Raw genomic sequence first — 56902 nt, forward strand, 5'->3', positions numbered from 1 at the left:
GGGGTCCCACGGTCGCGCGCGCCGAACTCGACGGCACCGTCTTCCTGCTGGGTGCGACAGGACGGGTCTGCACACCGGTCGGCGTGCCGCTGCCGTTCGTCATCAGCGCATTCGATCCCGGCCACAGCTGGGGATGGGATGTCGCCGGCGTGCCGGCAACCCAGCACGGTGTCGAACCGCGACCCGGCGGCGGCTGCACGGTGTGGATGACGGCGCCGTGGTGGGCGCCGGCCTACCTGCCGGTGCTGGAGGTGGCGGTGCGCCGCATCGCCGCCATGTCGGCCGGAAAGTCGTTCGACACCTGACCCGATCCGCCGTGAGCGATGCCGCGAATGACAATTGACGTGGCCGACACGGTGGAAGGAGCCCTGGCATGGCGGTGGTCCTGGCGTACACGGCGCCTGCGCTGGGACACCTGTATCCGTTCTGCGCGCTGCTCACCGAACTCGCCGGTCGCGGCCACCGCATCCACGTGCGCACCCTCGCCGACGGCACCCGGTTGTGCCGCAGGCTCGGATTCGCCGTCGAACCCGTGGACCCGGTGATCGAGGCGGTCGAACACGACCACGACGAGGCCGACAGCTCGGTGCTGCGGGCCGCCACCGACACCGTGCGGGTGCTCACCCGGCGCGCCGCCATGGAAGTCGCCGATATCCGGCGTGCGGTCGAGACCGCGCGCCCCGATCTGGTCATCGTGGATTCCAACTCCTGGGGTGCGATCTCGTATCTGGAGACCCGGGATGTTCCGTGGGTGGTCCTGTCACCCTTCACCCCCTACCTGCGGGCACCCGGCCTGCCACCGTTCGGCGCGGGAGCCCGGCCGTGGCGGGGACCATGGGGCCGCATCCGCGATCACGGCATCGGCACGGTGACCCGCCGTGTCTTCGACAGGCCCTTCGCCGACGGACTCGCCCCGGTCCGCACCGACCTCGGACTGCCCGCCGTCCGTACCGCCGACGAGCTGCTCCGGCGCGCCCCGGTGGTCCTGGTGGCCACCGGCAAACCCTTCGAGTACCGGCACACCGACTGGGGGCCGAACGTGCACATGATCGGCCCCGCGGTGTTCGACCCGGTGGGTGATCAGGAGCCGGCCTGGCTCGCCGAGATCGACCGTCCCATCGTCCTGGTGACCACATCCTCGATTCCGCAGACCGACGCCCGGTTGGTGGGTGCGGCGATCGAGGCGCTCGAGGGGCTGGGCCTGCACCTGGTGGCGACCTCGCCGGCCGGACCCGTGACCATCCCGGGCAGGCCCGGTGTCACGCTGGCCGGTTTCGTCCCGCATTCGCTGCTGCTGGAGCACGCCGTCTGCGTGGTCACCCACGGTGGCATGGGTATCACCCAGAAAGCACTCAGCCGCGGGATACCGGTATGCGTGGTGCCGTTCGGGCGCGATCAGTTCGAGGTGGCCCGCCGTGTCGAGGTCGCCGGCTGCGGAACCCGGTTGCCCGCCCGTCGGCTGACCCCGGGCAGATTGCGCACCGCCATCCTCGACGCGATGTCGATGTCCGGCGGTGCGGCCGCCGTCGCCCGCGGTTTCGCCGACACGGGGGGAGTGCCCCATGGCGCGGACATCGTGGAGGCCCACCTGTACCACGGCGGCGCCGCAGCCGGGTGACTCCGGCCGGCCGTCAGGTGCAGACCGCGCCGACGGCCGCGGACTGAACCAGCTTGGTGTACTTGGCCAGCACGCCGGTGGTGTACCGCGGCGGCAACGGCTCGAAACCGTCTTTGCGGGAAGCCAATTCGGCCTCGTCGACCAACAGGTCGAGGGTGCCGTTGGCGACATCGAGGCGGATCCGGTCACCATCGTGCACGAACGCGATCGGGCCGCCGTCGACGGCTTCCGGTGCGATGTGCCCGACGCACAACCCGGTGGTGCCACCGGAGAACCGGCCGTCGGTCATCAACAGGACGTCCTTGCCGAGGCCCGCACCCTTGATCGCGCCGGTGATGGCCAGCATCTCGCGCATACCCGGTCCACCCTTGGGGCCCTCGTAGCGGATGACCACCACGTCGCCGTGGGTGATGGTGCCGTCTTCCAGGGCATCCAGTGCGGCCCGCTCGCGCTCGAAAACCCGTGCCGTTCCTTCGAATACATCGGAGTCGAAGCCGGCGGACTTGACGACCGCGCCCTCGGGGGCCAGCGAGCCGTGCAGGATGGTGATCCCACCGGTGGGATGAATCGGGTTGTTCATGGCGCGCAACACCTTGCCGTCGGGGTCCGGCGGCTCGATATGGGCCAGGTTCTCGGCCATCGTCTGACCGGTCACGGTCAGGCAATCACCGTGCAGCAGACCGGCATCCAGCAACGCCTTCATCACCACCGGCACGCCGCCGATCTCGTCGACATGTTTCATCACATGCCTGCCGAACGGCTTCACATCGGCCAGGTGGGGCACCCGGTTGCCGACCCGGGTGAAGTCCGCCAGCGTCAACTCGACCTCGGCCTCGCGGGCGATGGCCAGCAGGTGCAGCACCGCGTTGGTCGAACCGCCGAAGGCCATGACGACGGCGATGGCGTTTTCGAACGCCTCCTTGGTCAGGATGTCGCGGGCGGTGATACCGCGGCGCAGCAACTCGACGACGGCCTCGCCGGACCGCGCCGCGTACTCGTCACGGCGTGAGTCGATAGCCACCGGAGAGGCGCTGCCGGGCAAGGACAATCCCAGCGCCTCGGCCGCCGAGGCCATCGTGTTGGCGGTGTACATGCCACCGCAGGCGCCCTCGCCAGGGCAGATCGCGCGCTCGATGATGTCGACGTCCTCGCGGGACATCAGGCCACGGGCACAGGCACCGACCGCCTCGAAGGCATCGATGATGGTGACCTCTTTCTCGGTGCCGTCGGTCAGCTTCGCCGTTCCGGGCATGATCGAGCCGTTGTAGAGGAACACCGACGCCAGATCGAGACGGGCAGCCGCCATCAACATGCCGGGGATCGACTTGTCGCAACCAGCCAGCAGGACCGATCCGTCCAGGCGTTCGGCCTGCATGACGGTCTCGACACTGTCGGCGATCACCTCGCGCGACACCAGGCTGAAGTGCATGCCCTCATGGCCCATGGAGATGCCGTCGGAGACCGAGATGGTGCCGAACTCCAGCGGATAGCCACCCCCGGCGTGCACGCCGCCCTTGACCGCCTGCGCGAGCCGCTGCAACGACATGTTGCACGGGGTGATCTCGTTCCAGGACGAGGCGACGCCGATCTGCGGCTTCACCCAGTCGTCGTCACCCATGCCGACGGCGCGCAGCATTCCGCGGGCTGCGGTTTTTTCCAATCCGTCGGTGACGTCGCGGCTGCGGGGTTTGATATCGACCCCGGGACGGGCTTCTGGTGCTGAGGGCATGCAGGTAAGTATGCATTCGGCCGACAACCATCCCAAACCCCCGCTGATACCCCTGTGGGGTACCGGTAGCCTGGCTACATGAGACGGGTGCTGGTGCTGGTGGTGGCGATGCTTGCCGTCCTGGTTCCGGCCTGCGGCAGACAGGCGCCCGCACCGGAGTCGTCCAGCGGATCCACCGCCTCGGCCACATCGCCCGCCCCGGGCACTCCGGGGGTCAATGCCATCGATCGCGCCTTCGCTGATGCCCTGCTCGCCCAGCGGCCGCGTATCGACCAGATGATCGCGCTGGTGCGCACCAATTCCGACGACCCGCGCATGCAGGCGCTCGCCGATGTGCTCGCCGTCAGCGAGAAACAGCAGACCGACACCGTGAACGCATTGCTGGTGCAGTGGACCGACGGCCAGCAGGGCGGTCAGGGCCCGGTACCGCAGGGGCCCAACCTGTTCGACGAGGGCGCCATGCAACGGCTTGCGGCGCTGCGCGGTCCCGAGTTCGACAGGTTGTGGCTGCAGGCCATGCTCAACCACCACCAGGCCGTCCTGACCATGGCGGCCACCGAGATCCAGGAAGGTCAGGACGGCAACGCCAAGACGCTGGCGCAGGGCATCATCAGTACGCGCCAAGAGGAGGCCGGTCACATGCAGAAACTGTTGGGAGGCGGATAGTTGATGACCGATGCAGAACACGGCTATTCGCCGCAGAAAGAGAACTACGCCAAGCGGTTGCGCCGCATCGAGGGTCAGGTGCGGGGCATCGCCAAGATGATCGATGACGACAAGTACTGCATCGACATCCTCACCCAGATCAGTGCGGTCAACAGTGCGCTGCAGTCGGTCGCACTCGGGTTGCTCGACGAGCACCTCGGCCACTGCGTCACCCACGCGGTCGCCGCGGGCGGTGAGGAGGCCGAGGTCAAGCTGGCCGAGGCATCGGCGGCCATCGCCCGGTTGGTCCGCTCCTAACCGCGGTCAGGCCCGTTCGGCGTCCTCGATCGCGGACTCCAGGCGCGCGATCTTGCCGTCGAGTTCGCCCTCGTGGCCCGGTCGGATATCGGCCTTGAGCACCAGCGAGATCCGGGTACCGAACGGTGCCACCGCTTCGGTCGCACGTTTGACGACGTCGAAGACCTCGTCCCAGGAACCCTCGAGCTCGGTGAACATGCTGGAGGTCCGGTTGGGCAGACCCGACGCGCGCACCACCCGCACCGCGGCTGCCACGGCCTCGCTGACCGAGCCATCGGAGCGGCCGGTACCCGACGGGCTGATGCTGAAGGCGACGATCATCGCGCGTCCTCTCGGTTCGGGGCGACCACGGCATTACCGTGGCATTCCAGCATGACCGTGAAACCGTACGCGCAACTGACGGTGCTCGCGGCCGCCGCGTTCGTCTACGTCACCGCCGAGATCCTGCCCGTCGGGGCGCTGCCTGCCATCGCCGCCGACCTCGCCATCGCGCCGGCGACGGTGGGCACCCTGCTGGCCGGCTATGCGTTGATCGCCGCCGTCGCCACGATGCCGCTGGTGCGCTGGACGGCGGGCTGGCCCAGACGCCGGGTATTGTTGTTTACCCTGGTGTGTCTCACTGTCTCGCAAGCGCTTTCGGTGATAGCGCCGAATTTCGCGGTGCTGTCGGTGGCGCGGGTGCTGTGCGCGCTGACCCACGGTCTGATGTGGTCGGTGCTGGCCCCGATGGCCGTCCGGCTGGTTGCCCCCGGGCACGGTGGACGGGCGACCACGGCCGTGTACGCGGGCACGGCGCTGGCCCTGGTGGCGGGCAACCCGTTGACGGCACTGACATCGCAGGCGTGGGGGTGGCGGACCGCGGCCGCTGTGGTCATGGTGGCGGCCGCAGCGGTAACAGTGGCCGCGCGACTGCTGTTACCGGTGCTGCCCGCCATCGCGGCGGGTCCGGCCGGTCGGGTGAGCCGCCGACGGTGGCACCGCAATCGCGCACTGGTCACCCTGTGCGGACTCACGCTGGTCGGTGTCAGCGCACACTTCGTGTCCTACACCTACATCGCCGTCGTCATCGGTGGGGTCACCGGCGCCGACACCGCGGCGGTCCTCGCCGGATTCGGGGTGGCCGGACTGGTCGCCATGACCGCGTTCGCCCGTCCACTGGACCGGTGGCCGCGGCCGGTCCTGATGACCGCACTGGCCGGCCTGGTCGCTGCCTTCTCGGGGTTGGCCGCCGTGGCCGGTGGCGACCCGCGGCCGGTCCTCGGCGTCGTCGGGATCCTGGCCTGGGGTGCCATGTCGACGGCCCTGCCGCCCATGTTGCAATCCGCGGCGATCAACAGCGCACCCGAGGACCCCGACGGGGCGTCCGGACTGTACGTGGCGATGTTCCAGGCCGGGATCGTCACGGGCGCGCTGGCCGGGGGCGCCCTGTTCGCCGTCGGCGGGCCGTTCGCCGTGCTCAGCGCGTCGGCATCGCTGACCGCGGTGGTATTGATCGCCGTTGCCGCGCTGCCGTGGTTGCTCGCCCCTGTAACGGCAGGACTCACACCGGCGATGAACATCCCAGGTCAGTGGTGCAGGTCGGACGGTGATGAGGGGTCCGTCCGGCCTCGCCAGGGTTAGCCGGTCGACGTGTTGTGCCAGACTGGTCTGCAGATATGCCAGTGGAGGTGACATATGTCGCAGCGGACGAGAAGGACACTCGCCAGCGCGATCTTGGCGGCCGCAACGGTCGTCGCAGCAGGTATCGGTAGCCCGTCGGCCCTTGCGGAGCCCGTTCCGCCCGCACCGGCACCCGCGCCGGCGCCGCCCGCATTCCCCAACCCGTTCGCGCCGCCGGCCCCGCCCGCGACGCCGACGGCAGCCGATCCGTTCGCCCCGGTCGGTGGGCCCGGCGCGCAGCCGTTGCCGATCCCGCCGGGCACTCCGCCCGGACAGAACCCGAATCCGTTCCGCGGTCTGCCGCCGTTCGTGCCGCCGTCGTTCAACCCCGTCAACGGGTCGATCGCGGGTGCGGCCAAGCCGATCTACATCAACTTCCAGCGGCCCATCGCCAACCGGCAGATGGCCCAGGACGCGGTGCACATCACCTCGAACCCGCCGGTGCCCGGCCAGTTCTACTGGGTCACCGATACGCAGCTGCGGTGGCGGCCGCAGGACTTCTGGCCGACCGGCACGGTGGTCAACATCGACGCCGCGGGCACCAAGTCCAGCTTCACCGTGCCCGAGCAGTTGGTGGCGACCGTCGACGATGCCACCAAGACGATGACGGTGGTGCGCAACGGCGAGGTGGAGAAGGAGTTCCCGGTCTCGCTAGGCAAGCCCGGCCACGACACCAAGAACGGCACGTACTACGTGCTGGAGAAGTTCGCCGACATCGTGATGGATTCCTCCACCTATGGTGTTCCGGTGGATTCCGCGGAGGGCTACAAGACCCACGTCAAGGATGCCGTGCGCATCGACAACAGCGGCATCTTCGTGCACGGCGCGCCGTGGTCGGTGGCCGACCAGGGCAATACGAATGTCAGCCACGGCTGCATCAACCTCGCCCCCGCCGACGCCAAGTGGTTTTACGACAACTTCGGCTCCGGTGACGCCGTCGTCATCAAGAACACCGACGGCGGTCTGTACAACCAGCCCGACGGGGCCTCGGACTGGCAGATGTTCTGACGATCCTGTTCACACAGAACGGCCCACTTTCCCAGGGAAAGTGGGCCGTTCTGCGTCAAGGGGTCGCGGTCACATCGGCCGGGTCTCAGTCGCTTCGTGCAGACGGCCGCGAAGCTGAATCCAGGTAGCTCTGCCGGCAAGATCCCCTACCTGACTGCAGTCCTCGCAGGGACCCAGCCTCCTTCGACTGAACCTGGTAGGTCGCCGAGCCGGCCCCCGCTACCAGATGCGGACGCGCCGTTCGGGTTCCAGGTACAGCTCGTCATCGGTGCCGACCTCGAACGCCTCGTAGAACGCGTCGATATTGCGGATGACGCCGTTGCAGCGGAACTCCGGTGGCGAATGCGGATCGGTGGCCAGGCGCCGAATGGCTTCGGCATCACGGGATTTGGTGCGCCACACCTGGGCCCAGCCGTACAGCACCCGCTGCACCCCGGTCAGGCCGTCGATCACCGGCGCTTCCTTGCCGTCGAGGGACAGCTCGTAGGCCAGCAGCGCGATCGACAACCCGCCGAGGTCACCGATGTTCTCCCCGACGGTGAAGGCACCGTTGACGTGGTGTGACGGGTCCAGCGCCCGCGGGGTGAACTGCTCGTACTGATCGATCAATGCCATTGTGCGCTTGCCGAATTCGGCACGGTCGGCATCGGTCCACCAGTCGACCAAGTTGCCGTCGCCGTCGTACTTGGCGCCCTGGTCGTCGAAACCGTGGCCGATCTCGTGACCGATCACCGCCCCGATACCGCCGTAGTTGGCGGCGTCGTCTGCCTCGGCGTCGAAGAACGGCGGCTGCAGGATCGCTGCGGGGAAGACGATCTCATTCATGCCGGGGTTGTAGTAGGCATTCACCGTCTGCGGGGTCATGAACCACTCGTCGCGGTCCACCGGCCCGCCGAGCTTGGCCAGGTCACGGTCGTATTCGCACGCGTAGCCGCGGCGGTAGTTGCCGTACAGGTCGCCGGCGTCGATCACCAGCGCCGAATAGTCCCGCCACTTCGCCGGATAACCGATCTTCGGGGTGAACTTGTCCAGCTTCTCCAGCGCCCGGGTGCGGGTCTCCGGTGTCATCCACGGCAGGCTGGTGATGCTGACCCGGTAGGCCTCACGCAGGTTGGCCACCAGCTCGTCCATCCGGGACTTGGCCTCCGGCGGGAAATGCCGGGCCACGTACAACTTGCCGACGGCATCGCCCAGCAGGCTCTCGACCAGACCGACACCGCGCTTCCAGCGATCCCGGATGGCCTCGGTCCCCGACAGTGTGCGCCCGTAGAACGCGAAGTTCTCGGCAACCAGGTCATCGGTGAGCAGCGAGGCGCGCGCGCTGATCACCCGCCAGCTCAGCCACTGCTTCCACAGCTGGAGGTCTTCGCTCGCCCACAGTGCGGCGAACGCCGTCAGGTAGTCGGGCTGGCGGACAACCACCTCCGCGGGATTCGCACCCAACGCGCCGACCCAGCGGGACCAGTCGAATCCCGGTGCTTCGGAGGTCAATTCGGTGAAGGTGCGCAGGTTGTAGGTCAGGTCGGCGTCACGCCGCTTGACGACGTCCCAATGCGCCGCGGCCAGTTTGGTCTCCAACTCCACGATGCGGCGCGCCGTCTCGGCATGGTCACCGTCTCCGTGAACGAGGGCGAGCATGCGGGCGATGTGCTCGGGGTAGGCGGCCAGGATGGCGGCATGGGCGGGGTCGCGGTAGTAGGACTCGTCGGGCAGTCCGAGCCCGGACTGGGAGATGTGCAGCAGATAGCGGGTGGAGTCCTTGGAATCGGTGTCCACGTACACCCCGGCGCCGCCGCCGACGCCGGTGCGCTGCAGGGCGCCGACGACCGCTGCCAGCGCGTCCCGGTCGGCCGCCGCGCTGATGGTGTCCAGCTCGGCGAGCAGCGGGGCCACGCCGATCCGCGCGACCGCGGCCTCATCCATGAAGGACGCGTAGAGATCGCCGATGCGCTGGGCATCGGGTCCGTCGGCCGCCGAAGCGGAGGTGATGATGTCGCGTACCTGTTCCTCGGCGCGGTCGGCCAGGGTGCGGAAGGCACCGTCGGTGGCCCGGTCGGCGGGGATTTCGTAATCGGTCAGCCAGCGTCCGTTGACGTGGCCGAACAGGTCGTCCTGGGGGCGCACATCGGCGTCGACGTATCGCAGATCGATGCCGGAGCGGAGTTCTGTAGACGTCACACTCTTATGGTGCCAGAGCTCACCGGTAGCCTCACGGCCATGCCCGATGAGCAAACCAGGGTGCTGTCCCGTTACGGCATCGCCGGCATCGTCTTCGGTGTGATCGCCCTGGCCGCCACGGCGCTCGGCGTCATGGTGTGGACCGGACACCGCGCCGACGTGGCCGAACGCACCCATCAGAGCGAGGTCTTACAGGCGGCGGTGGACTGGACCGCGCTGCTGATCAACATGAACTCCGAGAACGCCCCGCAGAATCTGCAGCAGCTGCGGGATGGCACCGTCGGCCAGCTCAACGTCGATTTCGACGCGACCATGACACCGTTCGCCGATCTGGTCGGCAAGCTCAAGTCGCAGACCGTCGGCCAGGTCGAGTCGGTCTCGATCGAGTCCATGCACCGGGTTCCGGAGGGTGCCCAGGACACCGATGCGCCCCCCGCCGAGCTCGCCACGGTGGCCTCGCGCACCGACACGGTGCTGGTGGTGGCCACTTCGGTCAGCCAGAACGCCGGCGCCCAGCCGACCACGGTGCGCTGGAACCTGCGCCTCGGTGTCTCCGATGTCGACGGTTCGCTGCTGATCTCGCGACTGGAGACCATCCGATGATCAACCGGTTACGAGTCGTGGGCGTCGACATCCTGGCGCCGGCGTTGGCGATCCTGGCGCTGGTGTTCATCGGCAGTGCGCTGGATTGGCCGCGTTGGTGGGTGGCGGTGTGCACGGCGTTGTGCCTGCTGATCCTGCAGGGCGTGGTGGTCAACGCGGTGTTGTTCCGCCGCGATGGTGTCACCGTGGGCACCGATGACGACGGGCCGCTGCTGCGGTTGGGGGTCGTGGCGACCGCCACCGTCCTCGCGGTCGCGGCAGTCTTCGTCGGCTATATCCGGTGGACCGTCCCCGACCGCGACCTCGGCCGTGACAGCGCCGAGGTCGTCGGTATCGCCAGCAGCGTCGCGGAGGCCTCGGCGACGTTCAGTCCGAGCAGTCCGAACACCGGCATCGACCGCGCGACCGCATTGATGTCGCCGGAGCGGGCCGAGAGCTATCGCAACGAATTCCAGGCCGTGGCAAAGGATTTGACCAGCCGCAATGTCTCCGGTCAGGCGCAGACGGTCTCGGCAGGGGTGGAGGCGATCGGTCCGGCGGCGGCCAGCGTCGCCGTCGTCATGCGCGGTACCCAGAACACCCCCGGTAAACCGGCCGATGTCGCGGTGCTGGCACTGCGGGTCACGCTCGCAAAGACCGATGGCACGTGGCTGGTGACCGATGTGACGCCGATCAACGCCCGCTGACGTCGGCCGGGTCTGCGGTCAGCGTTCGGCGGAGGCCTGGGCGCGCTGGGCGCGGATCCTGGCGAACCGGTCGGAGAGCCTGCGCATCCGGATCATCAGGGTCGCCGGGGGCGAACCCTTCTCCTCGAGCCACCCGGTGAGGTCCTCGCCGGGCACCCCGATCCGCGATGCGAATTCCGGGACGCCGAGCCCGGAACGTTCCAGGAGTTCGCGGATGTGCCGGGCCACCTCGGCGCGCTCGTTGGCCTCAAGATGCGCGCGGGCCTTGTCCAGCACCTCGGCCAGCGCCTTGGACACCCCGTACGGGTGCGCAGTGTCGAGCACCTCTTCGACCTGACGCGCGGTGCGGCCGAACGGATCCCGCTTGATGGCCGCGGCGATGCGCTGCCATACCGCCAGGTCGTCGTTGTCCAGCGCGGCGCGGATGGCCGAGGTCGGCCAGAATTCGACGGGCCGTCCGTCGGCCGCCGGGGACACGTCAGCGGGCTGCGCTGCCACCGTCACCTCGCCTCCTCCAGCTCTGTTCTGTCGAGCATCGCCACCGCCACCGAAAGGCATCGCTGCCGAACCTGGTCCCAATCGGTCTCGACCGGTGCGTCCGGGTCGTCCGACGGCCGTGGGTCGGCAAGCCTGCGGACGAGCTGGGTGGCGACCCAGTGCGCCCGAGGGCGCTGTCCACAGTAATACCGGTCCATGCCGGTGAGGACGCGGGCCGCGGTGTCGGTCTCCATCGAATCGACCAGCCGGGCGAACTCGGCATAGTCGCGGGTGGTGTTGCGACACATCAGCAGATAGCTCTTCATCCGCAGCGTCTCGGCGCCGGTCGGGATCAGCAACCGGTCGCCGGTGGGTAGTTGCACGGTGGTCGCCTCGATGGGGCTGCGGCGTTGGACGGGCAGCCGCTCGGAATCCGATGCGGTCTCCAGCGCGTCGAGCGCGACGTTGATCCTGCCGCGCCACATCGTCACCGGGTGCACGGGCCGGGTGACCGAACCGGTCGAGGTGATCGTGGGCAGCCGCCCGGACAGCCGGCGTTCCCCCGGGGCGGGGCCGCAGCCGGTGAAGGCCAGCGGATCGGCGACCACGACGGTCTGCGGGGCCAGCCGCTTGAGCTTGGCGGCGGACTTGACCACCATGCGCAGATCGGCGCCGGGAGCGGCAAGGGCCGTCTCGGGCACCAGCACCAGGTCGCTGATATCGACCTTGGGCAGCGGTTTCTCGAAATCCACCGACGGCAGGATGCGGTCGAGCCAGCGCGGCAGCCACCAGTTCCACTCGTCGAACATCGCCATCAACGCCGGCACCAGGACCAGCCGCACGATCGTGGCGTCGACCGCGATGGCCGTCGCGCACGCGACGCCGATCTGGGCCACCAGCGGCATCCCCGCGAAGGCGAACCCGATGAAGACCGCGATCATGATCAACGCCGCGCTGGTGATGGTGCGCGCACTGGTGGAGATGCCGTAGGCGACCGCGTCGCGGGTGTTGTTGGTGATCAGGAAGCGTTCCCGGATGCGGGTGAGCAGGAAGATCTCGTAGTCCATCGAGAGCCCGAACGTCATCGCCAACACCAACGGAGGCACCGTGCTGTCCAGCGATTCCAGCGGGGCGAACCCGAGGTCCTCCAACCAGCCCCACTGGAAGACGACCACCAGGCTGCCGTAGGCGGCCGCGACCGACAGCACGGTCATCAGCACGCCCTTGAGCGCGAGGAACACCGACCTGATCGCGATCAGCAGCATCACGAAGGCGATCACGGCGACGAAGACGAACACCCACGGCTGGGCCTTGGACACCTGGTCGTCGAAATCCTTGATCAGCGCGGTCGGCCCGCCGACGTCGATCTGCGCATTGCCGATGTCCAGTTTGGGTAGCTCGGTACGCATCCAGTCGACCGCGTCCCGGGCCCGAAAGTCCTCGGGGTCCACCGAGAGCACTGCCGAGAGCAACGCGCTGTCGTTGTCCTTGCCGAGCACCGGCGGTGTCACGGCCGCCACATCGGGTCCCTCGGCCATGGTGCGGCCCACGGTGGCCAGCGCCGCCTGCGCGGCGGGACCGTCGGCCTGTCCGTCGGGGAAGGTGACCATCACCCGGACCGGGCCCAGCGCGCCGGGACCGAGCGCCTCGGCGGCAGCGTTCACCCCACCGCGAATCTCGTGACTGGGGTCGAACTGGCGCAGCATGCTGTTGCCCAGGGTCATCCCGAACGCGGGGGCGGCCATCACCAGCAGCATCACCGCCGCGCACGACGCCGACACCCACGGCCGGCGCATCACCGCGCCGATCCAGCGCGTCCAGAATCGCGACTGGGTGGTGTCGGGGCGCCGGGACCAGTGCAGCAGCCTCGATCGTTTGGCCGCCGAGCGTCCGAATGTCGCCAGCACCGCAGGGATCAAGGTTGTCGAGGTCAACACCGCGACCGCCACCGCGAGGATGGCTCCGGTGGCCATCGATTGCAGGATCGGGGTGTTGATCAGATAGATGCCACTGACCGAGGCGATCACCGTCAGACCGGACAACACGACCGCCAGCCCCGAGGTCGCCATCGCGCCGTCGATGGCCTGGGCCGAATCGCGTCCCGCCCGCAGCTCCTCCCGATAGCGCATCAGGATGAACAGCGAGTAGTCCACCGCCACCGCGATGCCGAACATGGACACCGTCGAGGTGGCGAACACCGACATGGCCATCACATGGGACAGCAGGAACACCACGCCCATGGTGACCACCACGGTGCAGACGCCGAGCAGCAGCGGCATGGCGGCCGCGGCCAGCGACCCGAAGACCGCCAGCAGGATGATCAGGACGACCGGCGCGTTCCACTTCTCGGCCTGCGCGATGTCATGTTTGGTGGCCTGTTGCGCAGCGGCGCCGAGCGCGCCCTGGCCGATGACGTAGAGCCGGACCTTGCCGTTGTCGGACAGGCCTGCCTGCTCACCCTCGATACCGACCTTGTCGCGCAATTGGTTGGCGATATCGACCGCGCCGCTGTTGTTGAAGTCGACCTTCAACTGCACGACGTAGGGCCGGTCGGGTGCGGGCGGCGGTTGCTGCGGGTTGGGTGCCTCGGTGACCGAGGGCACCTCTCCGGCGATCCGCCGCAGCTGCGCGACGGCCTCGTTCATATCCTCGAAGGACGCGTCGGCGCGCGGCACCGCCACCAGCGCCAGCGGTGAGGCGCCCTGGTCGGGGAACTGTTCTTCGAGCTGGTGCTGAAGGTCCAGGGACTGCGAGCCGGCGACCTCGAACCCGCCGCCGGTGAGCCGGTCGGAGTGGTTGATGGCCAGGTATACGGAGGGCACGAGAAGCAGCACCCATACGACAAACACCGCCCAGCGATATCTGCGCAGGCTGCTGCTCAAGCGCATCATGAACTGCTGGATGGCGCCCCTGGCCTTTCTCCCCGGCTGCTGGTAAGCGTGAGCGTACCGCAGCTTGCTGTGGGACGAGGAGCGCCAGATACCGGTTGTGACCACCTCGCAACGTCGGCTCCTCGGCACCACCTGCGAGTTTGCTGTGCCGGTTGGCCCGGTGATCGGGCAGATGGCATGATGGCGGCTGGTCGTTCCGGGTCGGGGATACGTGCCGTGTCGAAAGTGGGAGTTCGCACCGCGCCAGCGGTGTCCCACCCGAAGGAGATCTCCCGATGAATCTGATTCCCAGCGGTTCCGCCGCATTGCGTCGCGGCCTGTGGGCGGCATTCGCTGGTTGCCTGGCCGCCGGTGGTGTGGCCGCGGTCATCTCGGCGCCGGGCGCCGGGGCCGAGACCGATCCGTGTGAGGCCAGCGAGATCGCCAAGACCATCGGTTCGGTGGCGACCTCGATGGGCAACTATCTCGACACCCACCCGGATACCAATCAGGCTTTGACCGCGATCGCCGCGCAACCCGCCGGACCGCAGTCCCTCGCCGCCGCCAAGGCCTACTTCGACGCCAAGCCGGGCGCTGCCAAGGACATCCAGCGCCTGCAAGCGCCCCTGGTGCGGTTGTCGACGCAGTGTCAGCTGCCGATCTCGCTGCCTCAGGTGCTCGGCCTGATGCAGGCCGTCCAGCAGCCGGCCACCGGCGCGCCCGCTGCCGGGTCGCCGACGGCCGGACTGCCGGCCGCCGGGGACGCAGTCAGTCCCGTCGCCCAGGGCACCGGGGCCCTGCCCGGCCCGGTCCTCCGCGCGATTCCGTAGCGCGCGCCATAATCCAGAGGTGCGCACCACGCTGGAACACTCCCCATCCGACAGCACCGGCCGCACGGTGTTGATGGTCGACGACGACCCGGATGTCCGGACCTCGGTCGCGCGCGGCCTGCGGCATTCCGGGTTCGACGTGCGGGTGGCCTCCAACGGTCGCGAGGCGCTGCGGCTGCTGGCCAGCGAGGCCCATGACGCGCTGGTGCTCGACGTGCAGATGCCCGAACTCGACGGCGTGGCGGTGGTGACGGCACTGCGGGCGCTGGGCAACGAGATCCCGATCTGTGTGCTCTCGGCCCGCGACACCGTCAACGACCGGATCGCCGGTCTGGAGGCCGGCGCCGACGACTACCTGACCAAGCCGTTCGATCTCGGTGAGCTGGTGGCCCGGTTGCATGCGCTGCTGCGCCGCGCCAGTCATGCCGAACGCGAATCCGATGTGATGATCGTGGGGCCGCTGACCATCGATACCGCCCGCCGACTGGTCTATGTCGACGGGGAACGGGCCGATCTGACCAAACGCGAATTCGACCTGCTCGCGGTGCTGGCCGAGAACGCGGGGGTGGTGCTGTCTCGGCAGCGGCTGCTCGAGTTGGTGTGGGGCTACGACTTCGACGTCGACACCAACGTCGCCGATGTGTTCATCTCTTACCTGCGGCGCAAGCTGGAGCGTGAGGATCGCCCCCGGGTCATCCACACGGTCCGCGGAATCGGTTACGTGCTGCGGGAGGAGGCGTAGTTCGTGGCTCGGTTGTCGCTTCGCACCCGGGTCGCCATCGCCTCCGCCGTCGCGGCGGCCGCCGTGGTCGCCGGTTTCACCGTGCTGACATCGGTCGTGCTGGCCAACAACGATGCCGCACAACTGGATCGACGCCTGGATTCGATCGTCGAGGCCAGCATGTTCCCCGAACAGCTCTCCGACCCCAGACGCGGAGTCCTGACCACCGGCCGGTCACGTTCCACCGGTCAGGTGGTCTTCCAGCGTGGGTTCCAGCTGCCGGCGTTGGCGCCGGGCACCGAGACCGTGGAGGTCAACGGGGTGGAGTACCGGGTGCGGACCATCCCGATGAACCAGCAGGGTGGTGGCATCCTGCTGTCGCTAGGTATCCGTGCTGACAGTATCCTGTTGAGCCCCACAAGGATTCCGGTGTACCTCGCGGTGGGCGTGCTCACCGTCCTGGTGGCCGGCGGGTTCGGCTGGCTGCTGGCCGGCCCCGCGGTGAGCCCGCTGCGGCGGCTGACCGAGCAAACGAAATCGCTCGGCAGCGGCGGGGTGCCGAATGTGAAGGGTGCCCGTGAGGCCGAGGAACTTTCCGACGCGATGGCGGGCATGCTGAGCAGGTTGGCCGCCGCGCAGCAGGCCACCACCCGATCACTGCAGGCCGCTCAGGATTTCGCGGCCAATGCCGCTCACGAACTGCGCACTCCGCTGACGGCCATGCGAGCGGATCTGGACACGCTGCGCATCCACGACCTGCCCGCCGAGGAGCGCGACGAGGTGGTTGCCGATCTGCTGCGCGCCCAGCGCCGGGTGGAGGCCACCATCACCGCGCTGGGGCAGTTGGCCTCGGGACAACTCGCCCAGGCCGAGGACCGCGAGCTGATCGACGTCACGGACATGCTGGACCGGGTGGTGCGGGAGAACGCGCGGGTGCATCCCACCGTGGACATCACAGTGGCCGGCGATGACCACTTCACGGTGTGGGGCTGGCCGGGTGGGTTGCGGTTGGCGGTCGACAATCTGGTGCGCAATGCCGCGACCAATGGTGGTGCCGGCCGGATCGTGCTGACCTGCAAGCGGTTACCCGACCGCGTGCAGATCGTGGTCGACGATGACGGCTGCGGCCTACCCGCCGAGGAACGCACGGTGGTGCTGGGCCGATTCGCCCGCGGCAGCACCGCCGCGCCCGGCGGTTCGGGGCTCGGGCTCGCGCTGGTCACCCAGCAGGCCGCACTGCACGGTGGGCGGCTCGAACTCGACGACAGCCCGCTGGGTGGCCTGCGCGCCACCCTGACCATCGCCGAACGCGCACCCGACCAGATCACCTAGCGAGCCTGACCATGAGTGGTGTCGACGGCCCCGGCGGCCCGGAAGTCACACGCTCCGCTCGCAGTGAAGGGTTCGGCGAGTTGCCGAAAGTAGCCTGTGGGATAGTGCGGTTTGGCCGCCATGCCGAGATCGTCTGTGGTGAATCGGCGTTGCGGATCAAAGGAATAGGTGCGGTAGAGGTGATCCCACAGCAAGGTGAACAAGCCGAAGTTGACGTCACCGACACCGGCCCACTTCAAGTGATGGAACCGGTGGCCCTCGTTGAGCGCCAGTATCGAGCGTAACGGCCCGACCCGGTAGTCGACGTTGGCGTGCTGGAGGAGCAACTGCACGGCGACGCACACCGCGAGCGCGGATGCCACCTGAACCGGTACGCCCATGACGATCAGCGGCAGGACGCCGCCCAGCATTTCGACGGCCTGATGCAACGGGTGCTTCATCAGACCGTTGAGACCGTAGAACCGACGGATGCTGTGATGAACGGCATGCAATCGCCACAACCAGCCGATCTTGTGGCTTGCCAGGTGAATCGTGGTGATACCGAAATCGGCCACCAATACTGCGATCAGCACCTGCACGACGAACGGCAGCGACCCGGGCCACCAGTGATGAAACGGTGTCACCGCAGCCAGCAGGGGAATGACCGCGACACTGGCCAGGATGAACGCTTCGTTGACGAACGCGTGGACGGTGTCGCGTCGCGCGTCATCGATTCCCTGGTTCCACTCTCGCCGATAGGGCACGATGCGCTCCGCGGCGAACGAGCAGCCGACCCCCACCACGATGAGGCCCACCAACCAGAACTCTGAAAAGCCGCGGCCTGCCAGGTGAACCGCGGCGCCGTTGACACCGAGAAGCATGAAGGGCACATAGCCGTATCGAATTACTGAAGTGAACATGCCGACCACGGTCGCGCACGCCATCTGCCCGACGCTTGTACAAACGTGCCGACTTTCACCTGCGGTCTGGTCGAATCAGCCCCACACCAGATGTCTGCTCGCAAGGCTGGGCGACAGGCCGAACATCTCATGGCAGACCCGGTTGGCGTGGGCGCTGTCGGTGAAGCCGGCGGTGTGCGCCGCATCGGTGAGCGACGCCCCCCGTTGCAGCGCTTCTACTGCCAGTCGCAACCTCCGCCACCGAACGTAGGCGGGAAACGACTGACCCACTTGCTCGTTGAACAACCGGCTCAGACGACTCGGGGACATACCGACGGCGTTGGCGACTTCCACCAGTGTGACGGGCTCGGGCAGCAGTTCGGCGATGCGGTCGACGGCGAGGCGCACGTAGGGGTGCCACGGACCAGGACCCGGATGATGATCCGCACCGCGGGCGCCGGCGATCGTTTCCAGGATCGACGCCGGATCACCCGCCGCGAGATCCATCGTCTTCACGAGTTCGTGCCCTGCCGTGACCCACCGCGTCACATCCGAACCACCGCTGACGAGTTCGGCGATCCCCGAACCCAGCGCGGACCCGGAGTCGAGGAAAACAAGTGCGCCTCGGACGTCTCGATGCGGGACGCGAATGGAGTGTTCACAGCTGGAGGGAATGATCGCCGCCTGCGTCATCGCGCAGCGACCATGGCCATCGGTCAGTTCGAAAGAGCCCGACCACGCACGCACGATCTGGGTCGCCACATGGTGGTGGCTGTCCGCATCAGACAACGCCCCGACGTAGCACAAGGCGCCATCCGCCACGGCGAGCGCGCCCGCCCACCGAGCGGACTCTGCACTGTCGGCTCCCACTCACCAAACATCTCACACCAAAGGCATGGGGCCATCGGTACAGCGCCCAGCTGTCGGTGCTCGCCCTCGGTCAGGCCGGCGGCTCCGCGGGCAGCACGTCGGTGCCGGACCCCTTGTTGGACGCCTTGGCGCGCTTCTCGGCCCGCACCGCCCGCTTGCCGCGCACATACCCGGTGGCCGACACCTCCGCCGACAGCAGTGCACTCTCACCCGCGACGAACGGGTGGAACCCGACACCGGCGCCACCGCGTCCCTTGACCGGGATATCGGCGACTTCGGTGACCTTCCAACCCTTTTCCGAGATCGACAGGATGGCCTCGCCGTTCTGGCAGGACAACGGCAACGCGGCGATCACCTCGTCTCGCGGCTCGCCGTCACCGCCGAGCTTCACTCCGGCCACGCCGTTGCCCGCCGCGCCTTGCGGGTTCACCGCGGCGGGATCGATGCGCAACACCTTTCCCCGCCGCGTCACCAGCGCCAGGTGGTAGCCCTCGCTGAGCACACCGGACCGCAGCAGACCGGTGATATCCGGTGCGACGGGGATATCGCGGATCTTGAACGGCAGACCGTTGCCATTGGTGAACTTCACCCGCCCGTCGGTCCACACCGCCCAGCCGAGCCCTGAGGTCAGCAGATCGCCGTGGCTGTCGGAGAACACGCCGCGGTCATCCAGGCGCCAGGCGGTATTGACCTTGCGCTCGCGGGGGCCGTCCTCATCGGAACCGGCGGTCACCGGCGTCGCCTCGGCGTCGAGTACGGTGCGACGGTCGAACTCCGGGCCCTTGAACAGCTTGGCGGTCTCGACCAGTTCCCTGTCGATCACCTTGCGGCGCGCATCGGGATTGGTGACCAGCTCGGTGAGCTCGGCGAACTCGGCGTCCAGCTTATCGGCCTCGGCCTGCAGTTCGATGACGTCGAGCTTGGTCAGCCGGCGAAGCTGCAGTGCCAGAACGTAATTGGCCTGCTCTTCGTCGATCTCGAAGCGCTTCTGTAGGCCCTGCCGCGCATCGTCGACGGTGTCGGAGTTGCGGATCACTGCGACGGCGGCGTCGATGTCCAGGTGGATCTTCATCAAGCCGGCCACCAGATGGCGGCGGGCGGTGACCTTCTCCAGCCGGTACTCACTGCGGTGCAGCACCACCGAATCGCGCAGGTGCAGGAACGCGCCGATCAGCTCGCGCACGTTCCACCAGCGCGGCACCCGGTCCTCGTCGAGGGCCACCAGGCTGGCGGCGAAGGTGGACTCCAGCGGGGTCAGGGCGAGCAGCTGATCGCGGATCTGTTCGGCGCTGTACCCGCGCTTGGCGGTGACGACGATGCGCAACCCGTTACGGCGGTCGGTGAGGTCCGACATATCGGCGACACCGGACATTTCCCCGGATTCCACCAGCGCCCGAATACGTTCCTGCACAGTGTTGCTGGCGACGCCGGGTGGCAGTTCGGTGATGACGCAGTTCTTGCCGTCGACGGTGACGGTGCCCCGCACGGTGAGTTGGCCGCGGCCGGTGGTGATGTACTCCCGCAGCCCCGCGGTGCCGACAACGGTTGCCCCACAACCCCAGTCCGGACCAGGGATCAGCTTCATCAGGGTGTCGTCGGTGGTGTTGGGCCTGGCGAGTAGGGCCCGGCAGGCGGCCATCACCTCGCGCGGGTTGTGCGCGGGAACCTTGGTGGCCCAACCCTCGGCGATACCCATCGCGCCGTTGCACAGCAGCACCGGCCACTGCGCGGGCAGCATGGTCGGCTCGACCCACTCGCCGTCGAATGTCGACACCATCGGTACCGCGTGATCGTCGAGTTCGGCCGTCAGCGCCGCCCCCGGCGCGGACAGCCGCATCTCGGTGTAGCGGTCGGCGGCGGGGATGTCGCCCTGGATGCGGGGGAAGGCGCCCTGCCCGTCGATGACCTTCACGCGCTGGAATTCGGCGGCCATCAGCGCGGCGGCACCGTACATCGATGCCCCGCCGTGCGGGTGCAGGTTGCCGGTCACCGCCGAGCAGATCTTCGAGGACTTCTGCGGCTTGTTCCCTGGCAGCAGGCGGGAATCGTGCATCTGATAGAGCAGGCGGCGTTGACCGGGCTTGAGCCCGTCGAACGCCGAGGGGATGGCGCGGTCGCTGACGCTGTAGAGCGCGAAGGTGAGCTGGTAGTGGTTCCAGTAATCATCGGCGCTCTGATCGAGCACCAGATCGGGATTCTGCTCTGGTACGTCCAGGGTGGCGGTCACGGTGATCTTCCTAGGTCAGGTCCAGAGCGGCGGTGTCGACGCGGGCGGCGACCTCGGCCATCCACGTGCGCCGGCCTTCCGGTGGTCCGCCGAACAAGATGTGATGCAACTTCTTGTCGGCATCGTCGGGATGAAGCCGAATGACGGTGCGCCGCTGCGGGTCCAGCACGGTGTTCCAGAAGTCGTCGGCATCCATCTCACCGAGACCCTTGTTGCGCTGCACCTCGACCTTGCGCTTGGACCTGGCCTTCAACTCGGCCACCGCGGCATCGCGTTCGGACTCGTCCTGGCAGTAGATCCGCTCGTTGCCGTCCTTGACGACGAACAGCGGAGGCAGCGTCACGTAGACCATCCCGGCCTCGACAAGCGGGCGGTAGAAGTCCAGGAACATCGAGATGAGGCTGGAGTTGATGTTGCCGCCGTCGGGGTCGGCGTCGGAGGCGAACAGGATGCGGTCGTACCGGCACAGCTCGGGATCGCAGTTGTCGCGCAGTCCGCAGCCCAGTATCCGTTCGATCGAGTCGAACTCGTCTTTGACCCGCGCCTTACTGATCGCAAATCCATAGACGTTGGGCGGCTTGCCTTTCAGCGGGAAGGCCGCCTGGAAGGTGGCATCGCGGGCCGCCTTGATGGTGCCCAACGCCGAGTCACCCTCGCACAGGAACAGTTCGGCTCCGGACCCGCGGCCGGTCTCCCGGCTGGGCAGCAGCTTGGGTGGCAGGGAGAGATTGGTGCCCAGCCCCTTGGCCTTCGATGCCGCGCGGGACCGGGCCTTGGCGCCCTCGGCGCTGCGCCGTGCCCGGGCCGACTCCAGCGCGAGCTTGGTCCACAGCGAGACGGCATCACCGTTGGCGGGGTTGGCCGCCCAGATGGTCACGCTGCGGGCCACATCGGGGGCCATCGCCACGTTGAGCGACCGCGAGGACACCGCCGTCTTGGCCTGGGAGTCCCATGCCACGTCGGGTGCGCGGGTGTCCACGGCCAGGGCGGTCACCGCGACGAAATCCTGTGGCTCCGGCCCGTCCTCGCCCTTGGCCAGGCCCAGATCGCGGATCCGCGATGCCCGGTCGGCCAACGCCTCGGACAGCCCCTTCATGGCGGCCGTCAGATGCGAGCCGCCACCGGGGGTGCGCACGGTGTTGCAGAACGCCGCGACGGTGGCGGGCTCGGCCGGGCCCGCGGTCAGCGACCACCGGAACGGTGTCGGTCCACGGCCGGTGGTGTATTCGCCGCGGCCCTCCACCACGGCCCGCACCGCAGGTGACGGGGTGCCCGCGGCGGTGCACATGAGGTCCAGCAGGGTGTCGCTGCCCCACGGGCCGTCGAACGGTTCGAGCAGTGCCGCCGGGATCTCCTCGCCGGGCCACCCCTCGTCGACCACGGCCAGGTGCACGCCGGGGGACATCCGCGCCGCGGCGTGGGCGCGTAGCAGCACCTCGCCGACATCGATGCTGGAGTCCGGGACGACGGCCTTGTCGAAAAGGATGCGCACCTCGGTGCCGTGCGCATCGGGTTTGCGGTTGCCGACACCGCGCAGCTTCTGGGTGTCGGCCCTGGTGAAGGGCGCGTCGGGGTCGAAATCTTTGCCCTCGAAGGTGCCGGGATAGCCAGCGCCGAAACTCTGCAGATAGGTCTTGCCGGCGCGGCGCACCGTCACATCGGTGCGGGCGGAGATGAACACCGCGGCCGCGGCGCCGATCCCGTTGAGCCCGGCACCGGTGCTGGTGGCGTCGGTGTGGGCGGAGAACTTGCCGCCGGCGCGGGCGGTGCCCAAGGTCTTGACGATGCCGTTCTTACCGGTCACCGGATCGGAGTCGACGGGAAGGCCGCGGCCGTCGTCGGCGACGGTGACCGAACCGTCTGCGTGCAGGGTGATGGTGACGGTCGATCCGCCGTGGCTGGGGTCGGCGACCTCTTCGATCGCATTGTCGACCAGTTCGCGCAGGGCGGTGTTGAGCACGTCGAGGCCCAGGTTGACCGCCGGCCGCAGACGGGTGTGCTGGACATCATCGAGTTCGGTGATGTCTGCGGCGTTGTAACTCACTGCTCGTTCTCTCCATCGGGGCCGGGGTGCCGGGGAAATCGTAGTCCGCCGATCCGACATCTCCGTGCATCCGAGCGGGGTGAACGCCGGCACCGGCCGGCAAAGGTCGTGCGTGGTCAGCCAGTGTGAGACCGCGCACAGCCGATCAGGCGCTCGCCGCGTCGGTGGCACAGTGACCCATGCCCGGTTTCCCCGCTGTGTGTGCGGGAACCCGATGAACATGGCAGCTATTCGATGGAGGCTCCGATGAGCACGCCGACCGCGTCGATTGCGCCCGTCCTGCTCTACGACGGTGTGTGCGGGGTCTGCAACAGCGCTGTGCGGACCATCCTGCGGTTCGATCGCCGCGGAACACTGCGGTTCGCCGCGCTGGACAGCGATTTCGCGCGCGACATCATCGTTCGGCACCCGCACCTGGCCGACCTGGACACCGTTGTCCTCGTGCGTGACCCGGGAACGGACCGGGAAGCGGTGAGCACCCAGTCATCGGCGCTGCTGCAGGTGGCCGAGTATCTCGGTGGCTTCTGGAAGCTGGCGCTGGCGGCGCGGGTCATCCCGCCCTCCGTCAGGGACCGGTTGTATGCCGCATTCGCCAAGGTCCGGTACCACGTGGGCGGACAGTACGACACCTGCCCCGTCCCGTCGCCCGAGGTGCGCAGTCGTTTCGTCGACGCCACCTACGGATGAACCGAGCGGGCCGCGAGTCGCTCGGCCCGCTTGCCGCCGCGCGGCCAGAAGTAACTGCCCGGCTTGCGCGCCTCCTTGGCCAGGAAGCTCAGCGTCCCGGCACACACCGACTCCTTGATGGTGGCGGCCAACCGTCCCCCGATGTGCAATCCGATCGCGGTGTCGTCGAAGCGGGACAGCTGGATGGTGCCCGCGTGCCTGCCCAGGCTGATGCACTGACCCACCGACGCCGGATTGAGCACACGGGGTTGTCTGCCCTCGATGCGCGCCAGCACCGTGTCGGCGGCCTGCGCAGCCAGCGGCATGGCGAGCTGGCAGCTCATCCGCAACGGCAGCGCCGACGGGGCGGCCGCATCCCCGGCGGCCACGATCGACGGATGGCTCACGCAGGTTAGTGTCTCGTCGGTCACCAGGCGACCCATCGCGTCGGTGGCCAAGCCACTGGCGGCGGCCAGGGTCGGGACGCCGAACCCGGCCGTCCACACCGTCACCTCGGCGGGTACCTCGCGGCCGTCGGCGAGCGTCACGTGATCGGCGGCGACGGCGGTGACCGTGGCGTTCTCCACGACGTCGACGCCGAGTTGGTGCAACCGCCCGGCCACCGAACGACGGCCACCCTTGGCCAGCGACGGTCCGAGCGCATCGGTGACGAGGGTGACCACGCGACCGTTCTCGGCGAATTCGGCGGCCGCCTCGATACCGGTGAGTCCACCGCCCACGACCACGATCGGTGCCGACGGCACCAGCGCAGCCATCCGGGTTGCCAGCCGGCGAGCAGCCTCCAATTCACCTAGTGGATAGGCGAATTCGGCTGCCCCTGGTACCGAGGCGGGCACCCCTGCGGTGCTGCCGACCGCGTAGATCAGCTGGTCGTAGGCCAGCGCCGATCCGGACGCCAGCACCACCTTGCGGGCATCGGCATCGATCCGTTCGGCGGAGTCCACGATCAGGCGAACCCGGGATGCCAACACCGTCGAGTAGTCCGCCACGGCATCGTCGTTGCCGGCGACCAGCTGGTGCAGTCGGATGCGTTCGACGAATTCGGGACGGGGATTGACCAGCGTCACCTCGACATCGGCCCGCTGGAGCACTCTGTTGGCGGCCAGCACACCGGCGTATCCGCCGCCGATGACAACGATCTGGGTGGTGGGCATCGCGCATCCCTTTCCTCGATGAGATACCTCGACAGTGACATCCGCAGCGGTGCACACGGACCACGGAAAACCCGTAGTCCGTGTTTCCCTTCGCCGGTTCGAGGGCACCTGAGGTCTCACCATGACCAGTCATCCAACATTTGGCGTCGAGGAGGAGTTCCTCCTGATAGATCCGCGCTCGGGGGCACCGCTGCCGGTCAACCGAGAGGTCGCCGAGCACGCCGAGCGCCGCGGTGTCGACCTACAACTCGAACTGACCAGCTGCCAGGTCGAGACCGCCACCGAGGTCTGTGACAGTCCCGCGCAGTTGTCGGCACAGTTGCGCAGGCTGAGACGGGTGGCTGCCGATGCGGCCGACGTCGCCGGGGCCCGGCTGCTGGCCGTGGGTTTGCCGCCGACACTGCCCGAACACTTCCCGGTCACCGATACGCCGCGATACCGGCAGATCGCCTCCCGGTTCGGGATGATCGCCCGGGAGCAGGGCATCAGCGGTTGCCATGTGCACGTGGCGGTTCCGGATCGTGACGCCGCGATCCGGGTGAGCAACAGGTTGCGTCCCTGGCTGCCGTTGCTGCTGGGCCTGACAGCCAATTCGGCCATCTATCGCAACGCCGACAGTGGGCATGCGAGTTGGCGTCACATCCTGTGGTCACGTTGGCCCAGCGCCGGACCGACCCCGTACTTCGCATCGGCCGATGACTACGACGGTGCGGTGCAGATGATGGTGGAATCGGGCGCGATGCTCGATGACGGGATGGTCTATTGGGATGTCAGGCCATCGGCGAATTTCCCCACCGTCGAGGTGCGGGTGGCCGACGTGCCGGCGACGGTCGCCGAGACGGTGTTGCTCGCCGCGTTGATCCGAGCCGCCGTGATGACCGCCCTCGACGAGAACGAACGCGGAAAACCTCTGGCGCAGTGGGACACTCACGCGCTGAACGCCGCGTACTGGCGGTCCGCGCACGACGGGCTGGCCGGCGAGGCGGTCGATCTCGCCGGACACGGGTGCGCCCCCGCGATCGACCTGCTCAGGTCGTTCGTCGATCACATCACGCCTGCCCTGCGCACCGTCGGCGACCACGGGTTCGTGGTCGAGGAGCTCGAACGCGTCTACCGCGACGGCAACGGTGCCATGCGCCAGCAGGCCGCGTGGCGCCGGCGCGGGCAGGTCGCCGATGTGCTCGATGAGGCGGCCGTGGCGACCGTCGAGGGTTGTTAGGTGCCGAACAGTCGTGCGGCCAGTGCGACCAGTGGCGCGTGCAGTGACCGGACGTCACCGGAGTCGCTGTCGGCCAATTCGTGGGTCGCCAGCGACGCGATCGCCGCGACGAGCGCCCGGCAGGCGAACCGACCCTGCTCGTCGTCGATCCCGAACACCTCCTGGACGCTGTCGACCGTCCGCTGCTGCAACTGCATCCGCGCGTGCAGGGCCTCCGGGCCTGCCGCGTAGACCTCGACGAGGTAGACGCGCGCCATGGCCGGGTCGCGGGCCAGGGTGTCCAGATAATTGGTCAGGACAGCGCTGAACACGTCCAGGGCGGTCGCTTTCTCCGGCAGCGTGCCTGCGGCGAGGCTGACCCGGTCGTGTATGCGCGCGTAGGCATCGAGGAAGCAGGCCTGCTTGCTGTCGTAGTGCTCGTAGAAGGTCTGTTTGGAGACCCGGGCCCGCTCGGAGATATCGGTGACGGTGGTGCCCGCAAAACCCTTGTCCTGCAACACCTCACCGAGTGCGGCGATCATCCGCCGGCGCTGGTCGGCGGCGACTTCCTCGCGCGTGAGGCGGTGCCGTCCCGGCGGCAACTTGGCAGCCACTGTGCATCCCCCCGCACTCCGCATGTCTCAATTGTGTACGTAATCGTTTATGATGCTACGTGCAGCAGTCGGCGTCGAGGGGTCGTCGACTCTGCCTCAACCGTTACCGACAGGTCGTGGTCCACCGATGGCGAACCGTGTCCGGCTCTGCCGCGTGATGGGCGCCGTCGGCATCGTGTCCGCCGTGGTGGGCGCCATTGTGGCAGTGCCCGCCTGTGCGCACCCCGATCACCCGCGGTCGGCCGACATGCCCTCCTCGGTCCCATCTGCCCCCGGTTCGCCTGCGCCCACCGTGCCACCTGCACCCGTCGTGCCCGCCGCCTTCGCCGCACTGGGCGGAGCGGTCGAGGAGGCGATCGCCGAGCACCGACTGCCGGGCGCGGTGGTTCAGGTGGGACACGGCGGTGCCGTGGTCTTCCGCAGCACCTTCGGCGTCCGCAAGCTGGCCGGCGAACCGGGACTGGACGGGGCACCGGGTCCTGCGGAGCCGATGACCATCGACACTCTTTTCGATCTGGCCTCCCTGACGAAGAGCCTGGCCACCGCGACGGCCGTGATGCAATTGCACGAGCGGGGCATGGTGGACCTCGACGAACCGGTGCAGACCTATCTCCCCGGGTTCAACCCGGCCGGTGATCCGCGTCGCGCGTTGGTCACCGTGCGGATGCTGCTCAACCACTCCTCGGGTATCGCGGGAGACCTGAGCCTGGATGGTCCCTGGGGGCTGGAGAAGCCGGACAAGGCCGAGGGCCTCCGCCGCGCTCAGGGCGCGTGGGTGGTGGGTGAACCGGGACTGGGCTTCCACTACTCGGATATCGGTTTCATCCTGCTCGGCGCGATCGTGGAGACGTTGACCGGTCGCGATATCGACGAACAGGCCGCTGCTGCGGTGTTCGCACCGCTGGGCATGGCCGATACCCGCTATCTGCCTCTTGCTAAAGCCTGTGGGCCGCGCGGTGTCAGAGGCGGTGCGGTGGTGCCGGAACCGGACGCTCCGCGGACCGTCCGGTGTGCGCCGGGGGCCTGGTCGACCGACCTGCTTGGGCGTATCGCACCGACCTCGCACGATGGGGACAGCCCGGGGCGCAATCCCGATTTCGGCCATCTGCTGCGCGGTACCGTCCACGACCCGACCGCTCGCCGGATGGGCGGTGCGACGGGCAGTGCAGGAGTTTTCACCACCGCGACCGATGTCGGCCGGTTCGCCCAAGCCCTGCTCGACCGGCTGGCCGGCCGTCCCAGTCCGTTCCCGCTGACACGGGCGTCGGCGGAACTCATGACGCGTGGCCAGGAGCTGCCCGACGGAAATGTGCGCGCCCTCGGCTGGGATGTCGACACCGCGCATTCTGCACCGCGCGGGTCGCTGCTGCCCGTCGGCGGTTTCGGCCACACCGGCTTCACGGGTACCTCACTGTGGATCGATCCCGCGTCGGACACCTACATCGTCGTTCTGGCCAACGCCATCCACCAGCCGGGCGGCCCACCCATCGGCTCGCTGGCCGGCCGGGTCGCCACCGAGGCGGCACGTGTCCTGCATCTCTATGGCTGAGGGCGGGAATCAAACCGACGGGGGGTGCTGTTGAAGCGGATATCGGAACAGCAGTCACAAGAAAGAGGCGAGACCGATGAAGAAGATCGGATTGGCGGGCATGATCGCCGGGGCATTCACCGCAGCAGTCGTCGGGCTGGCCGGTCCCGCACAGGCGCAAGCGCCCATCGACATGGTGCCGCAGACCGACGGGATCTACTACCCGGACAACAACGACTATTACCCGTGGTTCAACCAGTTGTACCCCACGGTGAAGGTGCCTCAGGTCGACACCTCCGTCCGGCACTGATACTTCAACACAGCACATACAGTGAGGGCGCCCGCATTGCGGGCGCCCTCACTGTATGTGGCGACCAGCGCCGAATCTGCCCGGCTACCAGAGAAATCAGAGCGATCGGGCAGCGCGGCGGAGAGGCCCGGTCTGCACAGAAGCGTGCTGTTCCGGCGGTTCAGAGTATTCCGATACCTCCGCTCCAGGGCCACATTCCGAACTGGGTCTCACCCAGCTCGCCCGGGGAACTGGTGAGCTGAGCGTCACCGGGGCTCTGGCATACCGTCGACGAGCCGGAGACTATGTTGCCGGCGTTGGTGCAGGATGGTGTCTCGGGCTCGTCTGCTGCAGCCAATGGTGCGGCCAAGACGGGTCCACAGATGCCGGTCGCGGTGAGCAGAGCGGCGATGGCCAAGCGGGCGTTCATATCTCGTAACCTTTCCTCGGTGCAGCGATCATAAGTAGCGATAGCGACCGCCGCGGCACCTAGTGAAATCAGCCAGCGTGTGCGAAGGAATCCTGCAGTCATCTGCCAGGTTTGAGATTGACCACCGTGGCCTACAGTAGCGCTGAGAAGTCGTCAATTGTGATAGGAGGCAACAATGTTGAATGCCACGCGCCGTCTTGTGATCGGAGCCTTGGGTGCTGCGGCCATTGCTGGTGTGGCGGCAGCCCCGCCGGCAATCGCCGAGCCTCCGCGGGCGCCCGACCACTGCACCGCGGCGGACCTCGCCGGCATAGCGGCCGGGGTGTCTGCTTCGACTTCGGCCTACCTGTTCACCCATCAACAGGCCAACGAGTTCTTCACCAGTCTGCATCCGTTGCCCGATAATCAGAAGCAGGCAAAGGTCGATGCCTTCTTCGCAGCGAACCCGCAGATGGCTGCTGAGCTCAAAGGGATACGTAAACCACTGCAGGAAGCCAAGATTCGATGCGGAGATACCAACGGCGACGGTGTCGTGGACATCCTCTAGCCGACGAACCGGCCAGGCTGACGTGCACTGTCGGAATGCGGCACGGCTTCAGCGCGGCTTCGGGTCCTCGACGGCTTCGGGTTCGGGGTCGAGATCTGGATCGACCGTCGCCGGAACGGGGCCACCGCCAACCTGATCGGCAAGCTCCAGTCCGGCGCCGGCGTAGACGTTGAAGGCGATCTCGACACCCTGTTCCTTGGCCCACGCCACCTCGTCGTCGTAGCGGGCCACCGCGGCGACGGTGCCGCTGAAACCCGATTCGCGCAGACAGTCCAGTGCGGTGACGTTGGCGCCATGCCGGGGCATCGCCAGGATGGCGATGCGGGCCGATTCGGAATGCCGTAGCCGGTGCCAGAAATCCAGATCGGTGGCATCACCCTCGACGACCCGCAGCCCGTCCTCGGCGAGCCGCTGGATGCGGCGTCCGTCGTAATCCACGCCGACGACCCGCAAACCGTAGTGATCGGTGAGGCGTTGATACGCCGCGAACCCGACGCGGCCCATACCGATCACGACGACCTCGGCGTCGCCGGCATCGACAGGCCGTTCCTCGGGCTGCAGTTTCTGTTCGTCCTGGGCGGGCAGCCGGGCGGCGATCTTCTCCACCATCAGGTGTCCGCGACCGTTCACCAAGGCCGAGACCACGAAGCTCAATGCCACCGCGATGGACATCTCGACCAGCCAGGCGGGCGCCAGCATGCCTGCCGAGACGCCGACCGAGACCACGATGAGGCCGAACTCGGAGTAGTTCATCAGGCTCAGCCCTGCCAGCAGCGAGGTGCGGTGCCGCAGCCGCATCAGTGACAGCAGGACGACGTACCACCCGGCCTTGAACGGCAGCAGCAGCACCATGAGCACCGCGACGCCGATGGTCGGGAGATCGGGCAGTCCGGTCAACCCGATCGACACGAAGAAGCCGACCAACAGAAGTTCCTTGATGTGGAACAGCGAACGGGCCAGCTCCGAGGATGCCGAATGCGATGCCAGCAGGACTCCGATGATCAACGCGCCGAGGTCACCCTTGAGGCCGACGGCCGAGAACAGCGCGTAACCGGGGACGAAAGCCATCACGATGCCGAACAGCGACTGCATCTCGCCGTGTCCGAGCCTGGTCCAGACCTTGCGCAGCACGCGGGTCAGGGGCCACAGACCGACCAGTGCCAGAGCCCATGGGCTGGGCAGGTGGCCACTGGTCGCGGTCAGGAACACCACCGCGACGATGTCCTGCATGACCAGGATTCCGATCGCGACGCGGCCGTACAGCGCGTGCGATTCGCCCCGCTCCTCCAGCACCTTCACCACGAAGACGGTGCTGGAGAAGGACAGCGCGAAGGCCAGCAGCGCAATGGTCTGCACACTCTGCCCGGTCAGCATGGACATCCCGGCGACCGCCGCCAGCCACAGTGCGGCACCGCCGAACACGACGCTGATGAGCATGTGCACCGATGTCGTCAGCCACACCTCGCGCCGGAGCAGGATCCGCACGTCGAGTTTGAGTCCGATGGCGAACAGCAGCAGGGTGACGCCCAGGTCAGCCAGGATTTCCAACTGCGGGATGTGCTCGACATCCAGGGCATTGATGACGAAGCCGGCTGCCAGGAATCCGACCAGTGGGGGGAGTCGGACCGCCATGGCGAGTCCGCCGAGCCCGAACGTCACGACGAGGTAGATGGCAACGGTCGTCATGGGCGGCTCGGGTCCTCCGGAAGGCTCGTCGGGTGTGGCGAGCCCTCAGTATCGCGGCAACGGCCGCAGATCTCTCACCGGTTACGGTGCCGAACCGAGGTGGGCGAACACCGTGGCGACGGATTCGGCCATGGTGCGCGCCTCACCCGCCGCCCACCGGCGCCATGCGAGATCGAGGCAGGCCAGGGCCGCGACGATGACCGGTCGGGCGGCCTCGGGCGTGTCGATGCGGGCGGCCAGCACCGGGGTGAGGGCGTCTTCGTAGGCGAAGCGGCGCTGAGCCATCCGGGTGCGCAGTGACACGATGGAGTTGATCATCCGCACCCGCGAGCGCTCCAGCTCAGAGTGCTCGTCGATGTGGGTCAATGCGTCGACGAAGGCGCGCTGCATCAACTGCCATGGCGTTTCGTCGGTCCGCGGTGGGAGATCCTGCAGGACCGCGACGTAGTCGATCGAGGACGCCTCGATGGCCGCGAGGACGGCATCCTCCTTGGACCCGAAATAGCGGAAGAACGTGGCCCGGGAGATGCCGACCTCACCGGCGGCCTCTTCGACCGTCACCGCATCGAACCCCCGCCGGGCGAACAACTCGCTCATCGCCTGCGCAATCTCGGTGCGCAGGGCTAGACGTGCGCGCTCCCGTACTCCGGCGGCCATGGGGCAAGACTAACGCAACTGATCCGGAATATCAGAAGAGAAACCGCAGCTTTAATTTGATACTCAGTCTCACGCGACGGTAGCGTGACTCGGGCCAGGCGAGGGAGGATGTTGATGACAGTCGATACCCGGGCAGCGGTGAGTACCCCGCCCGAGCCGCCGGCGGCCGATGTGTGCAGCGGTCGGGTTGTCGGGGCGCTGGCCTTCGCCGGGATGACGGCGGCCTTCACCCAGACCATCCTCATCCCGATCCAGGGTGAGCTCCCGCAGCTGCTCGACGCATCCAGCGGCCAGACCGCGTGGGTCATCACCATCACCCTGTTGGTCGCCGCCATCTGCACGCCGATCTCCGGGAAGCTCGGCGATATGTACGGCAAGCGCCGCATCGCGCTGAGCCTGCTCGGTGTCCTCATGCTCGGTTCCGTCGTCGCAGCGCTGTCCTCGACAGTGGTCCCGCTGATCGTCGGAAGGGGACTCCAGGGTGTCGGCATGGGAGTCATCCCGCTCGGTATCGCCATCCTGCGCGATACCCTCACCGCCGACCGGCTCGGCTCGGGCATCGCCCTGGTCAGCGCCACACTCGGTGTCGGCGGCGCGCTCGGGCTGCCGATCAGTGCTTTCGTCACCGAGCATTTCGACTGGCATGTGCTGTTCTGGCTCGCCGCCGGTCTGGGCGCGATCGCCTCCACCCTGATGTGGACCCTGGTGCCCGCGAGCGGAATTCGGGCAGGCGGCCGGGTCGACGGCGTCGGCATTCTCGGGTTGGCGATCGGGTTGTCCGGTGTGCTGCTGGCCATTTCGCAAGGAAACCAATGGGGATGGACATCTGCGCTGACCATGGGGTGCATGGTCGGCGGCCTGATCGTCCTGCTGATCTGGGGATGGCTGGAGCTGCGGGTCCGGGAACCGTTGGTGGATCTGCGGGTCAGTGCCCGCGCCCCGGTCCTGCTGACAAATCTGGCCTCGATCGCCATGGGCTTTGCCTTGTTCTCCTCTCAGATCGCCTTTCCCCAACTCCTCGAGCTGCCGGTCGAAGCGGGCGGATTGGGAATGCCGCTGCTGCAGGCGAGCCTGTACCTGATGCCGGCAGGTCTGGCGATGCTGGCGATGTCCCCTATCTCCGGTCGACTGATCGCGCTGTGGGGACCCAAGCCGCTGCTGATCGCCGGTGCGGCGATCATGGGCTCCGGTTATGTGGTGGCGGTGCTCGCCGAACTGCATGCCGCGCACATCCTCGTCATCAACATCCTCATCGGCATAGGAATCGGCCTCGGTTATGCCGCGATGCCGACGCTGATCATGCGTGCGGTCCCGGCATCGGAAACCGGTGCGGCCAACGGGTTGAACACGTTGATGCGCTCGCTCGGAACGGCCACTGCCGCGGCGGTGATCGCCGCGGTGCTCACCCGCTCGGCGGTGGCGGTGCAGGGTGTGCCGGTTCCGAGCGCCGCGGGATTCCACGCGGCCTTCCTATTCGGCCTCGGTGCCGCAGTGCTGTGCACGGTGATCGCGGTGTTCATTCCGCGGTCCCGGCCGGTCACCGATGAATGAACCTTGTTGTACACAGCCCCGGTTCCTGCCGATTAGCTGTAGGCTTTCGTCCATCCGATGAAAGGACCCTTGTGATCACGTCACGTTTGACCGTCGTTGCACTGCTCGCCGGCGCAGGTGCTGTCGGCGCAATCATGGCCGCACCGCTGGCCGCAGCCGAGGAGAGCCCCAGCTGCTCGCAGGCAGGCAGCATCGTGTCCGGATCCAGCACCGTGTGCCAGACCCCTGGCAACGCTCAGATCACCAGCTCGCCGGGCCAGCTCGGCGAGACCCAGTGGGGCATGTGGCCCTGGGGCTACGGCGGCTATGGGGGCATCGGGATTCTCTGACCTCAGTTTTCGGCGAGCGCCGGCATCCGCGTCATGCGGGTGCCGGCGCTCGCCTTTTCGTTGGGTGGACCTCGACCGAAACGCCGAAACCCGAATGGCGCGTAGGGCGCTCATCCGGGTTTCGGCGTTCGGTGCCCCCGTCGGGCGGTGTGCTATGACGGGATCGGCTGCAGCTCAGAGAATATCGACGTCCCCGTCGCCGTCGACGTCGCCGCAACGAAGGCGGACGTCCTGCAACGGCTTGCGGATGTTCTTCAGCTCCGCGCCGATCTGCGGGTTGGCATTGAAGTAGTCGTTGACCTTCTGCTCGATCTGGTCGTGCGGCAGACCGTGCAGGCTGGTGAAGAATTCGTTCACCTGAGGACGGGTGAACAGATAGGCCGACGTCGCCGCCGACACACCGGATTGCACGCCCGCCAGGTCGGCCGCCGTGCAGTTCGGCGGCGGGACGGGCTCGGCGAATGCCGACGGGGCGGCACCGAGCAGGGCCGCGCCGGTGACCGCGCCGGCTCCTAAGATTCCGACTACCGCACGACGGGCATTGAGCAACATTGATCGGCTCCTTTATAGATCCGTGGTCGGGACGTGACGACGCGCCAGTGTGGTGCTGACCTTCACAGCTAATCAGATTTTCGGTGCAGTTTCTCGACTTGGGCTCACTCCGGTCACCTTCGTCGGGCTGGACGGCGACGAGGGACGGGTCGGTAGGAGCGCCTGCCAAGGCCGCGGTTTGCGACGAATTTGACGTATGTGACTATTTGCTGACAGACGGCTTCCTGTCGGATTGCTGAGAGTATGCTCCGCGACCGCGTAGCCAAATAGTTGCAGACGCAAATTTTGTTGGTCATAACGCTACTTCGGTATCGGAATCACCCTTACAGTCTGGGAGGCCGAACAACGCCTGGTACATCAAAGTTCGGCCGACGGCATCACGGGATCGCGGGCGCAGGGGAGCCGCGCGCGATCTCGACGGACACGGGGGCATGGAACAGAGTGTTGGAGAGAACTTCTATGTGCGCAGCCCCGGCCCGCCACCGCGTCACCCGAACCGACCAGTCGACCTGGCAGGCCAGCGGGCTCCTGGAGTCCGGTGATGTCTCAGGCCAGGCGCGCCACGCCCGCAAGTCGCCGTCTGCGTATGCACTGCACATCGGCCGCGTCGGCGCGCTCGCGGTGTCCCTCGGCGTCGGGTTCGCCATCGCCGGGGCCGCCCAGCCCGCGTATGCCGACACCGGTACCGAGTCGCCGTCGCGGTCCGACAGTGGCAATGACGCGTCCCCCAACGACTCGAAGAACTCCCCGACCGCGGGCTCGGCGTCCGCGTCCGGCCTCGATCGGGACCGCGAGACCGACTCCGCGCACACACCGACCGGCGGTGCATCCGCAGGACAGGACGGTGACAAGGACGACGACAAGGACGACGACAAGGACGGGGCCGGGTCCAGTGCCGACGACGACGCCGCGATCGATCCCGGCCGCGTCGATACCGAAATAGACGACACCGAGATCGATGACACCGACGAACCCGTAGCGGTCATCGTCGATCCCGCCGAACCGGTCAGCACCACCGACGCCGAGACCGATTCCGGTCGCAAGTCGCGGCCGCCGGTCGCATCTGTCGAACCGGCATCGGTGGTCACCACCCCCGCGGGGCAGATCACCACGGAAGCGGATGCCGAGGAGTCGATTCCCGAGACGGTTCCGGAGGGGTCCGGGCAGGCGCCGCCCGCGCAGGATCCGAGCGCGCAGGCCCCGGGCACCGAGGTGGCCCCGGCGCCGTCGGTGCGGGATTCCGCCGTGTCCGGTGGCACCGATACACCCAAGATGTACGCCGCCACCGCCACCGCCAACGAATCGGCGAACCCGCTGTCACCACTTGATGTGCTGGTGAACACGATGATGGCCTGGGTCGCGCGGCAGATCAGCCACACCTTCGTCAACCGGACGCCGGTGGCCGGGCCCATCGTCTACGAACAGAACGTCCTCGGCCAGGTCTACATCGACCTCAATGCCACCGACCCCAACGGTGACATCTTGACCTACGACATCATCCAACCCGAGAAGGGCTGGGTGTACCGCGATCTCATCAGCGGGAAGTTCGTCTACACCCCGTACGCGCTGGTGACCGGCCAACCGCTGGTCGACAGCTTCCAGATCGTCGTGCGCGACGATTCCGAGCACCTGCCCGGCGTGCTCGGCCAGATTCAGACCCTCGTCGAGCAGGTCACCCGATTCCTCGGAATCGCCGAGGCCGACAACCTGACGGTCACCGTGCCGGTCACCGTCGATCCGGTCTATCAGGCGCCGCCGTTGGTGACCCCGATCGTGGGCGGCGGCTACAAGCTGGGTGAAGAGCCCACCCATATCGTCTCCACGGTCGACATCGTCGACGGTGATTCGACCAGCCTCAAGCGGGTCGTCATCAAGATCGCCACCTTGGCGCAAACCGGTGACACACTCTCCTATACGGCCCCCACCGACAGCCCCATCCTCGGGACCTGGGATCCCGACACCTTGACCCTGACGCTGGAGGGCACGGGGACTCTCGCCGAATACGAGGCGGCGATCAAGGCGGTGAAGTTCTCGGCGACCGAGGGCGCGCTGCTGGTACGCGGAATCACGATCTCGGCAACCGATTCCGACGATATCCCCAATATCGCACCGGGTTTCGTCACCGTGGCGGTGTGGCCCGCGTCTGCCCTTCCGCCGCTGGTGACTCCGATTGCCGGTGGTGGTTTCACCATCGGTGGTAATCCGTCGAAGATCGTGTCGGCGGTGGATATCGTCGATGGTGATTCGGGCAAGTTGTCCAAGGTCGTGGTGAAGATCGCGACGTTGGGTCAAAGCGGTGATGTGTTGGGTTATGTTGCGCCGTCGGGTAATCCGGTGACTGCAACGTGGGATGCGAATGCGCGGACGTTGACGTTGGTGGGTGAGGGGACGCTGGCTCAGTATGAGGAGGCGCTCAAGGCGGTGACGTTCAGTGCCACCCAGGGTGCGGCGCTGGTGCGTGGTCTGACCATCTCGGCGACCGATTCCGACGGTGTCGAGAACATCGCGCCGGGCTTCGTGACTGTGAACGTCTCAGCCGCCCCGACCCTTCCGCCGCTGGTGACTCCGATTGCCGGTGGTGGTTTCACCATCGGTGGTAATCCGTCGAAGATTGTCTCGGCGGTGGATATCGTCGATGGTGATTCGGGCAAGTTGTCCAAGGTTGTGGTGAAGATCGCGACGTTGGGTCAAAGCGGTGATGTGTTGGGTTATGTTGCGCCGTCGGGTAATCCGGTGACTGCAACGTGGGATGCGAATGCGCGGACGTTGACGTTGGTGGGTGAGGGGACGCTGGCTCAGTATGAGGAGGCGCTCAAGGCGGTGACGTTCAGTGCCACCCAGGGTGCGGCGCTGGTGCGTGGTCTGACCATCTCGGCGACCGACGAGCACGGTATCGAGAACATCGCACCGGCATTCGTGACCGTGGGGGTGTCCTCACCGACGCGGTTGGTGCCGTTGGTCACCCCGATCGGCGGCCGCTCGTACACCATCGGCAACTCACCGGTGAATCCCATCGCGGCGGTCTCCATCGTTGACGCGGATTCCAGTCACTTGCAGAAAGTGACCGTGCGCGTCACGACGTTCGGCAAGGACGGGGACACCCTGACGTACGCGGGACTGCCGGACAACCCGGTGACCGCGAGCTACGACGCCGCGAGCAGGACGCTGACCCTCACGGGCATTGCGACCAAGCAGCAGTACGAAGATGCCCTCAAGGCGGTCACCTTCACCGCCACCCAGGGAGCGTGGACGACCCGCACGATCCTGATCGTCGCGACCGATACCGACGGGGTGAACAGCGCGGCAGGATCGTTGACCTTGTCGGTCTGGTAGCCAACGATGGGGTGGTGAACCCGGCGCTGATAACTCTCGAGCAGATCACCGCGGCGGCCGAGCTGTTGGCCCCGGTGATCCGGGAGACCCCGGTCATCGCATCGCGGGTGTTGTCCGACCGCACCGGCCAGCAGGTGTGGCTGAAATGCGAGAACCTGCAACGCACCGGCTCGTTCAAGCCGCGGGGCGCCTACAACCGCATCGCCAATCTCGATCACGAGCAACGCGCACGTGGCGTGGTGGCGGCCAGCGCGGGTAATCACGCCCAAGGGGTGGCCTGGGCGGCCACGGAGTTGGACATCGAGTCGACGGTCTTCATGCCCGAGAACGCCGCGCTCCCGAAGGTGGTCGCCACCAAGGCCTACGGCGGTCGGGTCCAACTGGTCGGGGCAACCCTGGCTGACGCCCTCGACGCGGCGGCCGAGTTCTCCGCCGAGACCGGGGCGGTGCTGATCCACCCTTTCGACCACCTCGACATCGTCGCGGGACAGGCCAGCGTCGGGTTGGAGATACTGCGCCAGATACCAGACGTGGCAACGATTCTGGTACCGACCGGCGGTGGTGGCTTGGTGGCGGGCATTGCCGCGGCGATGCACCATCTGGCGCCGGGGGTCCGTGTCATCGGCGTGCAGGCCTCCGGTGCGGCGGCCTGGCCGTTATCGCTGGGGCGCGGTGAACCGGTTCGGGTGCAGTCGATGTCGACGATGGCCGACGGGATCGCGGTTCCGCTACCGGGGCAGGTGCCGTTCACCCATGTGCGCGAGCTCGTCGACTCGGTGGTGACGGTGTCGGAAGAGGCGCTGTCGGAAGCACTGCTGCTGTGCCTCGAGCGCGCCAAACTGCTGGTCGAACCGGCCGGGGCCGCCGCGGTTGCCGCGCTGATGACCAGCACATCGCAGGTCCGCGGACCGGTGTGCGCCGTACTGTCCGGCGGCAACATCGATCCACTGGTCCTGACCCATGTGATGAACCACGGGCTGCGGTCCGCCGGCCGGTATCTGGTCGTCAAGGCCGTGATCCCCGACCGGCCGGGCGGGCTGAGCGGATTGCTCGGTGTCGTCAGCGCCAGTGGGGCCAGCGTGCTCGACGTCGTCCATCGCCGGACGGCTCCGACATTGGGACTCGACGAGGTGGAGGTGATGTTGACCGTGGAGACCCGGGGCAGCGCTCATCGTGAAGCCGTGCTGGCCGCACTCGCCGAGGCCGGTGTGCGGGCCGTCGTCGACGAGCCCTGAACTCAGCTGAACCGTACGTTGATCGTCGCCAGACCGAAGATCTTGCGGCCGCCGGACTTCGCTCCCACCAGCACCACGCCGCTGCGCGTCTCGGGGTCCAGCGATTTGATCTTTCCGGTGAACTCGATCTCGGTGCCGGTAGCGGGCACGATCGCCGGCTGGGAGAGCCGGACCGCATAACGGGTCGCCGCACCCGGGTCACCGGACCACGCCGAACCGAAGCTGTTGCCAAGGCCCATGGTGAGCATTCCGTGCGCCAGCACATCGTCCTGGCCGGCGAGTCTGGCGATGTTCTCGTCCCAGTGCAGGGGGTTGGCATCACCGGCCACGCCCGCGTAGTTGACCAGGTCCCCTCGCGACAGGCGCGCCTGCTGCGTCGGTAACGCGTCGCCGACACCCACCTCGGCGAATGACCGTGACGTAGGCGTCCGGGAACTGCCGTCGGCGATGGTCACCGCGCCCTCCGGCCGGACCGATTTCACATACGGTGCCCCGGAGTCCTCGGCGCCGAGCATGTTGATGCCGTGCATCATCACGCCCTGCACCGCGGGCCGGATGGCCGGGTCGACCTCCTCGGCGCCGATACCCATGACCGTGGTGTGCAGGGTGTGCACCACCTCGCCCGCGGCGTCGGTGAAGGTGTTGGTGACGGTGACGAGGTCACGGCCCGCGACGTGGCGCACCGAGGTCAGTTCGACATCGATGGTCAGTTCGTCACCCTCGACGATCGGGCGGTGCTGCTCGAAGACCTCCTCGGTCTGCAGATACATGTCGTAGCCGACCACGATCTGCTCGAACATGCGCTGATTGCAGGCCATGGCGGGAGCCGATGTGAAGGTCATCGGCGCGACCAGCCCGGGATAACCGAGTGCGCGCGCGGCATCGAGGTCCCAATGCGCGGGGTGCTTGTCCTGCACCGCGCGTGCGAACTCGCGGATCTTTTCCCGGCCCACCAGATAGGTACCGTCCATCTGGTAGTAGTGGCCGACCCGTTCCTGGAGTGCCGACGCTTCTGCTGCTGCGGTCATGTGGGGCTCACATCTTCTATCTGCAAATTTGCCGAAGTTGACTCCAGCACCCTAACGCGGAATGACTGGGGCGCCGGAATGCGGGGATCGACGAAGCGAGTTCACCGGCCCGGGGGGCCTACCGATCACAACTTCGGGCCGGCGACGTCCTTGCTGAAGAACACCCGGTCGAATCCGTCCTCGGTGCCGCGACCGACCTCGGTGTAGCCCAGACGCGGGTAGAGACTCAGGTTCTCGGTCATGGCTGCGTTGGTGTAGAGCCGCACCTGCGGCAGACCGCGGCGACGCGCCTGTTGTTCGGCGTGGTCGAGCAGTAGACGACCGAATCCGCGCCCGTGCCGGCGTGGATCGACGGCGACGTTGTCGACCAGCAGATGATCGACCGCGGGGATCGAGACCAGCACGCCTGAGACGACGTCGTTGTCGACCAGGACGTGGGTATGCGGCAGCAGCGCGTGGTAGTCGGCGGTCATCGGTGCGGGAGCTCGGCCGATGCGCGCGATATAGGGACGGTAGGCGAGCGCGACGATCTCTTCGACGGCGGCGATATCGTCTGTCGTCGCCGCGCGGATCGAACTGCTCATGCTGAGGCAATCTAATGGTGGCAATCCGGCCGTGGCAGCGCCGAGGAGACGATCTCTAGGCTGGGGCCGTGCTCTTCATCTTCGGCTTCGGCACCAAACAGAAGCTGCTCGGCGAGGCCGGCGTCCGGACCTGCCCACGCTGTCACAACACCACGGCATGGTCGCTGGTACGTCGGTACCGGCAGTTCACCCTGTTCTTCGTCCCGATCGCGCGCTGGGGGCGCACGCAGTTCGAGACGTGCGATATCTGCGGTGCGAGTGTGCCCGCATGACCGCCACGTTGGTGGTCAAGGACGTGGCCGGCGGATACGCGCACCGGACGTTGTTCGAGAACGTGAACGTGACTGTGAGCCCAGGCGATGTGCTCGGTGTCGTCGGGGCCAACGGTGCGGGCAAGAGCACCCTGATGCGGATACTCGCCGGAGATCTGGCACCCCTGGAGGGCACCGTCAGCCGCGCACCCGCCGACGCGTTTGTCGGCTGGTTACCGCAGGAGCACGAACGCATCGCCGGGGAGAGCGTCGCGGCCTATATCGCGCGGCGGACCGGATGCACGGCCGCAACCGCCGCCATGGAGGCTGCGGCGGAGAGACTTTCGGAGTCCGATGTCGCCGCGGATGCCTACGGCACGGCGCTCGACCACTGGCTGGCCACCGGCGCGGCCGATCTGGAGGAACGCCTACCGGTGGTCTTGGCCGATCTGGCACTGGACGTCGAGCCGGACGCCACGCTCATGACCGCTCTCTCGGGTGGCCAGGCCGCCCGAGTCGGGCTGGCGGCACTCATGCTGTCCCGGTTCGACATCGTCTTGCTCGACGAGCCCACCAACGATCTCGACCTCGACGGTTTGGACCGCCTCGAACAGTTCGTGCGGGATCTGCGTGGCGGGGTCGTGCTGGTAAGCCACGATCGGGAGTTCCTGACGCGCACGGTGACCCGCGTGTTGGAGCTCGATATCGCGCAGAACCGGACCACGGTCTACGGCGGTGGCTACCAGAGCTATCTCGAAGAGCGTGCGGTCGCGCGCAGGCATCGCCGCGAAGAGTACGAGGAATTCGCCGATCGAAAAGCCGATCTGGTGGCGCGGGCGCGGACTCAGCGGGAGTGGTCGAGCCAGGGTGTGCGTAACGCGATGCGCAAAGCTCCGGACAATGACAAGAATCGCCGCCGGGCGCAGACGGAATCCAGTGAGAAGCAGGCGCAGAAGGTCCGACAGATGGAGAGCCGGATCGCCCGTCTGGAAGAGGTCGAGGAGCCGCGCAAGGAGTGGTCGCTGCAGTTCAGCATCGGTGCCGCACCGCGTTCCAGCTCGGTGGTCGCGACGCTGGACGATGTCGCTGTGCGGCAGGGTGACTTCCTGTTCGGTCCGGTATCGCTACAGGTCAGCGCGGGCGATCGGATCGGCATCACCGGCCCCAACGGCGCGGGAAAGTCGACACTTTTACGATTGCTGCTCGGTCGCCGAGCACCCGACAGCGGAAGGGTGAGTATGGGTGCCAGTGTGGCGATCGGCGAGATCGACCAGGCCCGAACCGAATTCAGCGGTCCCGGACGCTTGGTTGACCGTTTCGAGGAGCACGTACCGGACTGGCCCACCGCCGATGTGCGCACGCTGTTGGCCAAGTTCGGCCTGCGGGCCGACCATGTCGAGCGCGAGGTGGATGACCTCTCCCCTGGGGAGCGGACGCGCGCCGGGATGGCGTTGCTCCAGGCACGCGGCACCAATGTGCTGGTGCTCGACGAACCGACGAACCATCTCGACCTGCCCGCCATCGAGCAGCTGGAGCACGCGCTGGATGGATATGACGGGACGTTGCTGCTGGTCACTCACGACAGGCGCATGTTGCAGAATGTGCGCCTCGATCGGCGTTGGACGGTCCGCGACGGTCAGGTCAGCGAGTCGACGCCGTGACAGCCGACCGCTGCCGTCCGGATCGGATCAGCCCCCGCTGAGCTGCCTCAGCACGGACCCGCCGCTGTGCTCGGCGATCCAGTCGTGGATGGCCGAGACCGCGGGCTTGGCCACCCAGTTGGTGTCGTAGATTCCCCACGGTGTCTCGTTCGGACGGTCCGACAGCGAATAGATGAACATCGGCCCGACACCGGGTAGTTGGGACCAGGTATCGGCGAAATCGATGATCCAGGCTGCCTGTGTCGCCGGGTCCACCGCAGAGGTCGGCACACCGTATTCAGTGGTCCAGATCAGCTTGTCGGTGTCACCGGCTTGGTCCATCAACTGCCGCATCGAAAGATACTGCCGGTACGGGGTATTCGCGTACGGCATCCCGTCGGAGAAGCTACTGGAGAAGTTGTACGGGTGGAAGGACAATGCGTCGAAGTAGCCGCGTGCGCCATGGGCGTACATCTGGGTCAGGTAATCGACCGGATTGATGGTCCAAGTCCCGAAGCTGAGCCCCGCGCCGAGGACACCGCCGATGATCAGTGCGCCGGGCTCGACGGTCTTGATCGCGGAATAGGCCGCTTTGAGCAGAGTCGTGTAACCGGCGGCATCGGGTTCCGGCGACCAACCGATGTTCGCGTTGGGCTCGTTCCAGATCTCGTAGGCGGCGATGCGGGGCCGGGCGCTGCCCGCACCGTAACGCATCGCCACCTGCGTCATGAAGGCCGCGTAATCGGCGGGGTCACGCGGGGCGGCATTCGGCAGCCAGAATCCGTTGTCAGCGGCCCAGATCGGGGTACTCGTCACCGCGCCGACCACCGCGATTCCCTTGTCGGCCGCGGCGTCGAGTATTCGGTCGGATATCGTCCAGTTGTAGGTACCCCGAGCCGGCTCCATGGCGCGCCATGGCAGGAAGATCCGAATCTGGGTGACTCCCATGACGTCGAAAGCCTCTATTGCGGTGGCCAATTCGTCCGGTGACATGAAGTAGAGATTCGACTCCGCGATGCCGAGCGCGCGTGCCGAGGCGTCGATCCGCGACGGCGTCGCGGCGTGTGAGATGGGTACCTGCACCGCAGTTGCGCACAGCACGGCCGCGATCAGTGCGATGATTTGTGCGCAGCGTGCGACGCGGTGGAACGATGGAGACAGCATGACGGCCTCTCTGGCAGTCCGGAGCGGAACAAGCTGTGACGGCGATCAATGTAAGCGGCGCAACAGCATTCCTGCAGTGCGGGTTTTGGGTCCGATGTTCGGCCATGGGTCGCCGCTTCGGTCTGTGGCCGGCAGTGCCCAGCAAAAGCGAAGGTGGTCACTCCGGTGGACGACTGTCGATCGGAGATGGCGTGGTTGGCCGCGGAAGTGCGGCCCGTCCCAGCTAGTTTCAAACGCAACTAACTCAGCGGGGGCAGAATTGTCCGATATGTCAAAATGTGCCCGCGGGTTCAGGGGTAAACTCATGCACGGTTCCCGGTGTGCCCGAAACGCGCCTCGAATGGGCGAATTACGTTGTCGATATTGCAGATAACGTCATGTAACCGAGACCGCGCTGTTGGTGTACCGAGACCGTTCGCCGCCCTGAGTCACCCGGCGGTGCGGTCGAGACGGTACCGCTAGCGGGTAGTGAGGACTACCGGTGGCCGTCGTCGGCCATTGGCGTCAGCAGTGCAGACACCGAACCTGCTGCGCGACACGATTGCAGGCATCACCAGCTTCGACTGCCGAGGAGCCCGCGATGGATGCCGATCTTGCCGACACTTTCGATCACGATGTGCGCGACCACCTGGATGTGTTGCACCGCGGCGCACTCCGGTTGGCGCGCAATCGTGCCGATGCCGAGGAGCTGTTGCAGGAGACGCTGCTCAAGGCGTTCGCCGGATTCGAGGCATTCGAACCCGGCACGAATCTGCGGGCTTGGTTGTTTCGGATCATGACGAACACCCATATCGGCAATTACCGCAAGAGCGTGCGGCGCCCGGAGTTTCTCTGCGATGACGTTTCCACGGTGGGGGCGGCGCGCCGGGTGAGGTCTGCAGAGGCCGTGAGATCTGCAGAGGCGGAGGTGCTGGCGTTCGTGCCCGACGACTCGGTGGCGTCGGCGCTGGCCGGGTTGCCCGAGCAGTTCCGCGAGGTGCTCTGCTACGCGGCCATTGACGGCTACTCCTGTCGTGAGATCGCCGAGATGATGCACACGCCCATGGGAACGGTGCTCTCCCGATTGCACCGAGGCCGCACCCTGCTGCGCGCGGCATTGGCCGCGCCGACAGCGGTGGCCGCCTGAGTCCGTCCGCGGTACTTGTCAGTGGTCGAATGTATGTTCGTATCATGACGGCGGCGGCGGAGGTGATGGCAGCGATGGCGGGTCTGCGGGCCGCCCTCGATGCGTTCGCCGATCGCGACCTCGGTGCGTTGTCAGGTGATGAGTTGGTCACGCTGATCGACGAGTACGAGACGCTGACCTGCCGACTACCTGCCCAAGGGCATCGGCTGCTGAACCAACTGCAGCAGGAGACGAGCGCAAGGGAGATGGGCGCCAAATCCTGGAACGCCGTGCTGCGGATCCGGTGGCGTCTGTCGTCCGCCGAAGCGGGCCGGCGTCTGCACGAGGCCGCGGTGTTGGGGCCCCGCCGCGCGTTGACCGGTGAGCCCCTGCCCCCGCTCCTTCCCGTGGTGGCGGCTGCGCAGGCCGGCGGATTGATCACCGCCGAGCATGTCAGGGTGCTGCGCGACGCCATGGCCGACCTGCCCGGGTTCGTCGGTCTCGCCGAACGACAGACGTTCGAAGCCGACTTGGTGGAATTGGCGGTCGGGGTAGGTCCGAAGGAACTCAAGGACGCCGCCGCCCTGAAACTGTTCCTACTCGATCAGGACGGGCCCCTTCCCGATGACGCCGAACGCCAACGCAGCCGAGGTGTCGCAATCGGGGCGCAACGTCGCGACGGCATGGCCGTGATCACCGGATCACTGACCCCGGAAGCGGCCGCGGTGTGGGAACCGCTGCTGGCGCGCTTCGCCGCGCCGGGCATGTGTAACCCCGACGATGAACAGCCGTGCACCAGCGGTACGCCCACTCAGGCTCAGATCGACAATGATCACCGCACCGTCGCCCAACGCACCCATGACGCGATGATCGCGGTCGGACGGATCGCGTTGATGACGGATCTGGGCCAACTCAACGGACTACCCGTGTCGGTCATCATCCGCACCACGTTGCAGGACTTGGAATCCCGCGCCGGGGTCGGTGTATCCGGCGGTGGCACGACACTCCCGATCCGCGACGTCATTCGCATGGGCGGGCACGCGAACCACTACCTGGCGATCTTCGATGGGGCCACCGGTGCCGCGTTGAACTATTTCCGAGCCCGGCGCACCGCCAGTCCGGCCCAGCGGATCATGCTGATCGCTCGCGACGGCGGCTGCACCAAACCGTGCTGCACGGCCGGGGCGTACCGCTGCCAGGTCCACCATGGAGACCGTGATTTCGCCGAGGGTGGTTATACGAACGTCGACGATCTGACCCTGGCATGCGGGTGTGACAACCGCATGGTGCGCCCGGGTGGCTACACCACCATGTTCAACGGTCGCAACGAATGCGAATGGCATCCCCCGGTGGCGTTGGATCACGGACAATCTCGCATCAACTACTTCCATCGACCCGAACTGCTCATCCGGGGTGCGCAATCCGCACGGTGCAGCTCACCCGACAGAAGGATTGACGACATCCGAGTCGGTGACTTCCTCACTGATGACACGGGGCAGTTCGGCAGCGTCGAGCGCGACGACCTGGCCTTCATCGATGCCTACCCGGACGATGACGAGCTGTCCGATGAGCAGGTCCTCGTCCAGTTCCGCAGAATCACCGAAGATGCCGACTTCTGGAGCTGGGCCGCCACCGACCACGAGCGCGGCAGCACCGGGCTCCGCGGCCCGTGACCACGCGAGCGGCGGCGTCGTGCTGAAACCTGTGGTGCTGCTGTGATTACCGGCAAATTGACGCCGATGTGTTGCTGACCGGCGCGGTACGGCCCGGGACTGCCACGTGATGTCGCCCCAAGTCGCCTGCTGGGAGTTTGCCATGGCGTGAAATGACCCGTGACCAGGGCGTGAGCGATTGGCCTTCGACACCGAGCCGCACTAACTTTTGTGGTTGTGATGTCCTCTGCTGCTGGCACCGCCGCGCGGTGGCTTGCCCCCTTTCTCGCCCTCGCCGCGATAGCCGCCATCGTCGGTGTCGGCCTCCCCGTCGTCTCCACGCCCCAGGTGCGGTTGGCCGGCGAGGCCAACCCGCTTGCCGGTAGGCCCTTCTATGTCGACCCCATCTCCAAGGCGATGCGGGCCGCACAGGCGTCACCGGGCAACCCGCAGCTCGACTATGTGGCCAACACCCCGCAGGCCTACTGGCTGGACCAGGCCTTCCCCGCATCGACAGTGTCGGGAACGGTCAGCAAGCTCGTGGGTGCCGCACAGGGCGCCGGGGCCACACCGGTGCTCGCGATCTACGCGCTGCCGCACCGTGACTGCTACAGCTTCGCCGCCGGTGGGTTCGGCTCCGGCGACGGATACCGCCAGTGGATCGACGCCATTTCCGCGGGGCTCGGCGGCGCCCCGGCCGCCATCATCGTGGAGCCGGATGCGCTCGCGATGGCGGACTGCCTGTCCGGCGATCAACGCCAGGAGCGTTTCGACCTCATCCGGTACGCGGTGGACACCCTGACCCGGGATCCCGCGGCCGCGGTCTACATCGATGCCGGACACTCCCGGTGGGTCGACGCGGGCGAGATGGCCAACCGGCTCAACCAGGTCGGCATCGAGCGTGCGCGTGGGTTCAGCCTGAACACCACGAACTACTTCACCACCGAGGAACAGATCGGCTACGGCGAGGCCATCTCGGGGATGACCAACGGCGCCCACTACGTCATCGACACCTCCCGCAACGGGAACGGTCCGGCGCCGGACAGCCCGCTGAGTTGGTGCAACCCGCCCGGGCGCGCGCTGGGTGTGCCGCCGACGACCGCCACCGCCAACCCGAAGATCGACGCCTACCTGTGGGTCAAACGGGTCGGGGAATCCGACGGTTCGTGTGACCGCGGTGAGCCCAGCGCCGGGACCTTCGTGAACCAGTACGCCATCGACCTGGCCCGCAACGCCGGAAAGTAGCCGCGTCTCGCCCTATAGTCGGCGAGGTGGAGACGGCCGATCGCCGGGCGGTGTGCTCGGCGCATGTGGACGAGGACTTCCTGCGCGCCCACATCCGCTCCGGCGTCTCCGAAACCCACTGCAGCTACTGCGACGGAACCGGTGAAGAGCCGTTCGCCGTCACCTGGCCGGTCTTCGTGGAGGCGCTGCTGGTCGGCGTCGGGGTGTACTACCAGCCCCACACCGTGCCGGGTGATGCCGTCGCGGCGCGTGAGGTCGCCGTCGAAATCTCTACCGCAGCAGGTATTTCGCACCCGCGCCTCGTCGACGACCTGGTCGAAGTGCTGGATGTGACCCCCGGCTGGATGCACCGGGAGCACCGCAGCGGGAGGGGAATCGAGCAGCTGATCTACAGCTGGGATGCGTTCAAACACATCGTGAAACACGAGATGAGGTACTTCTTCGCCACCCGCTCGACCGGCGATTCCGACGAGATGACCGCGGGCCAGGTGCTCGAAGCGGTCTCCGATCTCGGGGAACATCACCCGTCGGTCTGGCCGGTACCCTGCCCCGCACCGCTGTTCCGGGCGCGGATGGCGATATCGCACGACGAGGCCGCCTCTTGGCACCACGCCGCCGATCTCGGCCCGCCCCCGCCGGAACGGGCGGCCGCCAATCGGATGAGTCCGGCGGGCATCAGCATCTTCTACGGGGCGACCGATCGTGCCACCGCCATCGCCGAGGCCGGTGCGCACGCCGCCTTTCGGTACGTGACCACCGCCGAGTTCACACCGACTCGGCAACTGCGGCTCATCGACCTCACGAATCTGCCTGCGGTGCCCAGTATTTTCGACATCTCCGCCCGTCAAGAGTTCTATGTGCTGCGCTTCCTGCGGATGTTCATCCACGACATCACGCTGCCGGTGGAACTCGACGGCCGCGAACACATCGACTACGTACCCACACAGGTCTTCACCGAGTATTTCCGCTTCGCTTTCCCCGACCAGGTGGACGGCCTGATGTTTCCCAGCGCACAGGGGCCGGGTAACAACGTCGCCATCTTCGTCGGGCCGGACCGCTGCGCCGACGTCGATGCCGAAACCGAACACACCCGGCTCCGGATGGATCCCGCCACCCTCCAGGTGAGCCGCGTCGTGACGGTCGCCCGCTAACCCATTGCGTACCGGCCGATCGTGTCGGGGTGGATGACCAGGCGCAACAGCTCGATCGACTGCATCGCCGCCAGTTCCTGGGCTCGGACCGGATCCTGGAGATCCCAGTAGCGGGCCGCCAGTCTCGCCGCCAGCTCGGCCGCACCATCGGGGTGGATGTCCACGCTGCCTGCCAACGACACCCAGTGTTCCCGCTCGCCGACCGGTGCGGTGACCACGAGCGAGGCGCGGGCGTCCCGCCGCAATCGGCGGACCTTGACCGAGCGGGCATCGGTGAACAGCTGGATCATGCCGTCATCGGTGTACTCATACCAGACCGGTCGTGGCTGCGCGGGGTCGGGACCGCCTGCGACAGTGAGGAATCCGTAGAGCGGTCGGCGCAGCAGGACGATGTCTTCTCGGGTCAGGGTGCTCATCGGTCCCACGCCCCCGCCGCGGCCGCACGCGTCACGTACTCGGTGAAACCGCGTGGTTCGCGTCCGAGCACTGCGGCCACCCCATCGGTGGTGTCGGCGATCCCGCCATCGGCCATCAGGGTGAACATGGCCGCCACATGCTCGGCGGTCTGTTCGTCGGTGCCGGACTCCACGAGCCTCGCGACGTACTCGTCGGTGGTCACCTGCTTGTACGCGATCGGCAGACCTGTTGCCCGCGAGATCAATTCGGTGGCTGCGGCGAAGGTCATCGGCTCCGGTCCGCTCAACTCGTAGACCTTGCCGGCATGGCCGGGTTCGGTCAGCACGCGCGCCGCGATGTCGGCGACGTCCTCGACGTCGATGAACGGTTCGGGTACGTCACCGGCAGGTAGCAGCAATTCGCCCGCCCGGAGTGGTGCCAGGAACAGGTCCTCGTCGAAATTCTGCGCGAAATTGTTGGGCCGCAGGATGGTCCATTCCAGCGAGGAACTTCGCGCGGCGGCCTCGGCGGACCGCATATCCAGTCCGAAGGCGGACTCGCCCCACAGGTCGGCGCCGCGACCGGACAGCACCGTCACCCGGTGCACCCCGGCCGCCTCAGCGCGGGTGAGGAAGTCGGCCGCCGGTCCGGGCCATGGCGGCGCGACGAGATAGATCGCACCCACGTCGGCCAACGCGTCGTCCCAGGTGTCGGGTGCCGACCAGTCGAAACGTGTGCCGCTGGATCGCGAGGCGGCCCGAACCGGCACACCCAGCAGTCGTAACCGCGGCAGGAGACGGCGCCCGGTCTTGCCGGTGGCGCCGAGTACGAGGATCGTGTCGTTGCTCATGGCAGATAGTCAACCGCGCAGGTGTGGACGATTCCATGGGTGAAAGGCCGGATTTCATGTCCAAACCTCTATGCCGCCTATGATGGTGGCATGGACGCCTTCGGAGACCTGTTTCGCGGGGTGCGCGCCAACGGCTCACTCTTCGGCGGGTCCACCTTGCAACCACCGTGGAATCTGCACTTCGTCGACGGTGCGCCGCTGACCCTGTGCACGGTGCTGACCGGGGGCGGCTGGATCATCACCGCCAGTGGGGCGACCGAACCCCTGCGAGCCGGCGATACCGTGATCGTCCGCGGCCCGCAGACCTTCACCTTCGTCGATGATCTCGACAGCACCGCCGAACTCATCGAATGTGGCACCGAATGCGCCGTGCCCGAATGTGGTGGCACCCGTTATCGATTGGGCTGGAGTGATTTCGTCGACCGCGGCGTGGACGCCACCACCGCGATCGTCGGCGCATACCCGGTGCGCGGCGAGATCAGCCGACGCCTTCTCGACGAGCTGCCCGACGTCTTGCGGGTACCGGGCGGGGGTGAGGGCGACGCAGTGCTCGAGCACTTGGCCGCCGAGGTCGCCATCGATGCCCCCGGCCAGCAGGTGGTGCTGGATCGGCTGTTGGACTGGATGCTGGTGTGCACCCTCCGGACGTGGTTCGACCGTCCCGGCGGGCAGCCGCCGGCGTGGTGGGCGGCCCAGCGTGACCCAGTGGTCGGCGATGCGTTGCGGCTCATCCACGACGATCCGGCGGCACCGTGGACGGTGGCTGCCCTGGCCGAACGTTGCGGCGTGGCCCGTTCGACGCTGGCCAAGCGATTCGCCGACCTCGTCGGTGAACCACCGTCGAGCTACCTCACGACATGGCGGATGACCCTGGCCGCCGACCTGTTGATCGAGAACGGGGCCACCGTGGCGGAGATTGCGCGCACGGTCGGTTACTCCGATCCGTTCGGATTCAGTTCCGCGTTCAAGAGGGTCCGGGGTGTCAGCCCCACCGAGTTCCGCCGGGCGTTGGTGCACCAACCGGCGTGAGCAGGGTCTCGCGCGGTATCGGTAACGCCGGCCCGTGCCGGCGCCGATAGAACCCATGTGATCCTCCGACTTGGGGCGGCCGCACTGATGGCCGCGACGGCGCTGGCCGCAGCGCCCACCGCCAATGCCGAGCCGGCCTGCGCCGATGTGCACTGGATCGGCGCCGCCGGTTCCGGTCAACGCGACGGCGCGCAGCTGGTGGCCAACGCCGGTATGGGTGACGTGGTGTACGCCTCCTACCAGCAACTCAGCAATGCGCTGGCGGCCGGCGGCCGCACCATGACCGCCGAAGCGGTGCAGTACCCGGCCGCGCCCGTACCGCTCGCCGGTGGGCTCGGTGGCTGGATGAACTTCATGGACAGTGTCGAAGACGGCACCGACGCGACCGCAGACCAACTCGAGGCCTATACGGCACGATGCCCGCAGTCGAAGGTGGTGCTGGCCGGTTACTCCCAGGGCGCCATGGTGGTCCACCGCAATCTGCATGACCTCGCCGACAATCCGCAGGTTGTCGCGGCGCTGCTGGTCGCCGACGGTGACAGGTTGCCCGCCGACACCACCATCAACCTCGGCTCGGCGGCCGCGGCGCCAGGCCCCGGCAAGGGCGTCGCGCAGGAGCATTCCTTCCTGGCCTCCACCGACACCTCGCCCCTTGACCCGCGGATGGGCGCCCGCACGGTGAGCGTGTGCGATGTGGGCGACCCGGTATGTGACTACAACCCCGACCTCGAGGAGATCCCCGCCTCGTCGATCGCCATCCACACCGCCTACGAACCGGCGACCAGCGGACCGCACGCCTGGGGGCTGCCGCTGTATCAGCTGGTGATGAACTCTGTGAGCGCCTCCGCACCGTCGCTGTAGTTAGGGATCGCTGCGCGGAGGGAAACCCGTCGGCGACCTCCGAAACGAAAAGGACGACATGTGGGCACCGTGAAGGGCGGCTCTCGGCTGGGTGCCCGGTTCGGGCCCTACGAGCTGCAATCCGTGCTCGGCGTGGGCGGCATGGGCGAGGTGTATCGCGCCTACGACACCGCCCGCGACCGGATGGTGGCGATCAAGCTGTTGCGCGCCGAGCTGGCGACCGATCCCAGTTTTCGGGATCGGTTCCGCCGGGAATCCCGGTTGGCCGCGCGGTTGCACGCGCCGCACATCATCCCCGTGCACGACTTCGGCGAGATCGACGGTGTGCTGTACATCGACATGCGTCTGGTGGAGGGGCCCAGCCTCAAGGACGTCTTGCGGGGCCAGGGTGCGCTCGCGCCGCACCGTGCCGCGTCGATCATCGCGCAGGTGGCCACGGCGCTGGACGCCGCACATGCCGCAGGCCTGGTGCACCGTGACGTCAAACCCGAGAACATCCTGTTGACCACCGAGGATTTCGCGTACCTCGTCGACTTCGGCATCGCGCACGGCGGGGGAGAACCGTCGGTGACCTCGACAGGGCTTGTCGTCGGTTCCAGCGCCTACCTGGCACCCGAGCGTTTCAGCGGTGACCGCGGTGCGCCGGCGGCCGATGTCTACTCGCTCGCATGTGTGCTCTACGAGAGCCTGACGGGTCTGGAACCGTACGCCGCCGACGATGTCCGGCAGATGTGGGCGGCACACATGTTCTCCGCACCGCCGCGGCCGAGCATCATGCGCCGTGGGGTCAGCCGGGCCTTCGATGACGTGATCGCCCGCGGAATGGCCAAGGACCCGAACCGGCGGTATTCGACAGCGGGCGAATTGGCCCGAGCGGCCGTGCAGGCCGTCGACGACCCCCGGCCGGTGCCCGCGTCGGCCGGCCCGCCGGCGGTGCCCAACCTCGCCGGCCCGCCGGCGGGAACTCAGCAATACTCCGCGGTGTACCCGACACCGCATCCCTCAGTGGTGACACCGCTGCCGCCGCGCGCCCGGCCCCGCATATCCACACGGTGGATGGTGGCGCTGGCAACCATCGGATTGTTCGCCATCGCAGCGGCTTTGGCATCGGCACTGGTACTCGGCGGGGGCGACACGCCGTCATCGAGATCGCCACTGGCCGCTCCGGCACAGTCACCGGAACCTTCGGAGCCGTCGCGGGCAGGCCCGTCGACAGCCGCCGTCGACGGGGTATCCGGAACGGATTCCCAAGGATTCGTCGGGCATTCGGCCCGCTGCGACAGCTCCAGCTCGCCGGTCGCGCTGATCCGGACCGCTCAGTCGCTGGCGATCATCTGCCAGACCACATCCGGCGACTTCTATTACCGCGGTGAGCGATTGCGGGACGGCGCCAACCTCGAAATACGAAATGCGCAGCGGTCCGGCCCCGGATTCATCGCCGTCAATCCCGCCGATGGCGCCAGCTACGCGGTCATGCCCGACCTGCTGACCATCTCCAGCAACGGTCGGGTGGACTCCTCGGAACGCGCGCTGGAGTACGGTGCGGCGCAATGATTCACCGGTAGCCGGTCACGCCCACGTGCGCCCGGGGTTAGGGTCTGTGCGTGAAGAGGATGGGTGCTTTCCCCGCCGCCGTTGGCACGGTTGCGGTCATGGCGATGCTGACCGGATGCGCGTCTTCGCAGGCGCCGGCACCGGGCGGTCCGGCGGTGGCGACGCCGCAGACCTCGCTGCCCCCGATCATCAGTGCGGCGCAGCTGGACGCAGGTAGGTATCCGACAGTGCCGCGTCCGGCGCTGGGCCGGGCCGGTGACCCGAAGACGGGGGCGGTGGTCGATGCCCAGCGGCTGGCCGACCATGTCGTCGGCCCGTGGGAGGCCAACCGCGAGCTGATCTCTCCATACCTGAGCACCTTCTACCTGCTGGACACTCCCACCCAACTGTCCCAGTTCTCACCCGACAGTGTGGCGCAGCGGGCGCAGGGCCACGGTTTCGTCAACGGTTTCGCCTCCGCACGTGAGGCTCCCGACAAAGCCATCATGATCAACGCGGTCATGCGATTCCCGGACCCGGCCGCCGCACAGGCAGCCGCCGCCGACATGAACAGCGCGACCGCCGAGCAGTCGGTGCGCGGTGCCACGCCGGTCCCGGCGGCCGTTCCCGGCCATCCCGAGACCCTGGCATTCACCTACCCGTTCACCCCGACCGGATCGGATCGGCCGTGGGCGGTCATCCGATCCTTCACCGCGCACGGTCCCTTCGTGTTCATGCAACTCACGCAGTCCGCCGATGGGCTGGACGCGGCGGTGTCGATGGTGCAGAAGGTGGTCGAACTGCAGGGACCGCGGGTCGACAAGTTCGCTCCCGCCGCCCCCGATGCGCTCGCCGACGTCGAGCTGGACCCCACCGGTCTGCTTGCCAAAACGCTTCCGGTGGAGTCCAATCCGAGTTCTACGAAGAATGCCGTGTACGACGAACGCGGCGCCATGCACTTCCAGACCAACCCGCTGGAATCGAAAACCCTGTTCTCCGACACCGGCGTCACCACGGTCGCGATGGCCGCGGCGAGTGTGTATCAGGCCCGCAATCCAGGGTCGGCGTTGATGATCGTCAATGCGTTCAGCAAGGAGATCCTGAACCAGGGCGCGGCCGTCGATCCGGTGCCGCAGCTGCCGGAGAGTCACTGCGCCACCCGCGGGAAGTCGTTCTACTGTGTCGCGCTGGCCGGTGAGTACGCGGTCGAGGTGAACGGGGACGCGCTGCCCGATGTGCACCAGCGCACGGCCGCCCAGTACATCCTGCTGACGGCTGGTTGAGCGACCACAGCCAGGACTACGGGCTTTCCGTGATTCTGGTGCCCGCCTCCCGGTGCGAATCTCTTCTCAGCTGTCCATGCCACTGAGGAGGCACCGATCATGACCACCGAGAACATCACCGTCATAGGCGCCACCGGCCAGATCGGCGCACCGCTGGTCGAGATGCTGACCGCTGCTGGGCACCGGGTGCGGCCCGCGTCCCGGCGATCCGGGGTCGACGCCGCCCTCGGCACAGGTCTGGTGGAGGCGCTATCGGAGGCGGACGTCGTGATCGACGTGCTGAACTCGCCGACCATGGACGATGATGCCGCGCTGGCGTTCTTCACCGCCGCCGCTGCGAACATCAGCGGTGCCGCGAAGAAAGCCGGTGTGGGCCATTACGTCCTACTGTCGATCGTCGGTGTCGACGGCCTGCGCGGCGGCGGTTATCTGAGCGGAAAAGTCGTACAGGAGAACACCATCGCGCAATCGGGCGTGCCCTACACCATCGTGCGGGCCACCCAGTTCCACGAGTTCACCGAGATGATCGCCGGCTCGCTCATCGCCGATGGTGTGGTCCGCGCACCGGATGCGCTGATCCAGCCGATCGCCGCGGCCGAGGTGAGTGCCGTTCTGGCGCGGGTGGCCGGCGAGGCTCCGATCGACGGCGTGCACAATCTGGGCGGACCCGACATCTTCTCCTTCGCCGAACTCGCCGCGCTGGTCCTTCCGGGTGCCGACCAGTTGCGCATCGTCACCGACCCGGAGGCCACCTACTTCGGCACCCCGGTGACCCCGACGAGCCTGGTGACCGGTCCCGGCGCTGAGCTGGCAACGACCCGGCTGGTTGATTGGCTCGGTGCCCGATGAGCACCCTCACCGATGTCGTCAACCACCGTCGATCCACCCGGATGTTCCTGCGCGACAAGCCCGTTCCAATGGATCTGCTGACAGAATCGCTGGCGTTGGCCATGCGGGCACCGTCCAATTCCAACGTGCAACCGTGGCGGCTCTATCTGGCCACTGGGTCCCGCCGGGAGGCTCTCGGCGCCGCACTGTCGGCCGAGGCACGGACGAACCCGCCGGCGAACCTCGGTTTACCCGACTCGTTCGCCGCGCTCCGACGCGAACTGGGAGCGCTGGTCTACGGCTCGATGGGGGTGGCGCGAGACAATGCCGAAGCCCGCTGGAGCGCACAGCTGCGCAATTTCGACTTCTTCGCCGCACCGGTGGCGGGCATGGTGTGTATGCACCGCGATCTGGGGCTGCCCGATGCGCTCGGTGTCGGCATGTTCGTCCAGACCCTGCTGCTGGCCCTGACCGACCGCGGCATCGACAGTTGCGTGCAGGTATCCACCGCGTTGTACCCCGACCTCGTCAGGCAACAGCTCGGTATCCCGGAAGAACTGACAATCCTGTGCGGGCTGAGCATCGGCTATGCGGACCCCGCCTTCCCTGCCAACAACCTGACCATCCCGCGAAACGAGCTCGCCGACAATATCGTGATGCGGGGCGACTGACACGGTGCACGAGCCGTCTCAGAAATGCGACCTGAGCTCACGACGCGAGCGGATGTTCAACTTGGCGAAGACCTTTCGCAGGTGATACTCCACCGTGTGTGCGCTGATGAACAGCTCACCGGCAATCTCCTGATTCGTCAGTCCGCGACCCGCCAACTGCGCGATCTGCTGTTCCTGGGAGGTGAGGGCGTCACCGGCTGCGGTCGGTTGTTTGCGGGTCTTGGTGCCGGCGGCCTGGAGCTCCCGCCGGGCGCGTTCGGCGAACCCGGTCGCGCCGATGCGGTGCAGTGACTCGTGGGCCAGGCGTAGATGTTCGCGCGCCTGTTTGGCGGAACGATTACGCCGCAACCATTCTCCGTACAACAGGTGTGTCCTCGCCAGCTGCGCCGCCTGCCGGGTTCTGCCGAACTGGTCGAGAGCCTCCACATAGAACTCCTCGGCGGCCGGTCCGTCGGCAAGCAGTGCCCGCGACCGAGCAAGTGACCCCAACGCCCGTGGGGTCGAGGCGGCCAGTGTGCGGGCCTGCAGCTGCTGCATCGGCTCGGCCGCCCGCTCGGGCTGATCGCAGCGGACCGCCGCCTCGATGAGCTCGAGCAACATCTCGTTGTAGAAACCCAGGTCCTCATAGGCGAATGCGAGCAACCCCGCCTCCAGAGCCTCCTGATAACGGCCCCTGCCGTTGTTCAACACGGCAGCGCCGTAATGGGCCAATCCGGTGATGCGACCCTCGCCGCGGGCGGTGCTGTCCTTCAGTGCGGCAGCGATCAGCCGAGACGCCTCGGCATCATCACCGGACCATGCCGCGAGAACGAGGCGGTGATACCGCGGTGGCGTGTATCCGGTTGCGACCGAGATCTCGTGAGCCTTGATGACCAGCTCCCTGGCGGAACCCAGTTCCCCGGCCTCCATCTCGGAACCGGCGCGGGCCAGCAGAGATGCGGGCAACAGGGTGAGTGCGCCGCGCTCGGTCGCGAGCTGGATGGCATATGCGGAGATATCGCGCCAACCCTCGTCGTCCCACGCCTCATGGATCAGGGATTCGTGCACGGCCGGGAATCCGAGCCAGAACCAGTCGTTGCCCACGCCGGCGACCTCGTCGCGGCCGGCCGCCTTCAACGCCTCCAACGCCGTCTGCACGGCCGGCATCG

At 67.3% G+C, this 56902-nt stretch carries 53 protein-coding genes (2 of these 53 running past the window's edge); 32 read left to right on the forward strand and 21 right to left on the reverse strand.

Translation table 11 applies throughout. From position 1 onward, the window contains the following. Together PGN27_RS14700 and PGN27_RS14705 are read left to right on the forward strand one after the other, a co-directional pair. Positions 1–305, forward strand: the 3' portion of a protein-coding gene (locus PGN27_RS14700) for an SRPBCC family protein (RefSeq protein ID WP_335326765.1). Its footprint begins 82 nt before the window's first position; the window shows 305 of its 387 coding nt (coding positions 83–387); its start codon lies off the left edge, out of view; its stop codon occupies positions 303–305. Positions 306–373: 68 nt separating this feature from the next. After that, positions 374–1618 (forward strand): glycosyltransferase, encoded by a 1245-nt coding sequence (locus PGN27_RS14705; protein WP_335326766.1) that lies wholly within the window; start codon positions 374–376, stop codon positions 1616–1618. A 13-nt stretch (positions 1619–1631) separates the two neighbouring features. Here PGN27_RS14705 and ilvD read toward each other — a convergent pair whose 3' ends face one another. Then, positions 1632–3347 (reverse strand): dihydroxy-acid dehydratase, encoded by a 1716-nt coding sequence (gene ilvD, locus PGN27_RS14710; RefSeq protein ID WP_335326767.1) that lies wholly within the window; start codon positions 3345–3347, stop codon positions 1632–1634. A 78-nt stretch (positions 3348–3425) separates the two neighbouring features. Between ilvD and PGN27_RS14715 the strand changes: the two genes are divergently transcribed. Further along, positions 3426–4013, forward strand: a complete 588-nt coding sequence (locus tag PGN27_RS14715; RefSeq protein ID WP_335326768.1) for a DUF305 domain-containing protein — start codon at positions 3426–3428, stop codon at positions 4011–4013. Positions 4014–4016: 3 nt separating this feature from the next. After that, on the forward strand, positions 4017–4310 hold the full coding sequence (ricR, locus tag PGN27_RS14720) for a copper-sensing transcriptional repressor RicR (RefSeq protein ID WP_019514222.1): 294 nt from the start codon (positions 4017–4019) through the stop codon (positions 4308–4310). A gap of 6 nt (positions 4311–4316) precedes the next feature. Here ricR and PGN27_RS14725 read toward each other — a convergent pair whose 3' ends face one another. Further along, positions 4317–4631 carry a thiamine-binding protein gene (locus tag PGN27_RS14725; RefSeq protein WP_335326769.1) on the reverse strand — a complete coding sequence of 105 codons (315 nt, stop codon included), beginning with the start codon at positions 4629–4631 and terminating at the stop codon, positions 4317–4319. 51 nt (positions 4632–4682) lie between these two features. Here PGN27_RS14725 and PGN27_RS14730 point away from each other — a divergent pair, with 51 nt between their 5' ends. Continuing rightward, complete coding sequence (locus tag PGN27_RS14730) at positions 4683–5930, forward strand: MFS transporter (RefSeq protein WP_335326770.1); 1248 nt, start codon at positions 4683–4685, stop codon at positions 5928–5930. A 54-nt stretch (positions 5931–5984) separates the two neighbouring features. Further along, on the forward strand, positions 5985–6977 hold the full coding sequence (locus PGN27_RS14735; protein ID WP_335326771.1) for a L,D-transpeptidase: 993 nt from the start codon (positions 5985–5987) through the stop codon (positions 6975–6977). Between the two features lie 219 nt (positions 6978–7196). Here the strand turns inward: PGN27_RS14735 and PGN27_RS14740 are convergent, their stop codons facing one another. Further along, positions 7197–9155: a M13 family metallopeptidase gene (locus PGN27_RS14740; RefSeq protein WP_335326772.1), complete on the reverse strand. Its 1959-nt coding sequence runs from the start codon at positions 9153–9155 to the stop codon at positions 7197–7199. Positions 9156–9194: 39 nt separating this feature from the next. On the opposite strand from PGN27_RS14740, the gene PGN27_RS14745 reads away from it, so the two are divergent. Then, entirely contained in the window at positions 9195–9758 is a 564-nt protein-coding gene (locus PGN27_RS14745; RefSeq protein ID WP_335326773.1) for an Rv1363c family protein, read from the forward strand. Further along, on the forward strand, positions 9755–10444 hold the full coding sequence (locus tag PGN27_RS14750; RefSeq protein ID WP_335326774.1) for a hypothetical protein: 690 nt from the start codon (positions 9755–9757) through the stop codon (positions 10442–10444). The genes PGN27_RS14745 and PGN27_RS14750 overlap by 4 nt, the downstream gene beginning before the upstream one ends. An 18-nt stretch (positions 10445–10462) precedes the next feature. On the opposite strand, the gene PGN27_RS14755 is transcribed toward PGN27_RS14750, so the two are convergent. Together PGN27_RS14755 and PGN27_RS14760 are read right to left on the reverse strand one after the other, a co-directional pair. Continuing rightward, positions 10463–11002 (reverse strand): XRE family transcriptional regulator, encoded by a 540-nt coding sequence (locus PGN27_RS14755; RefSeq protein ID WP_418888601.1) that lies wholly within the window; start codon positions 11000–11002, stop codon positions 10463–10465. Further along, complete coding sequence (locus PGN27_RS14760) at positions 10945–13812, reverse strand: MMPL family transporter (RefSeq protein ID WP_335326776.1); 2868 nt, start codon at positions 13810–13812, stop codon at positions 10945–10947. Before PGN27_RS14760 ends, PGN27_RS14755 begins: the two co-directional genes overlap by 58 nt. A 275-nt stretch (positions 13813–14087) precedes the next feature. Between PGN27_RS14760 and PGN27_RS14765 the strand changes: the two genes are divergently transcribed. The 3 genes from PGN27_RS14765 to PGN27_RS14775 all read left to right on the forward strand — a co-directional run bounded on the left by PGN27_RS14765 (position 14088) and on the right by PGN27_RS14775 (position 16674). Next, positions 14088–14621 carry a hemophore gene (locus PGN27_RS14765; RefSeq protein ID WP_335326777.1) on the forward strand — a complete coding sequence of 178 codons (534 nt, stop codon included), beginning with the start codon at positions 14088–14090 and terminating at the stop codon, positions 14619–14621. 73 nt (positions 14622–14694) lie between these two features. Next, complete coding sequence (locus tag PGN27_RS14770; protein ID WP_167305512.1) at positions 14695–15363, forward strand: response regulator transcription factor; 669 nt, start codon at positions 14695–14697, stop codon at positions 15361–15363. A 3-nt stretch (positions 15364–15366) separates the two neighbouring features. Beyond that, complete coding sequence (locus PGN27_RS14775; protein ID WP_335326778.1) at positions 15367–16674, forward strand: sensor histidine kinase; 1308 nt, start codon at positions 15367–15369, stop codon at positions 16672–16674. On the opposite strand, the gene PGN27_RS14780 is transcribed toward PGN27_RS14775, so the two are convergent. The 4 genes from PGN27_RS14780 to PGN27_RS14795 form a co-directional block, all read right to left on the reverse strand. Further along, on the reverse strand, positions 16671–17573 hold the full coding sequence (locus PGN27_RS14780; protein WP_335326779.1) for a sterol desaturase family protein: 903 nt from the start codon (positions 17571–17573) through the stop codon (positions 16671–16673). The genes PGN27_RS14775 and PGN27_RS14780 overlap by 4 nt on opposite strands. Before the next feature lie 75 nt (positions 17574–17648). Then, positions 17649–18422: an AraC family transcriptional regulator gene (locus tag PGN27_RS14785; protein WP_335326780.1), complete on the reverse strand. Its 774-nt coding sequence runs from the start codon at positions 18420–18422 to the stop codon at positions 17649–17651. A gap of 70 nt (positions 18423–18492) precedes the next feature. Beyond that, positions 18493–20649, reverse strand: coding sequence for a DNA gyrase subunit A (locus PGN27_RS14790; protein ID WP_335326781.1), 2157 nt, complete (start codon positions 20647–20649; stop codon positions 18493–18495). A 10-nt stretch (positions 20650–20659) separates the two neighbouring features. Further along, positions 20660–22693: a toprim domain-containing protein gene (locus PGN27_RS14795; RefSeq protein WP_335326782.1), complete on the reverse strand. Its 2034-nt coding sequence runs from the start codon at positions 22691–22693 to the stop codon at positions 20660–20662. Between the two features lie 246 nt (positions 22694–22939). On the opposite strand from PGN27_RS14795, the gene PGN27_RS14800 reads away from it, so the two are divergent. Next, entirely contained in the window at positions 22940–23380 is a 441-nt protein-coding gene (locus tag PGN27_RS14800) for a thiol-disulfide oxidoreductase DCC family protein (protein WP_335326783.1), read from the forward strand. On the opposite strand, the gene PGN27_RS14805 is transcribed toward PGN27_RS14800, so the two are convergent. Then, positions 23371–24534 carry an NAD(P)/FAD-dependent oxidoreductase gene (locus PGN27_RS14805; protein WP_335326785.1) on the reverse strand — a complete coding sequence of 388 codons (1164 nt, stop codon included), beginning with the start codon at positions 24532–24534 and terminating at the stop codon, positions 23371–23373. The two genes, PGN27_RS14800 and PGN27_RS14805, sit on opposite strands and share 10 nt — an antisense overlap. A gap of 121 nt (positions 24535–24655) precedes the next feature. On the opposite strand from PGN27_RS14805, the gene PGN27_RS14810 reads away from it, so the two are divergent. Next, positions 24656–25753 carry a glutamate--cysteine ligase gene (locus PGN27_RS14810; RefSeq protein WP_335326786.1) on the forward strand — a complete coding sequence of 366 codons (1098 nt, stop codon included), beginning with the start codon at positions 24656–24658 and terminating at the stop codon, positions 25751–25753. Here PGN27_RS14810 and PGN27_RS14815 read toward each other — a convergent pair. Next, positions 25750–26346 carry a TetR/AcrR family transcriptional regulator gene (locus tag PGN27_RS14815; protein ID WP_335326787.1) on the reverse strand — a complete coding sequence of 199 codons (597 nt, stop codon included), beginning with the start codon at positions 26344–26346 and terminating at the stop codon, positions 25750–25752. The two genes, PGN27_RS14810 and PGN27_RS14815, sit on opposite strands and share 4 nt — an antisense overlap. A 127-nt stretch (positions 26347–26473) precedes the next feature. Here PGN27_RS14815 and PGN27_RS14820 point away from each other — a divergent pair, with 127 nt between their 5' ends. Together PGN27_RS14820 and PGN27_RS14825 are read left to right on the forward strand one after the other, a co-directional pair. Continuing rightward, positions 26474–27895 carry a serine hydrolase domain-containing protein gene (locus PGN27_RS14820; protein ID WP_335326788.1) on the forward strand — a complete coding sequence of 474 codons (1422 nt, stop codon included), beginning with the start codon at positions 26474–26476 and terminating at the stop codon, positions 27893–27895. A 76-nt stretch (positions 27896–27971) separates the two neighbouring features. Then, the gene (locus PGN27_RS14825) at positions 27972–28184 is read left to right on the forward strand and encodes a hypothetical protein (protein ID WP_335326789.1); all 213 of its coding nucleotides are present in this window, start codon (positions 27972–27974) and stop codon (positions 28182–28184) included. A 160-nt stretch (positions 28185–28344) separates the two neighbouring features. On the opposite strand, the gene PGN27_RS14830 is transcribed toward PGN27_RS14825, so the two are convergent. Continuing rightward, positions 28345–28593, reverse strand: coding sequence for a hypothetical protein (locus PGN27_RS14830; RefSeq protein ID WP_335326790.1), 249 nt, complete (start codon positions 28591–28593; stop codon positions 28345–28347). Between the two features lie 175 nt (positions 28594–28768). Here PGN27_RS14830 and PGN27_RS14835 point away from each other — a divergent pair, with 175 nt between their 5' ends. Further along, positions 28769–29140 (forward strand): heme-binding protein, encoded by a 372-nt coding sequence (locus tag PGN27_RS14835; protein WP_335326791.1) that lies wholly within the window; start codon positions 28769–28771, stop codon positions 29138–29140. A gap of 48 nt (positions 29141–29188) precedes the next feature. Here PGN27_RS14835 and PGN27_RS14840 read toward each other — a convergent pair whose 3' ends face one another. Both PGN27_RS14840 and PGN27_RS14845 read right to left on the reverse strand, forming a co-directional pair. After that, positions 29189–30826 (reverse strand): cation:proton antiporter domain-containing protein, encoded by a 1638-nt coding sequence (locus PGN27_RS14840; protein ID WP_335326792.1) that lies wholly within the window; start codon positions 30824–30826, stop codon positions 29189–29191. Positions 30827–30907: 81 nt separating this feature from the next. Beyond that, positions 30908–31483 (reverse strand): TetR family transcriptional regulator, encoded by a 576-nt coding sequence (locus PGN27_RS14845; RefSeq protein ID WP_335326793.1) that lies wholly within the window; start codon positions 31481–31483, stop codon positions 30908–30910. A 114-nt stretch (positions 31484–31597) separates the two neighbouring features. On the opposite strand from PGN27_RS14845, the gene PGN27_RS14850 reads away from it, so the two are divergent. Together PGN27_RS14850 and PGN27_RS14855 are read left to right on the forward strand one after the other, a co-directional pair. After that, positions 31598–33034, forward strand: a complete 1437-nt coding sequence (locus PGN27_RS14850; RefSeq protein WP_335326794.1) for an MFS transporter — start codon at positions 31598–31600, stop codon at positions 33032–33034. A gap of 71 nt (positions 33035–33105) precedes the next feature. Further along, positions 33106–33363, forward strand: a complete 258-nt coding sequence (locus tag PGN27_RS14855) for a hypothetical protein (protein ID WP_335326795.1) — start codon at positions 33106–33108, stop codon at positions 33361–33363. A gap of 174 nt (positions 33364–33537) precedes the next feature. Here the strand turns inward: PGN27_RS14855 and PGN27_RS14860 are convergent, their stop codons facing one another. Further along, on the reverse strand, positions 33538–33915 hold the full coding sequence (locus tag PGN27_RS14860; RefSeq protein WP_335326796.1) for a heme-binding protein: 378 nt from the start codon (positions 33913–33915) through the stop codon (positions 33538–33540). A gap of 459 nt (positions 33916–34374) precedes the next feature. Here PGN27_RS14860 and PGN27_RS14865 point away from each other — a divergent pair, with 459 nt between their 5' ends. Beyond that, positions 34375–37248, forward strand: coding sequence for a hypothetical protein (locus PGN27_RS14865; protein WP_335326797.1), 2874 nt, complete (start codon positions 34375–34377; stop codon positions 37246–37248). Positions 37249–37259: 11 nt separating this feature from the next. Next, positions 37260–38483: a threonine ammonia-lyase gene (ilvA, locus tag PGN27_RS14870; RefSeq protein ID WP_418888602.1), complete on the forward strand. Its 1224-nt coding sequence runs from the start codon at positions 37260–37262 to the stop codon at positions 38481–38483. A 2-nt stretch (positions 38484–38485) separates the two neighbouring features. On the opposite strand, the gene PGN27_RS14875 is transcribed toward ilvA, so the two are convergent. Both PGN27_RS14875 and PGN27_RS14880 read right to left on the reverse strand, forming a co-directional pair. Next, on the reverse strand, positions 38486–39511 hold the full coding sequence (locus PGN27_RS14875) for a fused (3R)-hydroxyacyl-ACP dehydratase subunits HadA/HadB (protein WP_335326799.1): 1026 nt from the start codon (positions 39509–39511) through the stop codon (positions 38486–38488). A gap of 125 nt (positions 39512–39636) precedes the next feature. Continuing rightward, entirely contained in the window at positions 39637–40095 is a 459-nt protein-coding gene (locus PGN27_RS14880; protein ID WP_335326800.1) for a GNAT family N-acetyltransferase, read from the reverse strand. A 68-nt stretch (positions 40096–40163) separates the two neighbouring features. On the opposite strand from PGN27_RS14880, the gene PGN27_RS14885 reads away from it, so the two are divergent. Together PGN27_RS14885 and abc-f are read left to right on the forward strand one after the other, a co-directional pair. Further along, positions 40164–40367 (forward strand): zinc-ribbon domain-containing protein, encoded by a 204-nt coding sequence (locus PGN27_RS14885; protein ID WP_335326801.1) that lies wholly within the window; start codon positions 40164–40166, stop codon positions 40365–40367. Then, positions 40364–42007: a ribosomal protection-like ABC-F family protein gene (gene abc-f, locus PGN27_RS14890; RefSeq protein ID WP_335326802.1), complete on the forward strand. Its 1644-nt coding sequence runs from the start codon at positions 40364–40366 to the stop codon at positions 42005–42007. The genes PGN27_RS14885 and abc-f overlap by 4 nt, the downstream gene beginning before the upstream one ends. 27 nt (positions 42008–42034) lie before the next feature. On the opposite strand, the gene PGN27_RS14895 is transcribed toward abc-f, so the two are convergent. Next, positions 42035–43150: a cellulase family glycosylhydrolase gene (locus tag PGN27_RS14895; protein ID WP_335326803.1), complete on the reverse strand. Its 1116-nt coding sequence runs from the start codon at positions 43148–43150 to the stop codon at positions 42035–42037. Positions 43151–43730: 580 nt separating this feature from the next. Between PGN27_RS14895 and PGN27_RS14900 the strand changes: the two genes are divergently transcribed. From PGN27_RS14900 to PGN27_RS14915, 4 genes are all read left to right on the forward strand, one after another. Continuing rightward, positions 43731–44276, forward strand: coding sequence for a sigma-70 family RNA polymerase sigma factor (locus tag PGN27_RS14900; protein ID WP_335326804.1), 546 nt, complete (start codon positions 43731–43733; stop codon positions 44274–44276). 29 nt (positions 44277–44305) lie between these two features. Beyond that, entirely contained in the window at positions 44306–45928 is a 1623-nt protein-coding gene (locus PGN27_RS14905) for a DUF222 domain-containing protein (RefSeq protein ID WP_335326805.1), read from the forward strand. Positions 45929–46147: 219 nt separating this feature from the next. Next, positions 46148–47152 (forward strand): glycoside hydrolase family 6 protein, encoded by a 1005-nt coding sequence (locus tag PGN27_RS14910; protein ID WP_335326806.1) that lies wholly within the window; start codon positions 46148–46150, stop codon positions 47150–47152. Positions 47153–47178: 26 nt separating this feature from the next. Then, positions 47179–48303, forward strand: coding sequence for an RES family NAD+ phosphorylase (locus tag PGN27_RS14915; RefSeq protein WP_335326807.1), 1125 nt, complete (start codon positions 47179–47181; stop codon positions 48301–48303). Here PGN27_RS14915 and PGN27_RS14920 read toward each other — a convergent pair. Beyond that, a complete protein-coding gene (locus PGN27_RS14920; RefSeq protein WP_335326808.1) occupies positions 48300–48719 on the reverse strand; it encodes a pyridoxamine 5'-phosphate oxidase family protein in 420 nt (139 codons plus the stop codon). The genes PGN27_RS14915 and PGN27_RS14920 overlap by 4 nt on opposite strands. After that, on the reverse strand, positions 48716–49549 hold the full coding sequence (locus PGN27_RS14925) for an NmrA family NAD(P)-binding protein (protein WP_335326809.1): 834 nt from the start codon (positions 49547–49549) through the stop codon (positions 48716–48718). Before PGN27_RS14925 ends, PGN27_RS14920 begins: the two co-directional genes overlap by 4 nt. Before the next feature lie 90 nt (positions 49550–49639). Here PGN27_RS14925 and PGN27_RS14930 point away from each other — a divergent pair, with 90 nt between their 5' ends. The 6 genes from PGN27_RS14930 to PGN27_RS14955 all read left to right on the forward strand — a co-directional run bounded on the left by PGN27_RS14930 (position 49640) and on the right by PGN27_RS14955 (position 55754). Next, positions 49640–50578: an AraC family transcriptional regulator gene (locus tag PGN27_RS14930; protein WP_335326810.1), complete on the forward strand. Its 939-nt coding sequence runs from the start codon at positions 49640–49642 to the stop codon at positions 50576–50578. A gap of 57 nt (positions 50579–50635) precedes the next feature. After that, positions 50636–51439 carry a cutinase family protein gene (locus PGN27_RS14935; protein WP_335326811.1) on the forward strand — a complete coding sequence of 268 codons (804 nt, stop codon included), beginning with the start codon at positions 50636–50638 and terminating at the stop codon, positions 51437–51439. 60 nt (positions 51440–51499) lie between these two features. Continuing rightward, a complete protein-coding gene (locus tag PGN27_RS14940) occupies positions 51500–52993 on the forward strand; it encodes a serine/threonine-protein kinase (RefSeq protein WP_335326812.1) in 1494 nt (497 codons plus the stop codon). 98 nt (positions 52994–53091) lie between these two features. Continuing rightward, entirely contained in the window at positions 53092–54255 is a 1164-nt protein-coding gene (locus PGN27_RS14945; RefSeq protein WP_335326813.1) for a DUF7373 family lipoprotein, read from the forward strand. Positions 54256–54354: 99 nt separating this feature from the next. Beyond that, positions 54355–55104, forward strand: coding sequence for an SDR family oxidoreductase (locus PGN27_RS14950; RefSeq protein ID WP_335326814.1), 750 nt, complete (start codon positions 54355–54357; stop codon positions 55102–55104). Continuing rightward, complete coding sequence (locus PGN27_RS14955; RefSeq protein ID WP_335326815.1) at positions 55101–55754, forward strand: nitroreductase; 654 nt, start codon at positions 55101–55103, stop codon at positions 55752–55754. Before PGN27_RS14950 ends, PGN27_RS14955 begins: the two co-directional genes overlap by 4 nt. Before the next feature lie 18 nt (positions 55755–55772). Here PGN27_RS14955 and PGN27_RS14960 read toward each other — a convergent pair whose 3' ends face one another. Beyond that, a protein-coding gene (locus tag PGN27_RS14960) for an AAA family ATPase (protein WP_335326817.1) crosses the window boundary here: on the reverse strand, positions 55773–56902 show its end. Its footprint extends 1630 nt past the window's final position; 1130 of the gene's 2760 nt are visible here — the last part of the coding sequence; its start codon lies off the right edge, out of view; the stop codon is at positions 55773–55775.

It is taken from the genome of Mycolicibacterium neoaurum (assembly GCF_036946495.1).
Classification (GTDB): Bacteria; Actinomycetota; Actinomycetes; order Mycobacteriales; family Mycobacteriaceae; genus Mycobacterium; species Mycobacterium neoaurum_B.

Excerpts from the sequence above, each read along its gene's own strand:
- PGN27_RS14705 (WP_335326766.1), top strand. The coding sequence starts at position 374 with ATGGCGGTGGTCCTGGCGTACACGGCGCCTGCGCTGGGACACCTGTAT.
- ilvD (WP_335326767.1), bottom strand. The coding sequence starts at position 3,347 with ATGCCCTCAGCACCAGAAGCCCGTCCCGGGGTCGATATCAAACCCCGC.
- PGN27_RS14715 (WP_335326768.1), top strand. The coding sequence starts at position 3,426 with ATGAGACGGGTGCTGGTGCTGGTGGTGGCGATGCTTGCCGTCCTGGTT.
- ricR (WP_019514222.1), top strand. The coding sequence starts at position 4,017 with ATGACCGATGCAGAACACGGCTATTCGCCGCAGAAAGAGAACTACGCC.
- PGN27_RS14725 (WP_335326769.1), bottom strand. The coding sequence starts at position 4,631 with ATGATCGTCGCCTTCAGCATCAGCCCGTCGGGTACCGGCCGCTCCGAT.
- PGN27_RS14730 (WP_335326770.1), top strand. The coding sequence starts at position 4,683 with ATGACCGTGAAACCGTACGCGCAACTGACGGTGCTCGCGGCCGCCGCG.
- PGN27_RS14735 (WP_335326771.1), top strand. The coding sequence starts at position 5,985 with ATGTCGCAGCGGACGAGAAGGACACTCGCCAGCGCGATCTTGGCGGCC.
- PGN27_RS14745 (WP_335326773.1), top strand. The coding sequence starts at position 9,195 with ATGCCCGATGAGCAAACCAGGGTGCTGTCCCGTTACGGCATCGCCGGC.
- PGN27_RS14750 (WP_335326774.1), top strand. The coding sequence starts at position 9,755 with ATGATCAACCGGTTACGAGTCGTGGGCGTCGACATCCTGGCGCCGGCG.
- PGN27_RS14755 (WP_418888601.1), bottom strand. The coding sequence starts at position 11,002 with ATGCCTTTCGGTGGCGGTGGCGATGCTCGACAGAACAGAGCTGGAGGA.
- PGN27_RS14760 (WP_335326776.1), bottom strand. The coding sequence starts at position 13,812 with ATGATGCGCTTGAGCAGCAGCCTGCGCAGATATCGCTGGGCGGTGTTT.
- PGN27_RS14765 (WP_335326777.1), top strand. The coding sequence starts at position 14,088 with ATGAATCTGATTCCCAGCGGTTCCGCCGCATTGCGTCGCGGCCTGTGG.
- PGN27_RS14770 (WP_167305512.1), top strand. The coding sequence starts at position 14,695 with ATGGTCGACGACGACCCGGATGTCCGGACCTCGGTCGCGCGCGGCCTG.
- PGN27_RS14780 (WP_335326779.1), bottom strand. The coding sequence starts at position 17,573 with ATGTTCACTTCAGTAATTCGATACGGCTATGTGCCCTTCATGCTTCTC.
- PGN27_RS14800 (WP_335326783.1), top strand. The coding sequence starts at position 22,940 with ATGAGCACGCCGACCGCGTCGATTGCGCCCGTCCTGCTCTACGACGGT.
- PGN27_RS14805 (WP_335326785.1), bottom strand. The coding sequence starts at position 24,534 with ATGCCCACCACCCAGATCGTTGTCATCGGCGGCGGATACGCCGGTGTG.
- PGN27_RS14810 (WP_335326786.1), top strand. The coding sequence starts at position 24,656 with ATGACCAGTCATCCAACATTTGGCGTCGAGGAGGAGTTCCTCCTGATA.
- PGN27_RS14820 (WP_335326788.1), top strand. The coding sequence starts at position 26,474 with ATGGCGAACCGTGTCCGGCTCTGCCGCGTGATGGGCGCCGTCGGCATC.
- PGN27_RS14825 (WP_335326789.1), top strand. The coding sequence starts at position 27,972 with ATGAAGAAGATCGGATTGGCGGGCATGATCGCCGGGGCATTCACCGCA.
- PGN27_RS14830 (WP_335326790.1), bottom strand. The coding sequence starts at position 28,593 with ATGAACGCCCGCTTGGCCATCGCCGCTCTGCTCACCGCGACCGGCATC.
- PGN27_RS14835 (WP_335326791.1), top strand. The coding sequence starts at position 28,769 with ATGTTGAATGCCACGCGCCGTCTTGTGATCGGAGCCTTGGGTGCTGCG.
- PGN27_RS14840 (WP_335326792.1), bottom strand. The coding sequence starts at position 30,826 with ATGACGACCGTTGCCATCTACCTCGTCGTGACGTTCGGGCTCGGCGGA.
- PGN27_RS14845 (WP_335326793.1), bottom strand. The coding sequence starts at position 31,483 with ATGGCCGCCGGAGTACGGGAGCGCGCACGTCTAGCCCTGCGCACCGAG.
- PGN27_RS14850 (WP_335326794.1), top strand. The coding sequence starts at position 31,598 with ATGACAGTCGATACCCGGGCAGCGGTGAGTACCCCGCCCGAGCCGCCG.
- PGN27_RS14860 (WP_335326796.1), bottom strand. The coding sequence starts at position 33,915 with ATGTTGCTCAATGCCCGTCGTGCGGTAGTCGGAATCTTAGGAGCCGGC.
- PGN27_RS14865 (WP_335326797.1), top strand. The coding sequence starts at position 34,375 with ATGTGCGCAGCCCCGGCCCGCCACCGCGTCACCCGAACCGACCAGTCG.
- PGN27_RS14875 (WP_335326799.1), bottom strand. The coding sequence starts at position 39,511 with ATGACCGCAGCAGCAGAAGCGTCGGCACTCCAGGAACGGGTCGGCCAC.
- PGN27_RS14880 (WP_335326800.1), bottom strand. The coding sequence starts at position 40,095 with ATGAGCAGTTCGATCCGCGCGGCGACGACAGACGATATCGCCGCCGTC.
- abc-f (WP_335326802.1), top strand. The coding sequence starts at position 40,364 with ATGACCGCCACGTTGGTGGTCAAGGACGTGGCCGGCGGATACGCGCAC.
- PGN27_RS14895 (WP_335326803.1), bottom strand. The coding sequence starts at position 43,150 with ATGCTGTCTCCATCGTTCCACCGCGTCGCACGCTGCGCACAAATCATC.
- PGN27_RS14900 (WP_335326804.1), top strand. The coding sequence starts at position 43,731 with ATGGATGCCGATCTTGCCGACACTTTCGATCACGATGTGCGCGACCAC.
- PGN27_RS14905 (WP_335326805.1), top strand. The coding sequence starts at position 44,306 with ATGTATGTTCGTATCATGACGGCGGCGGCGGAGGTGATGGCAGCGATG.
- PGN27_RS14910 (WP_335326806.1), top strand. The coding sequence starts at position 46,148 with ATGTCCTCTGCTGCTGGCACCGCCGCGCGGTGGCTTGCCCCCTTTCTC.
- PGN27_RS14920 (WP_335326808.1), bottom strand. The coding sequence starts at position 48,719 with ATGAGCACCCTGACCCGAGAAGACATCGTCCTGCTGCGCCGACCGCTC.
- PGN27_RS14925 (WP_335326809.1), bottom strand. The coding sequence starts at position 49,549 with ATGAGCAACGACACGATCCTCGTACTCGGCGCCACCGGCAAGACCGGG.
- PGN27_RS14930 (WP_335326810.1), top strand. The coding sequence starts at position 49,640 with ATGGACGCCTTCGGAGACCTGTTTCGCGGGGTGCGCGCCAACGGCTCA.
- PGN27_RS14945 (WP_335326813.1), top strand. The coding sequence starts at position 53,092 with ATGGCGATGCTGACCGGATGCGCGTCTTCGCAGGCGCCGGCACCGGGC.
- PGN27_RS14950 (WP_335326814.1), top strand. The coding sequence starts at position 54,355 with ATGACCACCGAGAACATCACCGTCATAGGCGCCACCGGCCAGATCGGC.
- PGN27_RS14955 (WP_335326815.1), top strand. The coding sequence starts at position 55,101 with ATGAGCACCCTCACCGATGTCGTCAACCACCGTCGATCCACCCGGATG.